General features: G+C 70.7%; 59 protein-coding genes (2 of these 59 only partly in view). 30 read left to right on the forward strand and 29 right to left on the reverse strand.

The genetic code is table 11. The annotated features are described in order from the left end of the window. From infB to rimP, 4 genes are all read right to left on the reverse strand, one after another. Positions 1–1,119: the beginning of a translation initiation factor IF-2 gene (infB, locus tag ACIBHX_RS33735; protein ID WP_397071435.1), read on the reverse strand. 1,971 nt of this gene lie to the left of the window's left edge; 1,119 of the gene's 3,090 nt are visible here — the first part of the coding sequence; its start codon is at positions 1,117–1,119; the stop codon falls past the left edge of the window. A gap of 113 nt (positions 1,120–1,232) precedes the next feature. After that, the gene (locus tag ACIBHX_RS33740; protein WP_397071436.1) at positions 1,233–1,547 is read right to left on the reverse strand and encodes a YlxR family protein; all 315 of its coding nucleotides are present in this window, start codon (positions 1,545–1,547) and stop codon (positions 1,233–1,235) included. Next, positions 1,531–2,523 (reverse strand): transcription termination factor NusA, encoded by a 993-nt coding sequence (nusA, locus tag ACIBHX_RS33745; RefSeq protein ID WP_397071599.1) that lies wholly within the window; start codon positions 2,521–2,523, stop codon positions 1,531–1,533. The genes ACIBHX_RS33740 and nusA overlap by 17 nt, the downstream gene beginning before the upstream one ends. Before the next feature lie 25 nt (positions 2,524–2,548). Further along, positions 2,549–3,022 (reverse strand): ribosome maturation factor RimP, encoded by a 474-nt coding sequence (gene rimP, locus ACIBHX_RS33750; protein ID WP_397071437.1) that lies wholly within the window; start codon positions 3,020–3,022, stop codon positions 2,549–2,551. A 329-nt stretch (positions 3,023–3,351) separates the two neighbouring features. Between rimP and ACIBHX_RS33755 the strand changes: the two genes are divergently transcribed. Both ACIBHX_RS33755 and ACIBHX_RS33760 read left to right on the forward strand, forming a co-directional pair. Then, complete coding sequence (locus tag ACIBHX_RS33755; RefSeq protein WP_397071438.1) at positions 3,352–3,720, forward strand: hypothetical protein; 369 nt, start codon at positions 3,352–3,354, stop codon at positions 3,718–3,720. Further along, a complete protein-coding gene (locus tag ACIBHX_RS33760; protein ID WP_397071439.1) occupies positions 3,717–4,163 on the forward strand; it encodes a ferritin-like domain-containing protein in 447 nt (148 codons plus the stop codon). The genes ACIBHX_RS33755 and ACIBHX_RS33760 overlap by 4 nt, the downstream gene beginning before the upstream one ends. An 832-nt stretch (positions 4,164–4,995) precedes the next feature. Here ACIBHX_RS33760 and ACIBHX_RS33765 read toward each other — a convergent pair. Together ACIBHX_RS33765 and ACIBHX_RS33770 are read right to left on the reverse strand one after the other, a co-directional pair. After that, on the reverse strand, positions 4,996–6,732 hold the full coding sequence (locus ACIBHX_RS33765) for a proline--tRNA ligase (protein WP_397071440.1): 1,737 nt from the start codon (positions 6,730–6,732) through the stop codon (positions 4,996–4,998). Between the two features lie 73 nt (positions 6,733–6,805). Beyond that, on the reverse strand, positions 6,806–7,450 hold the full coding sequence (locus tag ACIBHX_RS33770; RefSeq protein ID WP_397071441.1) for a hypothetical protein: 645 nt from the start codon (positions 7,448–7,450) through the stop codon (positions 6,806–6,808). 90 nt (positions 7,451–7,540) lie between these two features. Here ACIBHX_RS33770 and ACIBHX_RS33775 point away from each other — a divergent pair, with 90 nt between their 5' ends. After that, entirely contained in the window at positions 7,541–8,494 is a 954-nt protein-coding gene (locus ACIBHX_RS33775) for an acyl-CoA dehydrogenase family protein (RefSeq protein ID WP_397071442.1), read from the forward strand. On the opposite strand, the gene ACIBHX_RS33780 is transcribed toward ACIBHX_RS33775, so the two are convergent. Then, a complete protein-coding gene (locus tag ACIBHX_RS33780; RefSeq protein ID WP_397071443.1) occupies positions 8,444–8,872 on the reverse strand; it encodes a hypothetical protein in 429 nt (142 codons plus the stop codon). The two genes, ACIBHX_RS33775 and ACIBHX_RS33780, sit on opposite strands and share 51 nt — an antisense overlap. A 143-nt stretch (positions 8,873–9,015) precedes the next feature. On the opposite strand from ACIBHX_RS33780, the gene ACIBHX_RS33785 reads away from it, so the two are divergent. The 5 genes from ACIBHX_RS33785 (at position 9,016) to ACIBHX_RS33805 (ending at position 15,225) form a co-directional block, all read left to right on the forward strand. Next, positions 9,016–10,062: an LLM class flavin-dependent oxidoreductase gene (locus tag ACIBHX_RS33785; protein ID WP_397071444.1), complete on the forward strand. Its 1,047-nt coding sequence runs from the start codon at positions 9,016–9,018 to the stop codon at positions 10,060–10,062. Then, the gene (locus ACIBHX_RS33790) at positions 10,062–11,099 is read left to right on the forward strand and encodes a hypothetical protein (RefSeq protein ID WP_397071445.1); all 1,038 of its coding nucleotides are present in this window, start codon (positions 10,062–10,064) and stop codon (positions 11,097–11,099) included. The genes ACIBHX_RS33785 and ACIBHX_RS33790 overlap by 1 nt, the downstream gene beginning before the upstream one ends. A gap of 7 nt (positions 11,100–11,106) precedes the next feature. Then, positions 11,107–12,672, forward strand: a complete 1,566-nt coding sequence (locus tag ACIBHX_RS33795) for an AMP-binding protein (RefSeq protein WP_397071446.1) — start codon at positions 11,107–11,109, stop codon at positions 12,670–12,672. 1 nt (position 12,673) lies between these two features. After that, positions 12,674–13,846, forward strand: coding sequence for a class I adenylate-forming enzyme family protein (locus ACIBHX_RS33800; RefSeq protein WP_397071447.1), 1,173 nt, complete (start codon positions 12,674–12,676; stop codon positions 13,844–13,846). Positions 13,847–13,932: 86 nt separating this feature from the next. Continuing rightward, positions 13,933–15,225, forward strand: a complete 1,293-nt coding sequence (locus tag ACIBHX_RS33805; protein ID WP_397071448.1) for an FAD-dependent oxidoreductase — start codon at positions 13,933–13,935, stop codon at positions 15,223–15,225. Here the strand turns inward: ACIBHX_RS33805 and ACIBHX_RS33810 are convergent. Next, positions 15,179–16,018, reverse strand: coding sequence for a helix-turn-helix transcriptional regulator (locus tag ACIBHX_RS33810; RefSeq protein ID WP_397071449.1), 840 nt, complete (start codon positions 16,016–16,018; stop codon positions 15,179–15,181). The two genes, ACIBHX_RS33805 and ACIBHX_RS33810, sit on opposite strands and share 47 nt — an antisense overlap. 126 nt (positions 16,019–16,144) lie before the next feature. On the opposite strand from ACIBHX_RS33810, the gene ACIBHX_RS33815 reads away from it, so the two are divergent. Both ACIBHX_RS33815 and ACIBHX_RS33820 read left to right on the forward strand, forming a co-directional pair. Next, entirely contained in the window at positions 16,145–16,849 is a 705-nt protein-coding gene (locus ACIBHX_RS33815; RefSeq protein WP_397071450.1) for a dienelactone hydrolase family protein, read from the forward strand. A gap of 11 nt (positions 16,850–16,860) precedes the next feature. Beyond that, positions 16,861–18,006 (forward strand): DUF6986 family protein, encoded by a 1,146-nt coding sequence (locus ACIBHX_RS33820; protein ID WP_397071451.1) that lies wholly within the window; start codon positions 16,861–16,863, stop codon positions 18,004–18,006. On the opposite strand, the gene ACIBHX_RS33825 is transcribed toward ACIBHX_RS33820, so the two are convergent. From ACIBHX_RS33825 to ACIBHX_RS33845, 5 genes are all read right to left on the reverse strand, one after another. Beyond that, on the reverse strand, positions 18,003–18,683 hold the full coding sequence (locus tag ACIBHX_RS33825) for a copper homeostasis protein CutC (protein ID WP_397071452.1): 681 nt from the start codon (positions 18,681–18,683) through the stop codon (positions 18,003–18,005). The genes ACIBHX_RS33820 and ACIBHX_RS33825 overlap by 4 nt on opposite strands. A 63-nt stretch (positions 18,684–18,746) precedes the next feature. Further along, positions 18,747–19,349 carry a GNAT family N-acetyltransferase gene (locus tag ACIBHX_RS33830; protein ID WP_397071453.1) on the reverse strand — a complete coding sequence of 201 codons (603 nt, stop codon included), beginning with the start codon at positions 19,347–19,349 and terminating at the stop codon, positions 18,747–18,749. 188 nt (positions 19,350–19,537) lie between these two features. Further along, positions 19,538–20,293: a GntR family transcriptional regulator gene (locus ACIBHX_RS33835; RefSeq protein ID WP_397071455.1), complete on the reverse strand. Its 756-nt coding sequence runs from the start codon at positions 20,291–20,293 to the stop codon at positions 19,538–19,540. A gap of 611 nt (positions 20,294–20,904) precedes the next feature. After that, positions 20,905–21,249, reverse strand: a complete 345-nt coding sequence (locus tag ACIBHX_RS33840; protein ID WP_397071456.1) for a Zn-ribbon domain-containing OB-fold protein — start codon at positions 21,247–21,249, stop codon at positions 20,905–20,907. 3 nt (positions 21,250–21,252) lie between these two features. Beyond that, entirely contained in the window at positions 21,253–22,413 is a 1,161-nt protein-coding gene (locus ACIBHX_RS33845; protein WP_397071457.1) for a thiolase C-terminal domain-containing protein, read from the reverse strand. A gap of 166 nt (positions 22,414–22,579) precedes the next feature. On the opposite strand from ACIBHX_RS33845, the gene ACIBHX_RS33850 reads away from it, so the two are divergent. From ACIBHX_RS33850 to ACIBHX_RS33885, 8 genes are read left to right on the forward strand one after another with little or no spacing between them, the layout of a single operon-like run. Next, complete coding sequence (locus ACIBHX_RS33850; protein WP_397071458.1) at positions 22,580–23,086, forward strand: flavin reductase family protein; 507 nt, start codon at positions 22,580–22,582, stop codon at positions 23,084–23,086. After that, positions 23,067–24,209, forward strand: coding sequence for an acyl-CoA dehydrogenase family protein (locus tag ACIBHX_RS33855; RefSeq protein ID WP_397071460.1), 1,143 nt, complete (start codon positions 23,067–23,069; stop codon positions 24,207–24,209). The genes ACIBHX_RS33850 and ACIBHX_RS33855 overlap by 20 nt, the downstream gene beginning before the upstream one ends. After that, positions 24,206–24,982, forward strand: coding sequence for an SDR family oxidoreductase (locus tag ACIBHX_RS33860; protein ID WP_397071461.1), 777 nt, complete (start codon positions 24,206–24,208; stop codon positions 24,980–24,982). The genes ACIBHX_RS33855 and ACIBHX_RS33860 overlap by 4 nt, the downstream gene beginning before the upstream one ends. 30 nt (positions 24,983–25,012) lie before the next feature. Beyond that, on the forward strand, positions 25,013–25,342 hold the full coding sequence (locus ACIBHX_RS33865) for a PadR family transcriptional regulator (protein ID WP_397071462.1): 330 nt from the start codon (positions 25,013–25,015) through the stop codon (positions 25,340–25,342). Beyond that, a complete protein-coding gene (locus tag ACIBHX_RS33870; RefSeq protein WP_397071463.1) occupies positions 25,339–26,301 on the forward strand; it encodes a hypothetical protein in 963 nt (320 codons plus the stop codon). The genes ACIBHX_RS33865 and ACIBHX_RS33870 overlap by 4 nt, the downstream gene beginning before the upstream one ends. A 52-nt stretch (positions 26,302–26,353) precedes the next feature. Next, on the forward strand, positions 26,354–27,649 hold the full coding sequence (locus ACIBHX_RS33875; protein WP_397071464.1) for a DUF2252 domain-containing protein: 1,296 nt from the start codon (positions 26,354–26,356) through the stop codon (positions 27,647–27,649). Then, positions 27,650–28,852, forward strand: coding sequence for a hypothetical protein (locus tag ACIBHX_RS33880; protein ID WP_397071466.1), 1,203 nt, complete (start codon positions 27,650–27,652; stop codon positions 28,850–28,852). A 34-nt stretch (positions 28,853–28,886) separates the two neighbouring features. Next, on the forward strand, positions 28,887–29,642 hold the full coding sequence (locus tag ACIBHX_RS33885) for an SDR family oxidoreductase (RefSeq protein WP_397071467.1): 756 nt from the start codon (positions 28,887–28,889) through the stop codon (positions 29,640–29,642). A gap of 112 nt (positions 29,643–29,754) precedes the next feature. Here ACIBHX_RS33885 and ACIBHX_RS33890 read toward each other — a convergent pair whose 3' ends face one another. The 3 genes from ACIBHX_RS33890 to ACIBHX_RS33900 form a co-directional block, all read right to left on the reverse strand. Continuing rightward, a complete protein-coding gene (locus ACIBHX_RS33890) occupies positions 29,755–30,552 on the reverse strand; it encodes a RimK family alpha-L-glutamate ligase (protein WP_397071468.1) in 798 nt (265 codons plus the stop codon). A gap of 1,027 nt (positions 30,553–31,579) precedes the next feature. Continuing rightward, on the reverse strand, positions 31,580–31,837 hold the full coding sequence (locus tag ACIBHX_RS33895) for a hypothetical protein (RefSeq protein ID WP_397071469.1): 258 nt from the start codon (positions 31,835–31,837) through the stop codon (positions 31,580–31,582). A gap of 72 nt (positions 31,838–31,909) precedes the next feature. Further along, on the reverse strand, positions 31,910–32,167 hold the full coding sequence (locus ACIBHX_RS33900) for a hypothetical protein (protein WP_397071470.1): 258 nt from the start codon (positions 32,165–32,167) through the stop codon (positions 31,910–31,912). Between the two features lie 219 nt (positions 32,168–32,386). Here ACIBHX_RS33900 and ACIBHX_RS33905 point away from each other — a divergent pair, with 219 nt between their 5' ends. Together ACIBHX_RS33905 and ACIBHX_RS33910 are read left to right on the forward strand one after the other, a co-directional pair. Further along, the gene (locus ACIBHX_RS33905; protein WP_397071471.1) at positions 32,387–33,040 is read left to right on the forward strand and encodes an NIPSNAP family protein; all 654 of its coding nucleotides are present in this window, start codon (positions 32,387–32,389) and stop codon (positions 33,038–33,040) included. Beyond that, on the forward strand, positions 33,037–33,387 hold the full coding sequence (locus tag ACIBHX_RS33910) for an antibiotic biosynthesis monooxygenase family protein (RefSeq protein ID WP_397071472.1): 351 nt from the start codon (positions 33,037–33,039) through the stop codon (positions 33,385–33,387). The genes ACIBHX_RS33905 and ACIBHX_RS33910 overlap by 4 nt, the downstream gene beginning before the upstream one ends. A gap of 161 nt (positions 33,388–33,548) precedes the next feature. Here ACIBHX_RS33910 and ACIBHX_RS33915 read toward each other — a convergent pair whose 3' ends face one another. Both ACIBHX_RS33915 and ACIBHX_RS33920 read right to left on the reverse strand, forming a co-directional pair. Further along, on the reverse strand, positions 33,549–34,451 hold the full coding sequence (locus tag ACIBHX_RS33915; RefSeq protein ID WP_397071474.1) for an SDR family oxidoreductase: 903 nt from the start codon (positions 34,449–34,451) through the stop codon (positions 33,549–33,551). A 50-nt stretch (positions 34,452–34,501) separates the two neighbouring features. Further along, positions 34,502–35,218, reverse strand: coding sequence for an SDR family oxidoreductase (locus ACIBHX_RS33920; RefSeq protein ID WP_397071475.1), 717 nt, complete (start codon positions 35,216–35,218; stop codon positions 34,502–34,504). Positions 35,219–35,264: 46 nt separating this feature from the next. On the opposite strand from ACIBHX_RS33920, the gene ACIBHX_RS33925 reads away from it, so the two are divergent. The 4 genes from ACIBHX_RS33925 to ACIBHX_RS33940 are packed head-to-tail and all read left to right on the forward strand — an operon-like array spanning position 35,265 to position 38,512. Beyond that, positions 35,265–35,984 (forward strand): enoyl-CoA hydratase family protein, encoded by a 720-nt coding sequence (locus ACIBHX_RS33925; RefSeq protein WP_397071476.1) that lies wholly within the window; start codon positions 35,265–35,267, stop codon positions 35,982–35,984. A gap of 5 nt (positions 35,985–35,989) precedes the next feature. Continuing rightward, entirely contained in the window at positions 35,990–36,778 is a 789-nt protein-coding gene (locus ACIBHX_RS33930; RefSeq protein ID WP_397071600.1) for a CoA transferase subunit A, read from the forward strand. Then, positions 36,768–37,487 (forward strand): CoA-transferase subunit beta, encoded by a 720-nt coding sequence (locus ACIBHX_RS33935; protein ID WP_397071477.1) that lies wholly within the window; start codon positions 36,768–36,770, stop codon positions 37,485–37,487. The genes ACIBHX_RS33930 and ACIBHX_RS33935 overlap by 11 nt, the downstream gene beginning before the upstream one ends. Next, complete coding sequence (locus ACIBHX_RS33940; protein ID WP_397071478.1) at positions 37,484–38,512, forward strand: NAD(P)H-dependent flavin oxidoreductase; 1,029 nt, start codon at positions 37,484–37,486, stop codon at positions 38,510–38,512. Before ACIBHX_RS33935 ends, ACIBHX_RS33940 begins: the two co-directional genes overlap by 4 nt. A gap of 69 nt (positions 38,513–38,581) precedes the next feature. Here ACIBHX_RS33940 and ACIBHX_RS33945 read toward each other — a convergent pair whose 3' ends face one another. After that, entirely contained in the window at positions 38,582–39,253 is a 672-nt protein-coding gene (locus ACIBHX_RS33945; protein ID WP_397071479.1) for a pentapeptide repeat-containing protein, read from the reverse strand. A 26-nt stretch (positions 39,254–39,279) separates the two neighbouring features. Further along, complete coding sequence (locus tag ACIBHX_RS33950; protein WP_397071480.1) at positions 39,280–40,773, reverse strand: glycoside hydrolase family 3 protein; 1,494 nt, start codon at positions 40,771–40,773, stop codon at positions 39,280–39,282. Positions 40,774–41,025: 252 nt separating this feature from the next. On the opposite strand from ACIBHX_RS33950, the gene ACIBHX_RS33955 reads away from it, so the two are divergent. Next, entirely contained in the window at positions 41,026–41,448 is a 423-nt protein-coding gene (locus ACIBHX_RS33955) for an SRPBCC family protein (RefSeq protein ID WP_397071481.1), read from the forward strand. Beyond that, positions 41,441–41,884 (forward strand): MarR family winged helix-turn-helix transcriptional regulator, encoded by a 444-nt coding sequence (locus ACIBHX_RS33960; protein WP_397071482.1) that lies wholly within the window; start codon positions 41,441–41,443, stop codon positions 41,882–41,884. The genes ACIBHX_RS33955 and ACIBHX_RS33960 overlap by 8 nt, the downstream gene beginning before the upstream one ends. Here ACIBHX_RS33960 and ACIBHX_RS33965 read toward each other — a convergent pair. After that, positions 41,881–43,032, reverse strand: a complete 1,152-nt coding sequence (locus tag ACIBHX_RS33965) for an acetyl-CoA C-acetyltransferase (RefSeq protein ID WP_397071484.1) — start codon at positions 43,030–43,032, stop codon at positions 41,881–41,883. The two genes, ACIBHX_RS33960 and ACIBHX_RS33965, sit on opposite strands and share 4 nt — an antisense overlap. An 87-nt stretch (positions 43,033–43,119) precedes the next feature. On the opposite strand from ACIBHX_RS33965, the gene ACIBHX_RS33970 reads away from it, so the two are divergent. Both ACIBHX_RS33970 and ACIBHX_RS33975 read left to right on the forward strand, forming a co-directional pair. Then, positions 43,120–43,785, forward strand: coding sequence for a TetR/AcrR family transcriptional regulator (locus ACIBHX_RS33970; protein WP_397071485.1), 666 nt, complete (start codon positions 43,120–43,122; stop codon positions 43,783–43,785). Further along, entirely contained in the window at positions 43,782–44,462 is a 681-nt protein-coding gene (locus ACIBHX_RS33975; protein ID WP_397071487.1) for a DNA alkylation repair protein, read from the forward strand. The genes ACIBHX_RS33970 and ACIBHX_RS33975 overlap by 4 nt, the downstream gene beginning before the upstream one ends. Here ACIBHX_RS33975 and ACIBHX_RS33980 read toward each other — a convergent pair. Continuing rightward, on the reverse strand, positions 44,455–45,327 hold the full coding sequence (locus ACIBHX_RS33980; protein WP_397071488.1) for a LysR family transcriptional regulator: 873 nt from the start codon (positions 45,325–45,327) through the stop codon (positions 44,455–44,457). The two genes, ACIBHX_RS33975 and ACIBHX_RS33980, sit on opposite strands and share 8 nt — an antisense overlap. 54 nt (positions 45,328–45,381) lie before the next feature. Here ACIBHX_RS33980 and metE point away from each other — a divergent pair, with 54 nt between their 5' ends. Further along, positions 45,382–47,523: a 5-methyltetrahydropteroyltriglutamate--homocysteine S-methyltransferase gene (gene metE / locus ACIBHX_RS33985; protein ID WP_397071489.1), complete on the forward strand. Its 2,142-nt coding sequence runs from the start codon at positions 45,382–45,384 to the stop codon at positions 47,521–47,523. A gap of 164 nt (positions 47,524–47,687) precedes the next feature. Then, positions 47,688–49,091 carry an ATP-binding protein gene (locus ACIBHX_RS33990; protein WP_397071491.1) on the forward strand — a complete coding sequence of 468 codons (1,404 nt, stop codon included), beginning with the start codon at positions 47,688–47,690 and terminating at the stop codon, positions 49,089–49,091. A 39-nt stretch (positions 49,092–49,130) separates the two neighbouring features. Here the strand turns inward: ACIBHX_RS33990 and ACIBHX_RS33995 are convergent, their stop codons facing one another. From ACIBHX_RS33995 to ngcE, 7 genes are all read right to left on the reverse strand, one after another. Then, positions 49,131–49,685: a GNAT family N-acetyltransferase gene (locus tag ACIBHX_RS33995; protein ID WP_397071492.1), complete on the reverse strand. Its 555-nt coding sequence runs from the start codon at positions 49,683–49,685 to the stop codon at positions 49,131–49,133. A 52-nt stretch (positions 49,686–49,737) separates the two neighbouring features. Then, entirely contained in the window at positions 49,738–50,589 is an 852-nt protein-coding gene (locus ACIBHX_RS34000; RefSeq protein WP_397071494.1) for a phosphotransferase family protein, read from the reverse strand. A 9-nt stretch (positions 50,590–50,598) separates the two neighbouring features. Then, positions 50,599–51,990 carry a DUF2207 family protein gene (locus ACIBHX_RS34005; protein ID WP_397071495.1) on the reverse strand — a complete coding sequence of 464 codons (1,392 nt, stop codon included), beginning with the start codon at positions 51,988–51,990 and terminating at the stop codon, positions 50,599–50,601. Then, positions 51,990–52,541 (reverse strand): LemA family protein, encoded by a 552-nt coding sequence (locus tag ACIBHX_RS34010; RefSeq protein ID WP_397071496.1) that lies wholly within the window; start codon positions 52,539–52,541, stop codon positions 51,990–51,992. The genes ACIBHX_RS34005 and ACIBHX_RS34010 overlap by 1 nt, the downstream gene beginning before the upstream one ends. 75 nt (positions 52,542–52,616) lie before the next feature. Beyond that, positions 52,617–53,537, reverse strand: a complete 921-nt coding sequence (locus ACIBHX_RS34015) for a carbohydrate ABC transporter permease (RefSeq protein ID WP_397071497.1) — start codon at positions 53,535–53,537, stop codon at positions 52,617–52,619. After that, positions 53,537–54,448, reverse strand: a complete 912-nt coding sequence (locus tag ACIBHX_RS34020; protein WP_397071498.1) for a carbohydrate ABC transporter permease — start codon at positions 54,446–54,448, stop codon at positions 53,537–53,539. The genes ACIBHX_RS34015 and ACIBHX_RS34020 overlap by 1 nt, the downstream gene beginning before the upstream one ends. Further along, positions 54,448–55,015: the end of an N-acetylglucosamine/diacetylchitobiose ABC transporter substrate-binding protein gene (gene ngcE, locus ACIBHX_RS34025; protein WP_397071499.1), read on the reverse strand. It continues 839 nt past the right edge of the window; 568 of the gene's 1,407 nt are visible here — the last part of the coding sequence; its start codon lies off the right edge, out of view; it ends in the stop codon at positions 54,448–54,450. Before ngcE ends, ACIBHX_RS34020 begins: the two co-directional genes overlap by 1 nt.

Genomic DNA, 55,015 nt, shown 5'->3' on the forward strand with positions numbered 1-55,015 from the left:
GCCGCCGCCACCGCCACCGGGACCACCGGTGCCCGTGCGCTGACCGGCGCCGCCACCGCCACCACCGGGACGACCGGCGAAACCGCCGCCGCCGCCACCGGGACGACCGCCGCCGCCACCACCGGGACGGCCACCGCCGCCACCGCCGGGACGACCGCCGCCGCCACCGCCACCCGGACGGCCTGCGCCGCCCGGACCCGCGGGACGACCCTGCGGCATCATCATCGGGTTCGGACGCGGACCACCGGGGCGAGGACCGCCCTGGCCGGGACCGGGACGCGGACCTGCGGCGCCGGGCGGACCCGGGCGCGGACCCGCGGGCCGGCCTTCGCCACCACGACCCTGCGGCGGGCGCGGCATGCCGCCCGGCGTCGGCGGGCCGTCGCGACGGTCACGCGGACCGGGAGCGCCGCCGTCACGACCGCCGTCACGGCCACCGGAACGCGGCGGACGCGACTGGCCCATGCCACTCGCGGTCGACGAGAACGGGTTGTTACCGGGACGCGGGCCGCGGGGACCCGGCTTGGGACCGGGACCGGGACGCGGACCGCCACCGGAGGGCGCGCCGGAACGCGGCGCACCGCCGCCGCCCTGGGCTCCCTGTCCACCCTGTCCACCCTGGCCGGCGGGACGCGGCGCGGGACCCGGCTTCGGGCCGGGACGCGCGGCGGGACCGGGACGCGGGCTCGGCGCGGCGGGACGCGTGCCGCTGTCGAAACGCGCCTGAGGGGCACCGGACTCCGGGCGGGCAGCCTCAGGCTGCTGCTGCGGGGTAGGAACCGGAGGCCGCGGGGTGCCCGCCGCGGGAACCGGACGCGGACCGGGCCGGGGACCCGGACCGGGACGCGGAACGGAAGATGTCGGCGCCTCTACGGCACCGCTGCCGGCCTGGCTTTCCGCCGGCCGGGGCGCAGCCCTTGGCGGCTGCGGCTTGGACGACGAACCGCCGCCCTTACTGGGCTTGACGCCCAGAGCTTCGGTGAGCCTGCGGACCACCGGCGCCTCGATGGTCGAGGACGCCGAACGGACGAACTCCCCCATCTCCTGGAGCTTGGCCATGACGACCTTGCTCTCGACGCCGAACTCCTTAGCGAGCTCGTATACCCGGACCTTCGCCACTGCACTCCCTTACTCGGCCCGGGAGGCTGGCAAATGCCGTCCGGACCGTCGCTACCTTGACGTCTTCATCGCCGCGTGCTCATCAGGCGCTCATAGCAATCTGACTCCGCCCATCAACTCGGCGTCCTACATGACATTTCGTGGTTCTCCTCTTCCAGGTGCGCTCGCACGCGCGACACGTCAAGCGGCCCCGGCACGCGGAACGCGCGCAGAAACGCTCGGCGACGCTCGGCAAGCTCGAGACAGCTCACGGCTGGATGCAGTGATGCACCCCGGCCGGGAAGCCGTCCGCGCAGGTCAGGGACCACATGGTCCTCGACCAGCACCAGGCGGAGCAGCTCGGACTTTGCCGCACGGACCCTACAGCCCACACAGGTGCGCTGTGGGGCCCCGCGAACACCATATTCCAGCTTACCGTGTTGACGCATCTACGGAACCGGCGGCATCTTCGGCCTGAATGTCAGGGCGGATGTCAATCCGCCACCCCGTGAGCCTCGCCGCGAGCCGGGCATTCTGCCCCTCTTTGCCGATGGCCAGCGAAAGCTGGTAGTCAGGCACGGTCACCCGGGCTACGCGCCCCTCCAGATCGAGAACATCCACCTTGGAAACGCGCGCGGGCGACAGGGCATTCCCCACGAACTCGCCGGGATCCTCGGACCAGTCGATGATGTCGATCTTCTCGCCGTGCAGCTCCGTCATCACGTTGCGCACCCGCGAGCCCATCGGGCCGATGCAGGCCCCCTTGGCGTTCACGCCGGATTTGCGGGACCTTACGGCAATCTTCGTCCGATGGCCGGCCTCGCGGGCGACCGCGGCGATCTCCACGGTGCCGTCGGCGATCTCCGGGACCTCCAGCGCGAAGAGCTTCTTCACCAGACCCGGATGCGTGCGCGACAGCGTGACCGACGGGCCCTTGTGGCCCTTCTTCACCTGCACCACGTAGGCGCGGATGCGCTCGCCGTGCACGTACTCCTCGCCGGGCACCTGCTCGTTGTGCGGCAGCACGGCCTCGATCTTGCCCAGGTCGACCAGCACCACCCGCGGGTCCTTGCCCTGCTGGATGACACCGGAGACCAGCTCACCCTCGCGGCTGGCGAACTCGCCGAAGTTGATCTCGTCCTCGGCGTCGCGCAACTGCTGCAGGATGACCTGCTTGGCGGTGGTGGCGGCGATCCGGCTGAAGTTGCCCGGAGTGTCGTCGTACTCCCTGACGACGTCGCCCTCGTCGTCCAGCTCGGCCGCCCAGATCGTGACGTGGCCGCTGCTGCGGTCGAGCTCGGCGCGCGCCTTCTGGGCCGCGCCCTCGGTACGGAAATAAGCGATCAGCAATGCGTCCTCGATCGCCTTGACGACCAGGTCGAAGGAGATGTCCTTCTCCCGCTCCAGGCTGCGCAGGACGCTCATGTCGATGTCCACGAGGCTCCCCCCCTCAGTCCTCGGCGTCCAACTGCCGGAACTCCACCTGCACCCGTCCACGGGCCAGGTCCTGATAGTCGATACGGCGCTCGTTGCCGTCGATCTCGAGCTCGACGCCGCTGTCGTCGGCGGAGCGTACGCGGCCGAGCACCTCGGAACCGTCTCGCATGTCGACCTTCACCAGCCGCTTGGCGGCACGCCTCCAGTGGCGCGGCTCCGTCAGCGGGCGGTCCACTCCTGGCGAGGAGACCTCGAGCGTGTAGGCGTGCTGGCCCATCACGTCGTCCTCGTCGAGGACCTGGGACACGGCCTGGCTCAACTCGGCCACGTCGTCCAGGCTCACGCCGCCGTCGCGATCGACGATCACGCGCAGCAGCCGTCTCTTGCCCGCCTGGGTGACCTTCACGTCCTCCAGGTCGAGGCCCTGCGCCTCGGCGACCGGCTCGAGGAGCTTCATCAGGTGGTCGCGGGATGATGCGCTGCCCATATCGACCTCCCCTATTGTCATGTCTCAGCCGGGCGGACCTCGCCCCTGGCTCCTCGTCGCCGAGCCGTACAGCCAGCGACGACAGTTGACACCCTATCTATACGCGGGCACGGAAAGAGCGCCACTCGGCACGGTCGAGTGGCGAGCCCTGCACCACGGCGGGGCCTGACACTGATGGGGGGCGCGAGCCCGTACCATGCTATCTGCGTCCACCAACCCGGAGGTCATTGCTCGTGCGCCCGCGTTCACCATCCCGGCGCGCCGTGCTCGCGGGCGGGGCGGCCGCCGCGGCTTTGACCGCATGCGGTACGGCGGGCCGGCCTGGGCCCGTGACGACGCCCACCCTCGACCCCGACGGGGTTCTGCTGCGGGAGCTGATCGCCGACAAGGAGCGCACGGTCGCGCTCTACACCACGCTCATCGACGCGGGGGCCGCCAAGCTCGTCCCCTTCCGCGACCGCCACCGGGCGCACCTGGCGGAGCTGCACAGGCGCTCCACCGATGCGGGCAAGCTGCCCACGGCCACGCCTTCACATTCCCCGAAGGTGTCACTGACCCGCCTGCGCGACGTCGAGCGCCGCGCGGCCGCCCTGCGCCCGCGCCAGATCGCCGGCGTCTCACCCGCACTGGCGCAGCTGGTGGCCAGCATCGGCGCCTGCGAAGCCGCGCACGCCATCGCCCTGCCGAGGTCTCTGTGAGCGACGTCGATCTGCTCCGCAAGGCCCTGTCGGCCGAGCACGCCGCCGTCTGGGCGTACGGTCTCGTCGGCGCCCGTACGACCGGCACCCTGCGCGCCCGCGCCGCCGCGGCCTTCGACGCCCACCGGGCCCGGCGCGACCAGCTGCGCACGCTCATCACCCAGCGCGGCGGCAAGCCCACCGAGGCCGAGCCCTCCTACGACGTCGACGTCCCCACCACGGCCACCCAGTCGGCCCGTCTGGCGGCCCACGTCGAGGACGGCATCACCGCCGCCTACCTCGAACTCACCTCGGCCACGGACCCCACTCTCCGCCGCTACGCCGCCACCGCCATGCAGGAATCCACCACTAGGTCCTACGCCTTCCGCCCCACCATCCCCCCTTTCCCCGGCATGCCCCCCACCCCAACCCCAACCCCCTCCCCCACCCACCCCAACGGCTAACCCGTCCTCCCGACGGCTCGGCGTGGAGTTCGGACGGCCGTAACGGCTGGAGGAAGTCTCCAGGCACCACGTCGAGACGATCTTCGGGAAGCACACTTCCCCGGAAAGAACTCTCCAGCCGCCGCGTCAGCGAGAAGACGCACGCCGAAAGTCGGCCCCCCATACGGCGGCCAACCCACAGGCGCCGGGGCGTCCCGACGGATCCCTCGCAGGGACCCGGAGACGTCCCCAGGCACCCCGCACCCACATGCCACCCCAGGGGAGCCCCTCCAGGCGCCGCGTCGGCGAGAAGGTGTACGGCGAAAGTCGGCGCCCCATACGGCGGCCAGCCACGGGCGCCGGGGCGAACGGGTCTCCCAGGGCACCGAGTCGTCCTCAGGCAGCTCCCGCAAGCTCAGGTCTTCCCCAGGGAAAGGCTCTCCAGGCGCCGCGTCGGCGGGACGATGTACGGCGAAGGTCGGCGCCCCATACGGCGGCCAACCCACAGGCGCGGGGCGTCCCACGGATCCCCGAAGGACCCGAGACGGGGGCCGGGGCAGGCGTGTCACGAAGCGCTGGGGCGGCGCTTCGGGGGGCGGGACAGGGGCCGGGGTAGGCGGGTCACGTAGCGCCGTGACGGCGGGTAAGCGGCTCCCTGTGAGGGCGAGGCCGGAGCCGCGCCGCCCGCCTATGACGGCGGGCGGCGGTTGGGGCGGCTTGCCGTACAGACCCCGAAGCAGGGCTGGCCGAACAGGTCGGCAGGCGCCGCAGACCCGAACAGGCCAGCGGGCGCCGCAGACAACGACGGCAGGCGAGACCGGCCCGAGTAGCTACCGAGAAGGGCCGGGTTGGCTCAGGAGGCGGTGGCGGACACGCGGTCGGCGAGTTCCGTCAGGGGGACCTCGGTCTTCTCGCCGGTGGCGCGGTCGCGGAGCTCGGCGACCCCCTGCGACAGGCCGCGCCCGATGACCACGATCGTCGGGATCCCGAGCAGCTCGGCGTCCTTGAACTTGACGCCGGGCGACACCGAGGGCCGGTCGTCGACGAGGACGCGCAGCCCTCGCGACGACAGCTCCTCGGCGAGCTGGACCGCCACCTCGACCTGGTTCTCCTTGCCCGTGCCCACGATGTGCACGTCGGCGGGCGAGACCTCGCGCGGCCACACGAGCCCCAGCGAGTCGTGGGCCTGCTCGGCGATGACCGCGACGGCGCGCGAGACGCCGATGCCGTAGGAGCCCATCGTGATGCGGATCGGCTTGCCGTCGGGGCCGAGCGCGTCGAGCTGGGCGGCGTCGGCGTACTTGCGGCCGAGCTGGAAGATGTGGCCGATCTCGATGCCGCGGTCGATCGACAGCGGCGAGCCGCAGCGGGGGCAGGGGTCACCCGCGCGCACCTCGGCGGCCTCGATCGTGCCGTCGGGCTCGAAGTCGCGCCCGGCCACGACGTGGGCGGCGTGCTTGCCGGGCACGTTGGCGCCCGTCACCCAGGCGCTGCCGGTGACCACGCGCGGGTCGACCAGGTAGCGGATGCCGAGCTCCTTCAGCACCTGCGGGCCGATGTAGCCCTTGACCAGGCCGGGGTGCTTGTCGAAGTCCTCGAAGATGGCGGGCTCGCCGGGGGCGAGGGCGGCCTCGAGGCGCTTGAAGTCGATCTCGCGGTCGCCGGGCACGCCGATGACGAGGGTCTCGGCCTTCTCGGAGCCGGGCGTGTGGATCGACACGACGACGTTCTTGAGCGTGTCGGCGGCCGTGATCGACATGCCGTGGTGCTCGTTGACGTAGTTGACCAGCGTCTCGATGGTTGGGGTGTCGGGCGTGTCCAGGACCTGCTGGGGCTCCAGTCCGTCGAGGGACCTGGCCGCGGGCGCGGGCGTGGTGACGGCCTCGGCGTTGGCCGCGTAACCGCAGGAGCGGCAGGCCACGAACGTGTCCTCGCCGGTGGGCGCGGGCGCCAGGAACTCCTCGGAGGCCGAGCCGCCCATCGCGCCCGACTGGGCGAAGACGATCTTGTACTGGATGCCGAGGCGGTCGAAGGTCCTGATGTAGGCCTCGCGGTGCTGCTCGTAGGAGCGCTTGAGGCCGTCGTCGTCGAGGTCGAAGGAGTAGGAGTCCTTCATCAGGAACTCCCGCCCGCGCAGGATGCCCGCCCGGGGCCTGGCCTCGTCGCGGTACTTGGTCTGGATCTGGTAGAGCGTGACCGGGTAGTCCTTGTAGGAGGAGTATTCCCCCTTGACCATGTCGGTGAAGAGCTCCTCGTGGGTGGGGCCGAGCATGTAGTCGACGCCCTTGCGGTCCTTGAGCCGGAAGAGCGTGTCACCGTACTCGGTCCAGCGGCCGGTGGCCTCGTAGAACTCCCTGGGCAGCAGGGCGGGGAAGAGCACTTCCTGGCCGCCCATCCGGTTCATCTCCTCGCGGACGATCCGGGTGACGTTCTCCAGGACGATCTTGCCGAGGGGCAGCCAGGAGTAGATGCCCGGCGCCACGCGGCGGACGTATCCGGCGCGGACCAGGAGCTTGTGGCTCGGGACTTCCGCGTCTGCCGGGTCGTCCCGCAGGGTGCGAAGAAACAACGACGACATGCGCAGCAACACGGCTACTCCTTGCTCGAACCCGGATGTGGAGGATTACAGGCTATCGAGTTCCCCGCCCGGTCTGGCGAAATATTCACGCGGCGAGCAGCCACCAGGCCGGTCCGATGATCAACAGCGCGTATCCCAGGGCCCGCAGGCGGCCGGTGAGGCCGGTCCGCAGCATCGGAGCGACCGCCAGGCTGAGCGCGCCGATCAGGATCGCGGGCACGGGCCAGAAGTTCGCGTCGTAGTCGAGGAACCCCGGTGTGGCCCGGTCGATGACGTCCACGATCAGCAGCCCGGCGGTCACGCCCGCGGCCGCGTCGCCCCAGCGGTCGGCGCGCCGCGCCAGGTGGCCGAGCAGCCCCATGGACACCACCAGGGCGATCAGCAGGTTCATCGCCTTGGGTCCGCCCTCGACCAGGTCGATGTCGAGCCGGCCGAAGCAGGCCAGCACCCCCATGCCGGCCACGAGCGAGGAAGCCGTGGACAGGAACGTGGTCAGCAGCGCCCAGTAGAAGCCCGCCGCCGTGGCGCCGATGTAGATGGACAGCCCGAGGTAGGCGTAGGGGTCGAAGTACTGGGCGAGGCCGCGCAGGCCCCACTCGTCGATGAGCGTGCCGGTGATGCCCACGGCCAGCCCGGCGAAGAAGGCGATCAGGATGTGCCGCTGTATGCCGAGCAGCCGACGGTCGTATTCGGCGTAGTCGGCATACTCGAGCGCGGTCTCCTGGTTCATCGCGCCATAACAGTATGTTGCGTTACAGATAAGGCAAATTTCGGTTGACCAATATCTGACCAAAGCAATCGCTTGGTTAAGGTGGTCCCCATGGACGAGCTCCGCGACGCCGTGCGCTCCTACCTGACCGACCGCAAGGGCGCCTCCTGGCGGGCCTTCGCGCACGAACTGGGCGTCGCGGGCCTGGCCGTCCCCGAGGAGTACGGCGGCGCCGGCGCGGGACCCGCCGAGGTGGCGGTCGTGGCCGAGGAACTCGGCAGGACGCTGTCGCCTCACCCCTTCCTCCAGACGGCCGTGCTGGCCGTGGAGTCGCTCAAGGCGGGCGGCGACGAGGCGGCGATGGCGCGCCTGCTGCCGGGGATCGCTGAGGGATATGTCACAGCCACCGTGGTGGAATCATCCGGCATCTCACTACGCAACGGACGGCTCACCGGCACCGCGGCATACGCGCTCGACGGCGAGGTCGTGCTCGTCCGGGTGGGCGACCGCCTGGTGGAGGCCACGCCGACGCGACGCACGCCGTACCGGATGATGGACGAGAGCAGGCCGCTGGCCGAGTTCGCCTTCGACGACGTCGAGGTACGGCCGGCCGGAGCGGCGAGCGGGCGGGCGCGGGGTCTGGGGATCGCGGCGCTGGCGGCCGAGCAGGTGGGCGGGGCGGCGCGGTGCCTGGAGATGGCCGTCGAGCACGCCAGGCGGCGCCACCAGTTCGGGCGGCCGATCGGGTCGTTCCAGGCGATCAAGCACCGGCTGGCGGACCTGCTGCTGCTGGTCGAGTCGGCCAGGTCGGCGGCGCTGGCGGCGTGGCACTCGCCGGCGAACGCGGCGATCGCGGGCTCGTACTGCACCGAGGCGTACCTGACCGCGGCGGGCGAGAACATCCAGATCCACGGCGGCATCGGGATCACCTGGGAGCATCCCGCGCACCGCTACTTCAAGCGGGCCACCTCCGACGCCCAGCTCTTCTGCCCGCCGCGGGCGCACAGGGCACGGCTAGCCGCCGAGCAGCTCTTCCCAGGGATGGCGGGCGTTGGTCGGCCGTGAGGTGTCCAGCGCCTCTGCCAGGCGCCACAGGCCGGGCGTGGAGCGCACCCTGTCGCGCCCCAGCGGGTCGATGGCGCGCAGCTCGAAGCGCACGCCCATGACGTCGAGCACGGCCGCGGTGGAGCCGCCGGGGCCCGCGGGCGTGACCAGGCTGCCCTCGAAGCCGGGGTCGCGCACCTGCTCGGCCAGTAAGGCGGCCACCTCGGAGGCGTAGGGGCCGTCGCGCCACTCGATGTGCCAGCTGTGGTCGGCGCCGCGCCACCAGGTCAGGTCGCGGCACGACTCGATGAACTCGGCCTCGGTCGACAGCGCGGCCATCACCCGGCCGAACGCCTCGTAACGGCGCGCGCTCGTGAGCGACAGCTCGTCGTCCCCCATGCCTCGGAGCGTGCCATCTTTCGGCCGCCGCGGCGCGTGCTTTCGCCTCACGAGCATCCACTCTGATCGTCAACGCGCCCTTCACGCAAGTGCTTGGCGCTGGTAGCCTTACCAAGCGAGCGCTTGGTTTATTAGGAGGATGGATGCGGGTCAGCCTGGGATATGAGCTGGAGGTCCGCGGGCGCACCCGCGAGGTCGAACAGCGGGCTTTCCAGAACGTGATCGACCAGGTCGTGCTCGGCGACGAGTTGGGCTTCGACACCGCCTGGTTCGTGGAACACCACTTCACCAGGGGTTTCTCGCACTCCTCCGCGCCCGATCTGGTGCTGGCGGCGATATCCCAGCGGACGACCCGGATCCACCTCGGGCTCGGCGTGGTGCTGCTGCCGTTCCAGTCGCCGATCAGGACCGCCGAGCGGGTGGCCACGCTGGACGTGCTGAGCGGCGGCAGGGTGGAGTTCGGCACGGGGCGCGGGGCGTCCCCGCTGGAGTACCAGGCGTTCCAGCGGCCCTTCGAGAAGTCGCGGCAGATCTGGGAGGACTCGCTCGAGGCCACGCTGGCCATCTGGCAGGCCGACGGCGAGCCGATCCAGCGTTCCAACGAGTTCTTCGAGATCCCCGACGTGGCGGTGTACCCGCGTCCCGCCCAGGTGCCGCACCCGCCCGTCTGGGTGGCCTCCACCTCGCTCGAGGGGTACCTGGCCGCCGCCAGGCATGGCTACAACCTGCTCGGGATGACGATGCTCAAGGGCATCGACGACGTCGCCGCCGACATCGCGAAATATCGGCAATGTCTGGCGGACAGCGGCTTCGACCCCGCGACGAGGCGGGTCGCCCTGATGATCCCCTGGTACGTCGGCCAAGCCCGCGACGAGGCCACCGACGCCGTGCTGTGGTACATCCGCCGCCAGGTCAACCTGGTCACCCCGCCCGACTACTACGACGCCAGGCACGCCACCCACCGCGTGCTCGGCCAGCTGGCCGCCGGGATGCCGCCCGAGGAGGCGATGGCCACGCTGCGCGAGCACCTGATGGTCGTGGTGGACGACGTGGAGGGCTCGCGCAAGGCGGTGGCCCGCATCGCCGAGGCAGGCGCCACGGACCTGATCCTGCAGTGCCAGGTGGGCGGCCTGGCGCACGATCACGTCCGCGATTCGATGACCACGTTCATGACCGAGGTGATGCGCTGATGCGCTGGCTGACCCGCGACGACCTGGCCGCCGCCGGACGCACCGCCACCGGCCTGCTGCTGGTCCCCTCAGATGTCTCCAGCGTCTTCCCGGTGGGCTCCGACGACCGGACGGCCGCCGCCGGGCTGACCGGGGCCGCGCTGCAGGCCGCCGGGGTGGGCGAGCGCGACAGGGTCGTGGTGGCGCTGTCGGAGCCGGCGGGACCGCTGTGGGCCACGGCGGCCGCGGACGTGGCCGGCGCCGCGGCGTCGGTGGGCCCGCGCGGCCGGATGCGGCTGCACCACGCGCTCACCGCGCTGAAGGCGACCACGCTGGTGGCCACCCCGACGGGCGCGATGGACTTCCTCGCCAGGCTGCATCTGGAGTTCCTGCTGGATCCGCTGGATCTGGGGCTGCGGCACATCGTGCTGACCGGGGAGATCGCCTCGAAGCGGACGCTGACCCATCTGGCGGGCGAGTTCGACGCCTCGGTGAGCGAGGTGTACGCCAGCCCCTTCAGCGGCGGCGCGCTGGCCTGGCGCACCGCCGAGGACGAGCCGCTGACGCCGCTGGTGGACGGCGTGCTCCAGGTCGCCGCCCTGGCCAAGGACGAGCTCGTGGAGGGCGACGGCGAGCTGGTCATCACCCCCTACGTGCACTCCTCGCTGGGCGACGCCGTACTGCGGACCGGGCAGGTCACGCGCGGCTTCCACGCGCCGGCGCACACCGTCGGCGAGCACGTGCTGGTGCGCGGCGTGTGGCTGTCACTGCCGCGCCTGGAGAAGGCGCTGGCCAAGATCGACGGCGTGTCCACGTGGGAGCTGACGATCAGCCGCCAGGGCACGCTGGACGCGGCGGTACTCACGGTCACCTTCACCAGGGAGAGCCTGGTCGGCAACCCGATGTGGCGCTCCAGGATCCAACAGGCGCTCCAGACGCTGACCCCGATCTCGATCGGCGTGGAGATCGCGCAGGAGGTCTCGGAGACGAGCTCCCCCGGCGTGCTGAACGACCTGCGCGGCCACCACCTGGGCCGCGACCGTGCCCTCATCACCTAGGAGCGCCATGCAGCCGGTGCCCGACTGGGGAACCCTCCCCCGCATGCTGCGTGACCAGGCCCGACGCCACCCTGACAGCGCGGTGGTGGAGGACAGGCCGATGGCCTGGCTGCGCGAGCGCGCCGCCGCGGTGGCGCGCGGGCTGATCGCGCTGGGCGTCGAGCCGGGAGACCGGGTGGCGCTGTGGGGGGTGAACGACCCGTACTGGGTGATCCACGCCCTGGGTATCTGGGACGCGGGAGCGGTGATCGTGCCGCTCTCGTCCCGCTTCAAGGGCATCGAGGCGTCCGGGCTCATCGCCAAGACCGGCACCCGCGTCCTGATCACCGGCGCGGGACCGCACGGCTCGGTGCTGGCCGACCTGCTGCCGTGGGACGTGGAGCTGCGCCACGTGGTGGTGCCGGACGATCACGCGGTACGGCAGGCCGAGCCCCTGGCCCCGGCACGGCTCACCGCGGCCAGGCTGCTCGCGCTCGGCGAGAGCGTCCCCGTGGCTGCGGCCGAGGAGCGGGCCCTGGCTGTACGGCCGGACGACCTGTGCGAGATCATGTCGACCTCCGGCACGACCGGCACGCCCAAGGGCGTCATGCTCGACCACGCCCAGGTGCTGCGCGGCTACTGGGACTGGGCGGAGATCGTGACCCTGGGCGCGAACGACCGCTACCCGGTCATCGCGCCCTTCAGCCACGGTTTCGGGCTCAACGCCGGGCTCATCGCGTGCGTGCTGCGGCGGGCCACGATGCTGCCGATCCCGGTGTTCTCGCCCGACGGGCTGATGTCGCTGATCTCCTCGCAGCGGGTCAGCATCCTGGCGGGCCCGCCCACGCTGTTCTACCGGGTGCTCGACGAGCTCGACCGGGGCTCGTGGGACGTCTCGTCGCTGCGGGTGGCGATCTGCGGCGCCGCCTCGGTGCCGCCCCGGCTGATCGAGCGGCTGGCCGTCGGCGTCGGACTGGAACGCATGATCAACGCCTACGGCCTGATGGAGGGCACCGTGGTGTCCATGACCCGTCAGGGCGACCCGATCGAGGTGATCGCCGGCACCACGGGCCGCCCGGTGCCCGGCATCGAGGTGAGGATCGTCGACGACGCCGGCAAGCAGGTCCCCGCCGGGGAACGCGGCGAGGTGCTCCAGCGCGGCTACGGCGTGATGCGCGGCTACTGGGGCGAGCCGGACAAGACCGCCGAGACCGTCGACGCCGACGGCTGGCTCCACACCGGCGACATCGGCGTCCTGGACGCGGCGGGCAATCTGGCCATCGTGGACAGGAAGAAGGAGCTGTTCATCGTCAACGGCTTCAACGTCTCCCCCGCCGAGGTCGAGTCGCTGCTGCTGCGCGAGGGCTCGCTCGAGCAGGCCGCCGTGGTCGGCAGGCCCGACGAGGTCGCCGGCGAGGCCGGCTGGGCCTACGTCGTGCCCAGGGCAGGCGTCACCCTCGACGTCGAGGGTCTGCTCGCGTGGGCCAAGGCCAACATGGCCGGCTACAAGGTGCCCCGCCGGGTGATCGTGGTCGACGCGCTGCCCGTCAACGCCAACGGAAAAGTCGACAAGCAGGCGCTGCGCGAGAGGTAGCGTGGAGGTGCGCCTTCTCTGCACCTGGAGCCCGCCCATGCTGCGCCTGCTGGCCGGAGAGGCCGCACGCCGGTTCGGGGCTCGCGCGGCGGTCGTCACCGGCACCACGTGTCTGTCGTTCGCCGCGCTCGATCGCCTGTCCGACGAGGTGGCCGCGGGGATGGCCCACCGCGGCGTCCGGATCGGCGACGTGGTCGTCCTGGCGCTGCCCGACGGCCCCGAGTTCGTCATCTGCTATGTGGCCGCCGCCAAGCTGGGCGCCATCACCGCGGGCATCGGCACGAAACGCCCTGGCCTGCTGGCCGCGCTCGACCCGGCGATCGTCGTCGCCGGCCCCCGTGTCCTGCCGCCGTTACCCGGTCTCGACGTGGTGACCCTCCCGCTCGATGCCCGCGATCCCCTGCGGCGGTTGACGGGGCTGCGCAGGCAGGAGCGCCCGCCGCCGCCGTTCCCGCCCGATCCCGGCAGGCCCGTGGTGATCACGTTCACCGCCGGGCGCACCGGGCCGCCCAAGGCGGCCGTGTTCGCCAACCGGCAACTGGCGGCGATCAGGGCGCGGGGCGCCGGGCCGCGGTGGGGCCAGGGCGAGGCGCGCCTGGTGGCGGTCCCGCTCGGGCACCTGGCCTTCGCCACCCGCCTGCCGGTCTATTTGCAGGCGGGCAGGACCTGCCATGTGCTTCCCGAGTGGAATCCCGAGGCGGCGCTGCGGGTGATGCGCGACTTCGGCCTCGGCGTGCTGCAGGGGAGCCCGCGGCAGCTGGCCGCGATCCTGTCCTGCGACGGCGCGCTGCCCGACCTGGAGCTCGTCCTGTCCAGCGGCGCTCCCGCCACGCCCGGGCTGATCAGGACGCTGCGCGACAGGTACGGCGTGCCCGTCTGCAACCGCTACGTCTGCACCGAGGCCGGCCTCGGGCTCGGCACCCGGCCGGAGGACCCGCCCGAGGACGCCGAGGTGAGCGTGGGCCGGCCGCGTCCCGGCGTGGACGTGTCGGTCAGGGCGCCGGACGGGCTCGCGCTCCCGCCGGGCCAGACCGGCGAGATCCATCTCCGCTCCCCGGCCGTCATGTCCGGATATTTAGGGAGATCAAGCAGTCGGACGCTCACCCGCGACGGCTACGTCCGCACCGGCGATACGGGCTACGTGGATTCCCTCGGCCGCCTGCGACTGGCGTGATCGTGGTCACGGCGGCTGGCGGTGGGGCCGCTCGCCGTACAAGATGAAAGAACCATGATCTGGGCAGTATCGCCTGGGAGGTACGGATGGCGTTGCGCGTGGCGGTCGTCGGGTCGGGACCCGCGGGGCTCTACACGGCCGAGGCTCTCATCAAGCAGGCGCAGGATCCCGTGGAGATCGACGTGCTCGAGCGGCTGCCGACGCCGTACGGGCTGGTCAGATACGGGGTCGCGCCCGACCACACCTCGATCAAGTCGATCGCCAACTACCTGCGCAAGGTGCTCGAGCTGCCCCAGGTGCGCTTCCTCGGCGGGGTGACGCTCGGCGAGCACCTGTCCGTGGAGGACCTGCTGGCCTGCTACGACGCCGTCGTCTACTGCACGGGCGCGATGGTCGACCGGCACCTGAACATCCCCGGCGAGAACCTGCCGGGCAGCGTGGCCGCCACCGACTTCGTCAACTGGTACTGCGGCCACCCCGACGTGCCCACCGACCGGTTCACGCTCGACAGCCCCGAGGTCGCGGTGATCGGCGTGGGCAACGTGGCCGTGGACGTGGTGCGCGTCCTGGCCAAGACGGCCGACGAGCTGAGCTCCACCGACGTGCCGCACGACGTGCTGGAGCGGCTGGCGGGAAGCCAGGTCAAGGCCATCCACATGATCGGGCGGCGCGGGCCCGAGCACGCCAAGTTCACCCTGAAGGAGCTGCGGGAGCTGGGCGAGCTGGCCAACGCCGACGTGTGCGTGCGCCCCGACGAGGCGGTCGTGCTCGGCGCCGACTTCCCCCGGCAGATCCGCGGCAACATCGACGTGCTGCAGTCGTGGGCGGCGCGCGAGCCGGTCGGGCGCCCGCGACGGCTGGACGTCCGCTTCTGGCTGCGGCCGGTGGAGATCCTGGGCAGCGAGCGGGTGGAGGGGCTCAGGCTCGAGCGCACCCGGCTGTCGGAGGAGGGCCGGGTGGTGGGCACGGGCGAGTTCGAGACGCTGCCGGTGGGCATGGTGCTGCGCTCGGTCGGCTACCAGAGCGTGCCGCTGCCCGGCGTGCCGTTCTCCACCGACACCATGACCGTGCCGAACCAGGCGGGCAAGGTCAAAGACCGCGAGTACGTGGCGGGCTGGCTCAAGCGCGGCCCGACCGGCGTCATCGGCACGAACAAGTCCGACGCCGCCGAGACCGTCCGCACGCTGCTGGCCGACCGTCCGGCTGGGCGCACCGCCGAGATCGACGATCTGCTGGCAGCGCGCGGCGTCACCCCGGTCAGCTACGCCGACTGGATGCGCATCGAGGAGGCCGAGGCGGAGCTGGCCCGCACGCTGGGCCGCGGTGAGCGCGTCAAGCTGGTCGGCCTGGAGGCGATGCGCGCGGCGTATCGGGGATGACCGCGTTCCACGAGCCGAGCAGCGCGAGCGCGGCCTCGGTCGCGCTGCCGGGCTCGGGCAGCAGCGTGATCAGCCGCTGACCGGGCGCCTCGGCCACCTCGAAGTGCTGGTAGCCCAGCTCCAGCTCGCCGATCAGCGGGTGGCGGAACCGCTTGACGCCGTGGGTGCGCATCTTGACGTCCCTGGCGGCCCACAGCCTGCGGAAGTCCTCGCTGCCCATCGACAGCTCGCCGATCAGCGTGGCCAGTCCCCTGTCGCCCGGGTACTGCCCGGCCGCCAGGCGCAGCTGGCCGACGGCGTCCCTGGCGATGGTCTCCCAGTCCTCGTACAGCTCGCGGCCGCTGGTGCTGAAGACGAACCTGGTGAGGTTCCGCACGTCGCCGGGGAACAGCGCCGAGGCCAGCGCGTTGGCCGCCAGCAGGTCCCCGCGATGGTTGACGATCATGGCGGGTGCCCGCTCGACCAGCGCGAGCAGCCGCAGCAGCTGCGGCCGTACCAGGTCCCCGCGCGGCCGCGCCGTACGGCGGGCGGGCCTTGCCAGGCGGCCCAGGTGGGCGCGCTCGACCTCGTCGAGGCGCAGCGCGCGGGCGATGGCGTCCAGCACCTCCTCCGAGGGCGCCGTCGAGCGGCCCTGCTCGAGCCGCACGTAGTACTCGACGCTGATCCCCGCGAGCAGCGCGACCTCCTCCCTGCGCAGCCCTGCCACGCGCCTGCGCGCCCCCGGCTCGAGGCCGGCGCTCTGCGGTGTCACGCGTGCCCTGCGCGACTTGAGGAAGCCCCCCAGATCATCCATGTCAGAAGTATGTCCGGCTTTGTCCATGTGAGGGTGGTCCTGCGAGTACCCCTATCCGCAGGGATCTGGGTACGGCACGGCCGCCCCGGCAAGCTGTTCCCACCAACCCCGTGAAAGGCGGAGACCATGTGCCACACCCACGACAGCCGTCCCCCGGCCGCACCGAACGCCGGCGAGATCGCCGAGCAGGGCCCGATCGAGCTCGTCTCGGCCGACGGCACCCGCGTGCGCGCCTACCGGGCGCGCCCCGCGGCGCCCAACGGCCGCAGCGTGGTGATCCTGCCGGACGTCCGCGGCCTGCATCCCTTCTACGAGGCGCTGGCCGGCCGCTTCGCCGAGGCGGGCTTCACCGCGATCGCGATCGACTACTTCGGCCGCCACACCGAGGTGCCCGAGGACATGTGGGCCCGCTTCGGTTTCATCCAGCACGATCACGTCAGGACCGACGTGGCCGCCGCCTTCGCCGAGCTCGACGGCCCCGTCTACACCGTGGGCTTCTGCGCGGGCGGCACCCAGTCCTGGCGCCAGGCCGCGGCCGGGCACCCGGGGCACGCCGGCGCGATCGGCTTCTACGGCATGCCGCACCTGGTCGAGGACGTGCTCGACGACATGCGGGTGCCGATGCTGCTGCTGATCGCCGGGAACGACGCGGCCACCGAGCAGGCGGAGTTCACCGCGTTCGCCGAGCGGCTGGCGGGGGCGGGCAAGCCGTACGAGATGAAGGTCTACGAGGGCGCGCCGCACTCCTTCTTCGACGTGGCGCACGAGCGGTGGCGCGAGGCCTGCGACGACGCCTGGGAGCGGGTGCTGCGCTTCACGGGCGCGATGTGACAATAGGGGCCATGCGCGTCACCATCGGGGATCCGGTCGTCGCGGGCTTCGCGGAAGCCCACCACCGCCAGCAGGCCCGCTATCCCGGTGGGACGCCGCCCTGGCAGCCGGTCCACACGATCTATGTGCCCGCCGACCGCTTCACCTCCTCGACCGTGGCCGAGTGGGGTGCCCAGGCGCTCGGGCTGCTGGAGGAGCACCTGCCGGCGGAGGCGCTGGCCGAGGTCTTCGGCGTTCCCGCCACGCTGGCGGGAGAGGTGCGCGCGCGGGTGGCCGCCAAGCTGGCCACCGAGCCGGTGGAGGACCTGCGGATCGATTTCGAGGACGGGTACGGCGTGCGGCCAGGCGCCGAGGAGGACACGCACGCCGAAGCGGCGGCCGAGGCCGTGGCGCGCATGCACGCCGCGGGCACGCTGCCGCGGCGGTGGGGGCTGCGGGTGAAGTCGTTCGCCGACGGCGACCCCGCGCGCTCGATCCGCACGCTCGACGGGTTCCTCACGGCGCTGGGCGAGCTGCCTCCCGGGTTCACCGTGACCTTCCCCAAGGTGCTGATGGAGGAATACCTGGGGCAGTTCAGCCAGGTGCTCGGACGGCTCTCGCAGGACTTGGGACTGCCGGAGCTGCGCTTCGAGATGCAGGTCGAGGCGCCGCAGACGCTGCATTTCCTGCGCCCTGAGCTGGATCCCCGGCTGTCGGCGGCGCACTTCGGCGTCTTCGACTACACCGCCGCGATCGGGCTGCCGCCGCACGAACAGCGCCTGGACCATCCGGCCTGCGACCACGCGCGCCACGTCATGCAGACCGCCTTCGCCGGCACCGGGATCGAGCTGTCCGACGGGTCGCTGGCCGCCTCGCCCGCCTCCTCCTCGCGCCACAACGTGCACGCGTTGTGGCGGCGTCATGCCGAGCTCGTCAGGCATTCCCTGCACCATGGGTTCTACCAGGGGTGGGACATGCACCCTTCGCACCTGGTGAGCCGCTTCGCCACGGTGTACACCTTCCACCTGGCCACCTACGACAAGTACCAGGCCAGGGTGAAGGCGTGGGAGGAACGGCGAGCGGCGGGCGACGGCGTCATGGACGAACCGGCCACGATCAAGACGCTGGCCGCCGCGCTCCACCGCGCCGACGCGGCCCTCGCCCTGCCTTCGCGCTAGTCGCGCTCGACGAGGGATCGCCAGTTGCGGACCAGGCGCCACTCGACGGGGTCCGACCAGCTCGCACGTACGGCGGAGCCGACGTGGAAGGCGCGGATGCCGTAGTCGAGCAGCGGGCCCACGTGCGAGGGCTTGAGCCCGCCGCCGGCCAGGACGATCGAGCCGTCGCCCGCCTCCGCACGGCCCTTGAGCACGGGCAGCCCGTTACCGACGCCCTGCGGCGAGCCGGAGGTCAGCACGGTGGCGAGGTTGGGCAGCAGCCGCACCGCCCGCCACGAGGCCTGCACGTCGGCGGCGTGGTCGACGGCGCGGTGGAACGTCCACGGCAGCGGCGACACGGCGTGGATGAGGGCCTCGGTGGCGGCCAGGTCCACCACGCCCGTGGTGTCGAGGAAGCCGAAGACGAACCCGGCGGCGCCCGCCTCGGCCAGTTCCTTGGCGTTGCGCCTGAGCCGGTCGAGCACGTCCGGGTCCGCGGTGAACGAGGCGTCACAGCGGAGCATCACCATCTGGGGGAGCGGGCATTCCGCCGCGATCGCGGCAACCGTCTCCGGGGCGGGGGTGAGGCCGTCGGCCGCCATGTCGGCGACGACCTCGAGCCGGTCGGCGCCGCCTTGCTCGGCGGCCACGGCGTCGCGCACGTTCAGCGCGATCACCTCGAGGAGGGATCCGGTCATGCAGGAGAGGTTATATGGTGCTCTGCCCCCTTCCGCACCAGAAGGGGACAGAGCTCCTGAGCGCTAGACGATGACCAGCTCAGGAACGGTCAGGTCACGGAACGCCGTGATCGCCGCGTCCGCGGTGGGCCGCTGGAACAGCGCCCCCGAGGCGCGGTGCGGCAGATCCACGGTACGCAGGTGGCGGAAGCCACGCGACCGGTAGTACTCCTGGAGCCGCAGGTTCGCCTTCGCGCAGTCGAGCCGCAGCCAGCGCAGCCCGAGTGCGTGCACGTGCGCCCCGGCCCAGTCGAGCAGGGCGTCACCCAGGCCGCTGCCCGACCAGGGCCGGGCGATGGCCAGCTTGTGCACGTACATCCCCGCCGACGGGTCGTCGGCCCTGGACCAGAACTCGGGATCCGCGTGGCCGTCGAGCGCGATCGTGGCCACCGGCGGCGCCGCCTCCTCCGGGTCCAGCAGCCTCAGCTCGTCGTCCAGCAGGAACAGCACACGCTCCTCGATCAGCGGCTCGATCCTCTCGGGCCCGAAGCCGGCCCGCGGCCACTGGCGGACCCCCTGGGAATGCAGCCACTCCGCGGTGTCCGCGAGCAAGGTGAGGACGCCGGGAAGGTCGGCGGGCTCGGCTCGGCGGAGGGTCAGCGGGTGAAGGAGGGTGTTCGAGTGCATGGTTCATCCCTTCGTTGCGTTGGGTGAACGAGTGAACACATTGCGTATCCACTCGATGGCGCACGGCGTTGAACCGGATAAATATGGATAAATCGAGATTCGGGGGAGTATGCACGACTCCCCCGCCCAGCGAGGAAGAAAGGCTCGCTGGACATGGGCCGGTCGGGATCACCCCCAACCGAGCTCGATCAGCGGCGGTCGAGCTCGTATCTGATCAAGTGCTTGTCGGCGGGGAGCACCGACACCGCGACACGAACCGGCGTATCACCGCTGTCGTATCCGACCCGGACGTACACCACGACAGGCGTGCCGAGCTCCAGCTGGAGCCGCTCGGCCTCCTCCTGGTTGGGCATCCTGGCCCAGATGTCGTCCACGACGCGTACCTGCCCGTGCCCGAGCTCCTCCAGGACCCGGTTCGCTCCTCGTGCGATGTCGCCCGGCCGTGCGATCTCCGAGTTGGCGACGAGGTCATACGGAAAGTAGGAGTCGTTGGTGTTGTACGGCTGGCCGTCCACGAACCTCAGGCGCCTCCGTACCAGCGCCAGGTCGCCGTCCTCGAGTTCGAGCCTGCTGGCGATCTCCTCGACGGGCGAGACGGTCTCGATGGTGATCGCCTGGCTGGGTTGCCGGCCTTCCTTCTCTACGGCGTAGGCGAAGGCCTCTCGCAGCTCCCCTGCGGGATGCGGTTCCAGCTCTCGTTGCGGGTGAATCAACAGTGGTCTGCGGTCCCTGACCACGCTGCCGCGGCGCGGCGCTCGCGTGATGAGCCCCTCGTTGACCAGCTCTCCCAGCGCCAATCTGACGGTGTTACGACTCACGCCGTGGCGGGCACGCAGCTCGTCCTCGGTCGGCAGCTGCGCCCCGGGGCCGAGGACGCCGGAGTAGATGGCCTTCCGCAATTCCGAAGCCACCTGCTGATACAGCGCCGACCTTGCCACTTTCACCCCTTTTGTTCCAACAATTTAGACGATCTGGTTCTAGCAAGCCACAACCCCTTGACCGGACGGCCTTGACAGCCGCATCATCCATTCGTTGGTACAAATCCATCGAAAGGCCGGTGAGGGGGTGAGCGGCCGGTGTTGCCGGTCCGCGCGGGTACGCCGTACCTGCCCTGGCAAGACCCCCGCGAAGCAACACGTCTACTGCGTTACGCGTTGCATCGCCAGGGGTTCACCCACACCTACCAGAGCAATGGGAATGGCATGTCCGTGCTATCCGTGTTGACCGAGTTGACCGTGTGGTGCAAGGACGGATCCTTTGTCTGGGACGAGGAGGGCACCCCCGTCACGCACCCGATCGATGACCCGGTCGGCGCCGCACAACGCATCGCCGCACGCTACCGACACCCGGAGGCCTCGCAAGAGGGTCACTCCCCCACCGACTCCGTGCGCGAACATACGGCCTAGGACTCCATCCCTCGCCGGAGTCCTGGGAACCGGCGCGCACGGGGCAGGAAGCGCGTCCTGGCGGGTCCCCCACGCCCGCCAGGGCGCGTTTTCCCATTTCAACGCCCTTTTGTACGGAATTTCGCTTTTATCCCCATTTAGTCCGATATTCAGGGACGCCAGTGGATCAGGCCGTCGGGCGTGAAAACAGGAATGACGCTCTCTCCTGGGCGGGGCTCATCGGCGCCTTCCCAGGTGCCGTACATGACGCAGTGCGGGGCGTCTGACAGGCGGACCCTGACGACCGTGCCCTCCGGGAAGGGCCGATGGCTGGTGATCCAGCTCTCGACCGTGGCCAGCGGCTCCGGATGGTGCCACTCCCACTGTTCGGTACGGCAGGCCGGGCAGAACGCCCGGGGCGGGAAGCGCAACGTTCCGCACCCGTCACAGCGCTGGACGGCGAGCTCGTGCCGGGCCACCAGGTCCCACCATTCCGACGAGTCCCTGTCACGCATGAGTCAGCCCTTCCGGAGGATCAGCGCCGACGTCGCCGGCAGGACGTACCCGGGCTGGGCAGTCGACAGCGCCACCTCGGCACCGGGCACCTGCCGATCCCCCGCGTCGCCGCGCAACTGGGAGACCGCCTCGGCGATGTGGTTGATCCCGTGCACATACCCCTCCGACAGGAACCCGCCGTGCGTGTTGACCGGCAGAGCCCCGTCCGGCGCGGTGGCGCCCGAGGCCACGTACGGCCCGCCCTCTCCCTTGGCGCAGAACCCGTAGTCCTCCAGCTGCACGATCACCGAGTAGGTGAAGCAGTCGTAGAGCTCCGCCACGTCGATCTCCGCCGGCCCGAGCCCCGCCTGCGCGTAGAGCCGGGGCGCCAGCGCGGCGGCGGCCGTGGTCGTCGGATCCCCCGACCCGCCCGACAGGAAGGAGTCGCCCCCGCCCCACGCCGCCGCCCTGATCAGGACGGGAGCACGGCGCAGCGTCGCGGCCCGGTCGGCGGAGGTCACGACCAGGGCGCACGCGCCGTCGGTTTCCAGGCAGCAGTCCAGGAGGCGGAAGGGGTCGGCGATGGGACGGCTGGCCAGGTAGTCGTCGAGCGTGATCGGGGTGCGCATGAGGGCGCGGGGGTTCTTGGCGGCGTTCGCGCGCTGCGTCACCGCTTGCTGCCCGAAGTGCTCGGACTTCGTGCCATATTTCAACATATGGGCGCGGGCGTACATCGCGTACTGCTGCGGCGGGGCGAAGTAGCCGTACGGGGCTTGGTACTGCACCTCGATGCTGGTCCCCGCGGCCTGGCCCATCCGGAACTCCGAGCGGGCGTTGATCGCCCGGTAGCAGACCACGGTCTCGGCCACCCCCGCCGCCACGGCCAGCGCCGCCTGCGCCACCACGGCGTGCGACACGCTCCCGCCGCCGAACTGGTCCAGGTGCCACGCCGGATCGTGGATGCCCAGCGCGGGCGCGACCACCGAGGGCGCCGCGGAGTCACCCACCCGGTGGGTCGCGATGCCGTCCACGTCGTCGGCCGTCAGCCCGGCGTCCTCGAGCGCGGCCAGGATCGCCCGGCAGGCCAGGGTGAGCGTGCTGACCCCGGAATCCTTGGAGAAGGGCGTGTACCCCACGCCCGCGATCGCCACCCGATCCCTGAACTCAAGCAAGCGCTTGCCCACCCGGCCACGCTAGGCCGCCCCCTCTACCCCTGTCAACGCACGCCATCCCCGCCCTCCCAGGCGGCGGGTTGACGACTTCACCAGCCGACAGCACTACGCAAACAAGCAAGCGCTTGGTAAGATACCGGGCATGCCACTCCTGTGCAGGACAGATAACGGAGCCGCGATGGCAACCCATTCGGGCAACGGCCACCTGGACAGCCGGCGTTTCAGGTCGGTGCTCGGGAGGTTCGCCACGGGCGTGGTGGCGATCACCGCGCTCGACACCGACAGCGGCGATCCGTGCGGCCTGGCGGCGAACTCCTTCACGTCCGTGTCCCTCGAGCCCCCGCTGGTGGCGTTCTGCGTGGCCCACACCAGCACCACCTGGCCCCGGGTGCGCGGCGCCAAGGTGCTGACCGTGAACGTGCTGGCCGACAACCAGCAGCCGGTCTGCCGCCAGATGGCGACCAGCGGCGGCGACAAGTTCGCGGGCCTGGACTGGACGGTCTCCCCCGGCGGCAACCCGGTACTCGACGGCGCGTTAGCGTGGATCGACTGCGCGGTCGAGGCCGAGCACCTGGCCGGCGACCACATGATCGTCGTGGCCCGCGTGCTGCAGCTCGACACCCACGCCGACGGCGGTCCCCTGGTCTTCTTCCGCGGCGGGTACGGTGGCTTCGCCGACTGCTGACGAGGGCCTCAGGCAGGAGGCGCGCGCGTGGCTGGCGGCCAACCTCACGCACGACCTGCGCGGCCTGGGCGGCCCCGGGCGTGAGGACGAGGGCTTCGAGCTGCGCCGCGACTGGGAGCGCCGGCTGGGCGCCGCCGGCTGGACGTGCCTGGGCTGGCCGAAGGAGTACGGCGGGCGGGACGCACCGCTAGCTGACCAGGTGGCCTTCCACGAGGAGTACGCCAGGGCCGACGCCCCGGCCAGGGTCGGGCACATCGGCGAGGGGCTGATCGGCCCGACGATCCTGGAGTTCGGCACCGACGAGCAGAAGGAGCGCTTCCTGCCGCCGATCCAGCGCGGCGAGGAGCTGTGGTGCCAGGGCTACTCCGAGCCGGAGGCGGGCTCCGACCTGGCCGGCGTCCGGACGAGGGCCGAGCTCTCGGGGGACGAGTGGGTGATCACCGGGCAGAAGGTGTGGACGTCGCTGGCGCACGTCGCCGACTGGTGCTTCGCGCTCTGCCGCACCGAGCCCGGCTCACAGCGCCATCGCGGCCTGTCGTACCTGCTGGTCCCGATGCGGCAGCCGGGCGTCGAGGTGCGGCCGATCGTCCAGCTGACCGGCTCGTCGGAGTTCAACGAGGTCTTCTTCGACGGGGCCCGCACGGCGGCGGGCAACATCCTGGGCGAGCCGGGCGACGGCTGGCGGGTCGCGATGGCGACGCTGGGCTACGAGCGTGGCGCCTCCACGCTCGGCCAGCAGATCGGTTTCCGCCGCGAACTTGACCGGGTGATCGCCGTGGCCCGCCGTACCGGGGCCGCCGACGACCCGATCCTGCGCGACCGCCTGGTCCAGTCGTGGATCGAGCTGGAGATCATGCGGCTGAACGCGCTGCGCACCATGCGCTCGCTCGGCGCGGGCGAGCCGGGGCCCGAGGTGTCGATCGCCAAGCTCTACTGGTCGCAGTGGCACCAGCGGCTGGGCGAGCTGGCGCAGGCCGTGCTCGGCCGCGCCGGGCTGGTCTACGAGGGCGACGAGGACCTGCAGCGGCTGTACCTGTTCAGCAGGGCCGACACGATCTATGCCGGTTCGAGCGAGATCCAGCGCACCATCATCGCCGAGCGCACCCTGGGACTGCCACGATGAACCCTCCCGCCTACCCTCCCGCGCACGGCCTGCTGGACGGCAAGGTCACCCTGGTGACCGCCGCCGCCGGGGCCGGGATCGGCTATGCCACCGCCCGCCGCTGCGCCGAGGAGGGCGCCACGATCGTGGTCTCCGACCGGCACGAGCGCCGCCTGGGCGAGACGGCCGAGGCGCTGACCGAGCTCACGGGCGTCAAGCCGCTGGCCGTACCGTGTGACGTGACCTCGGAGCCGCAGGTGCTCGCGCTGTTCGACGCCGTGGTCGAGGCGCACGGGCGGCTGGACGTGGTGGTCAACAACGCCGGGCTCGGCGGCACGGCGGAACTGGTCGAGATGACCGACGAGCAGTGGTTCCAGGTGCTGGACGTCACGCTCAACGGCACCATGCGCTGCACCAGGGCCGCCCTGCGGCACATGATCCCGCAGCGCTCCGGCGTGATCGTGAACAACGCCTCCGTGATCGGCTGGCGCGCGCAGCGCGGTCAGGCGCACTACGCCGCGGCCAAGGCCGGCGTCATGGCGCTGACCAGGTGCGTCGCGCTGGAGGCCGCCCCGCACGGGGTCCGGGTCAATGCGGTCGCGCCGTCGCTGGCGATGCACCCGTTCCTGGCCAAGGTCACCAGCGACGAGCTGCTGGCCGAGCTGACCGCGCGGGAGGCCTTCGGCAGGTCCGCCGAGCCGTGGGAGGTCGCCAACGTGATCGTCTTCCTGGCCAGCGACTACTCCTCCTACATGACCGGCGAGGTCGTCTCGGTTTCCAGTCAGCACCCCTAATATCCTGGCGATCATTATATAGTGATTGCCATGAACATCACGGAACCCATGTTCCTGACGCTGACCGCCCTGGTCGGCGAGCCGTTGCACGGCTACGGGATCGTCCAGGAGGTCGATCGGCTGTCCGGCGGCCGCGTCAGCCTCAAGATCGGCTCCCTGTACGGCGTGCTGGACCGGCTCGCCGCGGAGGGCCTGGTCGAACTCGACCGCGAGGAGGCCGTCCAGGGCCGGCTGCGCCGCTACTACCGGCTGACCGACGCGGGCGCCGGCGTGCTGGAGGCCGAGGCGGCCCGCCTGGCCGAGCACGCCAGGACGGCGACCGCCCGGCTGCGCGCCCGCACGGCGGGAGGTCTCGCGTGAGCCTGCTCGAGCGCCGCTACCGTTCCGTCCTGCGCCTGCTGCCCGCTTCCTACCGCGCCGTGCGCGAGGAGGAGATGGTCTCGGCGTTCATGGAGTTCTACGGCGAGGTGCCGGACGAGGAGAACCCGCGTCCCCGCTGGAGCGAGGTCGCCAGCGTGCTGGCGCTCTCGACGCGGTTACGGCTGGGCGCCCCGGGGGCCGGGCCCCGCTTCGCCGCGTGGGGCGCGGCGGTCCGCCTGGTGGCACAGGCCGGTCTGCTCTTCGAGGCCGTGATGGGGCTGTTGCGACTGGCCCGGGAGGCGATCTTCCTCTCCAGGCCGCATCATGGCTTCGACTCTCCCTTCATAGAGATGCGAGCGTCCTGGGCCATGTACATGATCGGGTGGTCACTGGCGGTGGTCGCGTTCCTGGCGCTGGCGTCGGGCGGGGTCCGAACGGCCAAGGTCGCGGCGGGGGTCGAGTGCGTGCTCGTGGTGGCCGCGGAAGTCGTGACCGGCGACCCGGACCACCTGGCCTGGCGCGTGTACATCGGGCTGCTGAACGTGCCGCCTGTCCTGGCGTTGTTCGCCGCCTACCACCGGGACGCGCCCGCATTCCGGCTCGGCCGATGGCGGGCCGTGGGGTTGCTTGTCGCCCCTACGGTTCTGTACGTGCTGCTCCAGTTCTCGCTGGACCTGCTGCCCTACTCGCTATGGCTGTCGACCTGGACGGACCCGGCGGCGCTCGCCGTCTGCGTCGGATTCTGCCTCGCCCTGCGCAGGTCGGCGTCCGCCCGGCTCGGGGTTGCGATCTTGGCGGGGCTGCTGTTGCTGGTTCAGCTGCCGTCCCTCATGAACCCCTCGGGGGACCCTGAGAACCTGGCGTGGATCCCGGGCGCCGCACAGTGCGGGCTGCTCGGGGCGATCGTGCTGGTGTCCGCGGTATCCGGGGTGCGGGCACTGCCCGCCGTAAGTCCCTGACAGGGAAAGACCAGGGTAGGCGGGGTGACGGCGGCGATCTAGGGTCCGGGACATGGGTTCACGTTCCTCCTACCTTCTCGACGTCCTGGTGACCGAATTCGGCGAAGCGATCAAGCGGGATCCGGCCGCCTTCAGGCGGAAGTTCCGGAAGATGGCCGCTTCGCCGTTCGCCTTCTACCGGGGCAGCGCCTCGGTGTTCTACGCCGACCTGTCCGGGCCTTACGCCGATGGAGCGTTCCTGGACGAGCGGACCAGGCGCGTGTGGATCCACGGCGACCTCCATGCGGAGAACTTCGGCACGTACATGAACGCCTCCGGCGTGCTGGTGTTCAACGTCAACGACTTCGACGAGGCCTACGTGGGGCCCTACACCTGGGACCTCAAGAGGTTCGCGGCCAGCGTGGCGCTGCTCGGATACGCCAAGGCGCTGTCGGACGACGCGATCGCGCAGCTGGTGGGCGAGTTCGGCCGGGCCTACCTGTCCGAGCTGGGCGGCATCGCGCGCGGCGGCGACGACGCGATCGGGGCGCTGACCCTGGACACGACCACCGGCGTGCTGCACCGGGTGCTGCAGACGGCTCGGCTGCGTACCCGGGTCTCCATGCTCGACGTGGAGACCACGATCGACTCCTACGACCGGCGCTTCGCCTTCATGGAGGGGCGCTCGCCGGTGGATCCCGAGACCCGCGAGGCCGTGATCGGGGCCTTCCACGACTACCTGGCCACGCTGCCCGCGCCGGGGAACCCGGTCGAGCACGTGGTCAAGGACGTGGCGCTGCGCAAGGGCGTGGGGATCGGCTCGGCCGGGCTGCCCTCGTACAACCTGCTGCTCGAGGGGCGGTCGCAGGCGCTGGAGAACGACGTGATCCTGTACATGAAGCAGGCCCAGGTCCCTGCCGTCTCGCGCCACGTCACCGACTCCCGGGTCGCCAGATATTTCCGGCATCAGGGGCATCGCACGGCCGAGTCGCAGCGGGCCCTGCAGGCCTACGCCGATCCGTGGCTCGGCTACACGACGCTGCGCGGGGCCGGGCAGCTGGTCGCGGAGGTCTCGCCGTACTCCGCCGACCTGGACTGGGACGACGTCAACGAGCCCGCAGAGCTGATGGCGATCATGCGGGACCTGGGGCGGGCGGTAGCGCGGATGCACTCCGTGGCCGACGACGAGTCCAGCCACGATCTGGTGAACTTCTCCACCGAGGAGGCGATCGTGGCGGCGGTCGGCGACAACGAATCCGAATTTATCGCGATGCTGGAGGATTTCGCGTACGACTACGGGGCACAGGCCCGGCAGGACCATCAGCAGTTCGTCGACCTGTTCCGCAACGGGAAGCTCCCGGGGGTCTAGATGAAACACCTGATCGGGCTCTTACTGGGCACCGAGGAGGACTGGCCGGCCGCGTTCGAGACCATCCTGCGGCGGCTGGGCCCGATCAGGGGAGTCGGCGAGTTCGACGTGGAGCGCATCACGATCGAGCCCTTCGACCTGCGCGCCCGCCCGCGCTACGACCTGGTGATCGACCGGCTCGCGTACTGGTACTACCACCCGCGCGAGTGGCTGAAGAAGATCGCCATGATGGACGACGTCTACCTGCTCAACAGCCCGTTCACGTTCCAGTCGATGGAGAAGCACGCGGCCTACTGCGCGATGATCCGCCTCGGGCTGAAGGTGCCCGGCACCGTGCTCGTGCCGTACAAGAACCCGCCCGACAACGCCCGCTACGCCTACACGGCCGCCCGCTACAACCGGCCCTTCGACCTGGACCGGGTGGCCGAGAGCATCGGCTACCCGCTGTTCATGAAGCCCTACGACGGCGGCGCCTGGCGTGGGGTGTCGCTGGTGCGCGACCCGGAGGAACTGCACGCCGCCTATGACGCGAGCGGCGAGATGCTCATGCACCTGCAGCAGGCGATCGAGGGGTACGACGCCTTCGCCCGCTCGCTGTCGATCGGCGCCGAGACCATGGTCATGCGCTTCCGTCCGGACGAGCCGATGCACTCGCGCTACGCCGTCGACCACTCCTTCCTCTCCCCCGCCGTGGGCGAGGAGGTGGTGACGATCGGGCGGCTGGTCAACGCGTTCTTCCGCTGGGAGTTCAACTCGTGCGAGACGCTGGTCAAGGGCACGGACGTGCACCCCATCGACTACGCCAACGCCTGCCCCGACGTGGCGCTCACCAGCCTGCACTACTACTTCCCCTGGGCGATCAAGGCGCTGGTGCGCTGGTCGGTCTTCTGCCTCGCAACGGGACGCCGGCCGCGGCTCGACCTCGACACTCGCGAGTACTTCGCCGTCACGGGATCGTACGGCGAGCGGCTCGCGGCCTACCGGCGGCTGGCGGACGAGTACTTCGAGACCGCGCGGTACCAGGAGTTCTGCGCGACCCACCTGCGGCATCTGGATGACCTCGTGCTGGAGTGGGTGGCGGGGCCGGACTTCGACCGGCTGCTGGTGGACACGGTGACGGCCACGTACCCGGCGCACGAGCGGGACCGGTTCGTCTCGCACTTCCGCGGGCTGCTCGGGTTGTGGGTGAAGGACTCGGGCTAGCCTTTGCGACCGACCAGTCGGTATGGTCCAGAACATGAGTCTGTTCTCGCTGTTCTCGGTCGAAGGCAAGACCGTCGTCGTCACGGGCGGTTCGCGGGGCATCGGCCGGATGATCGCGGCCGGGTTCGTCTCGGCGGGAGCCACGGTCTACATCTCCTCGCGCAAGGCGGCCGAGGTGGAGAAGACCGCCGCTTCCCTGGGCTGCACCGCCGTACCCGCCGACCTGTCGACCGCGGCCGGGGTGGCCACGCTCGTCGAGGCCGTGGACGGGCCGCTCGACGTGCTCGTCAACAACGCTGGGGCGACGTGGGGAGCGCCGCTGGAGGAGTTTCCCGAGAGCGCCTTCGACAAGCTCTGGAACATCAACGTCAAGGGCGTCTTCTACCTGACCCAGCGCTTCCTGCCGCAGCTGCGCGCCGCGGCCAGTCCGGACAACCCCGCCAGGGTCATCAATGTGGGCTCGGTCGACGGGATCCGCGTGCCCGCCGTGGAGAACTACGCCTACTCGGCGTCCAAGGCCGGGGTCCACATGCTGACCAGGCACCTGGCCAGGCAGCTCGCGCCCGAGCACATCACGGTCAACGCGATCGCGCCCGGGCCCTTCGAGTCGAAGATGATGGCCTTCGCCCTCGACGACCCCGCGACCCGCGCGGCCGTCGCCGGCAACGTCCCGCTCGGCCGCATCGGCCACCCGGACGACATGGCCGGCGCCGCCATCTACCTCGCCTCCCGCGCCGGCTCCTACCTCACAGGCGCCATCATCCCCGTAGACGGCGGCGTCACCGCCTAACAGCCCTTGGGTCTTCAACGGGATTTGTCGTCTTCGGCCGGGAGGTGCTCACCCACCCGCTTGACATCAATAGGAGCATCCCCCTGAAGCCGGCAGCAGGAGGGCGAAAGGGTTAGAGGAGCTCGGTCAAGGCTGTGGCGAGGCGGGTGGCGGCGGCAGGTGAGCGGGAGAGGTAGAGGTACGGCTCCGTGAGCTCGAGCTCGATGACCGCGGGGCTGCCGTCGGAGAGCCGGACCAGGTCGATCCTGGCGTAGAGGAGGGCTTGGGGGATGGCGGCAAGCACCTTCTCGGCGAGTTCGACCTGGTCCGGGGCCGGGGTGCGGAGTTGCGCCTCGACGTTGTCCGCGCCCGTCCTGCCCGGCGTGAGCATCGCCGTGCGCCGGACGGCGTGGCTGAATCGGCGATTGAAGTACAGCAGCGACGTCTCGCCCTCCGACTCGACCATGTCGAGGTAGGGCTGCACCATCGGGGTACGCCCGTCAGCCTCGAGCGCGGCCGCGTGCGCCTGGGCGCGCGCCCGGTCGGTGGTCCTGATCGTGTCGCGGGCGCCCGCGGAGATCGCGGGCTTGACGACATATTCCTCCCAGTACGGCATGCCATCCGAAGCCCAGTGCGTGGGCACGATCGGCACGCCCAGATCCCGCAGGTACGTCTTGTCGGTGTTGGTCTCCAGCACGGTCGCCGGGTTCAGCAACTGCGTCGCGCTTTCCGCCCGCCGTGCCCATGCCAGGAACTCGTCGCGGCGGTCGACGTAGTCCCAGACGGAGCGGACGACGGCGGCGTCGTACCGGCTCCAGTCGACGTCCGGGTCATCCCATCGCTCGGCCCGCGCCTCGATCCCGGCTTCCCGCCACGCCTGCAGCACCGGCTCGCGCTCGTCATCGTGCCCATCCGGATCAGCAAACGTCACATAAGCACAAATAGTCACCCACGGATGCTAATACGCCCCTACCCCACCAGGTCAGCGCACCCCAACCAGCAAACCCCACCCCTCGCCCCACCCCAACCAACAGAGTGCGGCCCAGAATGCTGCGCCCTGAGCAGCCCAGAGCGACCCAGCTCCCCACAACCCCGAGGAGCAGAAACCCGGCCCAGGTTGCCGCGCCCCGTGGAACAGGGTTGCCCAGGTCGGCGCGCCCCGAGGAGCGGAGAGCGGTTCAGGTTGGCTTGCCCAATCAGCGGAGAGCGGCGCAGGTTGCCGCACCCCGTGGAGCAGGGAGCGGGCCGGGTTGCCGCGCTCCGTGGAGCGGAGAGCGGCCGAGGTTGGGGTGGCCGAGGTACGCGAGATGGAGCTTGGCTCGGTACCGCGGAGGGGCGGGTGGCGCGGGCCCGCCCGGCGCCGGGGGCGCGGCGTGATCGGGCGGGCGGCTAGGGGGCTCGGCGGGTTGCCGAGCCACTCGGAGGAGCCGAGGAGGCTCGCGGGGACACAGGCGGCGGGTCCGAAACCCGGCTCAGCAGGACTGGCCGACCGTGGCCGCGAGCCTCCTCGACGCCGATTGGACCGGAGCGCCCGAGGCGGATGCCTGACCGCGGCCGGAGAGGCGATCCCCCGGGGCTCCGGGAGGGCATGGGCGTGTGCCCTTGCCGTGTGACGAACCTGGCTCGTGGGGCGAGGCGCTGGGCAGGAGGGATGCCCGGCACGCCGTAGAGCGCAGGAGGGATGCTCGGCACGCCGTACGACAGGGAAGCACAGCGTGGAGGCGCGGTGCTGCCCACAGACGCGCCGAGCGGCGCGAGCCGGGTAAGGGACCCGGCTCGCACAGCTGCGGACCGGCTAGCGCGTGCACCTGCACACCGACAGACTCGGCTCGCACGGCTGCGGGCCGGCTAACGGACGTGCACGTGAACACCGACAGACTCGGCTCGCGCAGCTGCGGACCGACTAGCGGACTGCACGTACACACCGACAAACCCCGGCTCGCACGGCTGTGGATCGGCTAGCGGACGTGCACGTGGACATCCACCCAGCTGCCGCGGGTGCCTGTCACGGCGTTGCCGTTGATGTTGTTGATGTTGGTGGACCCACTTCTGCCGATGTTTCCGGCGAAGACGTTGCCGAAGTTGTTGCCCGACTGCGAGGAGTCGGCGTTGTGACTGCTGTTGTCGATGTCCGTGCTTGCGTAGGCCGGAGCGGAGAGGAGGGTGGCGCCGGTGGCGGCTACGACGATTCCGGTAACGCAGAGCTTCTTGAACATGCGATGTCCTTCCAGCGAGAGGTTTGCGTGCTGTCGGGCACGGATCCCGGGAGACCCGCGAGCCGTAGTCGTTTACTCGAAGATGTAGGTCACCGAGATGCTGCTGCCGGAAGCGGTGGTTGCGATGCCGTTGACGTTGTTGACGTTGGTCGAGCCGCCGTAGCCGCGATTGGAGGCGCCGACGTTACCGAAGTTGTTGCCGGACTGGGACGAGTCGCTGTTGCGGCTCCAGTTGTCGGTCCAGCTGTCTGCATGTGCCGGGCTCGCCAGCAAGGTGACGCCCGCGGCCGTAGCCAGGACGGCTCCGGCCGTGCACAGCTTCTTGATCACTCCAGCTCCTTCGCCTTTCGGGTTTGAACCCGCATAGGCGGCGCGAGACCCGGGCCCTGGGGCACGCGACCGACCCTTTGACTTCACTTGACCCGGTGGGGTCAAAGCCATAGCGATCATATAACTGTGCGTTGCCATTGCATAGCTATGAGTAATCAGAAGATTGTTCCGGTGAGTCGCTGACAGAAGATGTCAGCGATCCACGCCTAGCGTGCTCGCGTGATCTACGAGCTGCGGTACTACACCCTGCGCCCGGGGGCCAGAGAGACGCTCATCGAGCTGTTCGAGCGGGAGTTCGTCGAGACGCAGGAGGCCGTGGGGTCCGAGGTGCTGGGCACGTTCCGCGACCCTGACAACCCAGACACCTTCCCGTGGATCCGGAGATTTCCGGATATGGAGTCTCGGCGGATGGCGCTCGAGGCCTTCTACGGCGGGCCGGCCTGGAAGGCGCACCGCGACGCCGCCAACGCCACGATGCTCGACTCCGACAATGTGCTGCTCCTGCGTCCCGCCCTGGTCCCGGTCGACGGGTTATCGCGAAGCGAACGCCCGCCCGTCGGTGCCACCGAGCCGCCCGGGTCCCTGTACGTGGCGACGATCCACCACGTCGACGCCGGATTCGCCGGGCAGTTCGCCGAACATGCCCTGCCGGTGCTGCTGGACGCGGGCGTACCGGTGGTGGCCTGCTTCGAGACGGAGCACGCCGAGAACACCTTCCCTGCCCTGCCGGTCCGTACCGACGTGAACGTCTTCGCGTGGTTCGCCCGCTTCGACACGGTCGAGGACTACCGGATCCCCTCGCATCCCGTGCTCGACGAGGCGCCGCGCCAGGTCATCCGGCTCGCTCCCACCGTCCGGTCGGCGCTGCGATGAGCCTGGTCAGCGGGCCTTTCGAGGGCCCCTGCATCGCTGTGATCTTCACCTCGGTGCGGACGGGGGCCGACGCTCAGGGGTACGGCGAGACGGCCGAGCACATGGTACGGCTGGCCGCCCGGCAACCCGGTTTCCTGGGCGTCGACTCGGCCCGGGGGCCGGACGGGCTCGGGATCACCGTGGCGTACTGGCGGGACGAGGAGTCGATCGCCGCGTGGCGGGAACACGCCGAGCACGCGGCCGCCCGCCAGGCGGGCCGGGACCGTTGGTACGAGGAGTTCGTCGTCCACGTCACCCACGTCGACCGCTCCTACGCCTTCCACCGCCCACCCCCGACCACCACTTGAAGAGACAGCCGCGAAGAGGAAGCGACGGGCGACCGGCAATGCGCGCCTGTCCACGCCGCGCGGATGTGGAGACGCAGGGTTGGACGAGGAGAGACGGCCTGGGTCGGGCACCGTAGGGCGCGGTGGGAGAGGGCAGATGCCGTGCGGCGGGGTGGGGAGGGTTAGGTGCCGTAGGGCGGGGTGGGGGGTGGGGATTGGGTGAGGAGGGTGGTGATGGCGGGGGCGATCTCGGCGGCGGGCCAGCGGGATTCGCGGGTGACGCCGGCGCCGTGCTGCCAGCCGGTGGCCAGGGAGAGCGTGCCGCCTTCGACTTCGAAGACGCGGCCCGTGACGTGGGCCGATTCCGGCGAGCCCAGCCAGGCCACGAGCGGGGCGATGTTGGCCGGGTCCATGGTGTCGAAGCCCGAGTCCGGCTTGGCCATGGTGTCGGCGAAGACCTCCTCCGTCATGCGCGTCCTGGCGGCGGGGGCGATGGCGTTGACGGTGACCCCGTAGCGTCCGAGTTCGGCGGCGGCGACCACGGTGAGGGCCGCGATGCCGGCCTTGGCGGCGGAGTAGTTGGACTGGCCGACGCTGCCCATGAGCCCCGCCCCGGAGGAGGTGTTGATGATCCGGGCGTCCACCGGGGTCCCGGACTTGTGGCAGGCGCGCCAGTGGGCGGCGGCATGCCGTAAGGGCAGGAAATGGCCCTTGAGGTGGACGCGGACGACGTCGTCCCACTCCTGTTCCGACATGGACACCAGCATCCGGTCACGGACGAAGCCGGCGTTGTTCACCAGCACGTCCAGCCGCCCGAAGGCGCTGACCGCGGTCTTGACGAGGCGGGCGGCACCGTCCCAGGTGGCCACGTCGTCGGCGTTGGCGACGGCCTCTCCGCCCAGGTCGCGGATCTCGGAGACGACCGCGAGCGCGGGCCCCCCTGACCTGCCCTCTCCCGAACGGCCGGTGCCGAGGTCGTTGACGACCACCCGGGCGCCCTGCCGGGCGAACTCCAGCGCGTGCTCCCGCCCGATCCCCCTCCCCGCGCCGGTCACGATGACGACCCGCCCATCACAGATGCCCACGAGAGCCTCCAAACTCCGAAAAATTCAGTGATCGTAACAGGGGCGAGGGGTCATGGGGCGAGACTCTCCTGGCCGGTCAAGTAGCGCCAGGCAGGGACCTCGCCGCCACCATGGACCGCGACCTGCGCCCCGGTCACATACCCGGGGGAGGCCAGCCACAGGCACACCGAGGCCACGTCCGCCGGGGAGGCCAGCCGGCCAAAAGGGATCGTGGACTCCACGGTCGCGCCGCCGTAGTGCCCGGGAGCCTCCGCCAGGCCGACCACGACGGTGTTTACCCGGACGTCGGGCGCCCATTCGGCGGCCAGGCAGGCTGCCAGGTGGTGCAGGCCCGCCTTGGCCGCGCCGTACGCTGAGGTCCCCGGCGACGGTCGCGCGCCGCTCGAGCTGCCGATCATGATGATGGAGCCCCGTGCGGCGGCGAGCAGCGGATGCGCGCGCTGCGCGACCAGCAGCGGCGCGATGAGGTTGAGCTCGATGACCCGCGCGTGCAGGCGCGGCGAGGTCCCGGCGACAGGCGCGTACGGCGAGCCGCCCGCGTTGTTGACCACCACGTCCAGCCGTTCGAGCCCGCCGACCAGCCGGTCGACGTCGTCGGGATCCCGCACGTCGGCCTGGACGAACCCGGGTACGTCCGCGGGACGCCGCCCGCACACGATCACATCGGCCCCGGCATCGCGGAACGCGGTGGCGATGCCGGCCCCGATGCCGCGAGTCCCACCGGTCACCAGCACGACCTTGCCCGCGTAGTCGTAAGTCACGGTCACGGGTGCTACCGTACCAAGCAAGCGTTAGGTGCAACCAGGGAGCGGGATGGGAATCACGCTACGGGAGGGCCCGGTCGCCGAGGTGGTCGTGGACGTCCCGCCGGTCAACGCGCTGACCGCGCGGGGCTGGCACGAGGTGGCCGGAGCCCTGCTGCGGGCGGGCGAGAACCCGGAGACCAGGGTCGTGGTGCTGCGCGCCGAGGGCCGCGGCTTCAACGCCGGCGTCGACGTCAAGGAGCTGTCCGCCGAAGGCGAGCACGCGGCGATGGTGGCGGTGAACCGGGCGTGTTACGCCGCGTTCGCGGCCGTCTACGACTGCGCGGTGCCGGTGATCGCGGCGGTCCACGGCTACTGCCTGGGCGGCGGGATCGGGCTGGTGGGCAACGCCGACATCGTGGTGGCCTCCGATGACGCCTATTTCGGGCTGCCCGAGGTGGACAGGGGCGCGCTGGGCGCGGCCACCCATCTGGCGCGGCTGGTGCCGCAGCACCTGATGCGGGCCATGGTCTACACATGCCGCACCGTGACGGCCGAGGAGTTGCGGGCCTTCGGCTCGGTGCTCGAGGTGACCTCCCGCGACAAGCTGCGCGACCTGGCGATGAGCGTGGCCGAGCAGATCGCCGCCAAGGACCCGTACGTGATCCGCCGCGCCAAGGAGTCGCTGAACGGGATCGACCCGGTCGACGTCAAACGCAGCTACCGCTTCGAGCAGGGCTTCACGTTCGAACTCAACCTGATGGGCAAGCGGAAGGGGCTCGAGGCGTGAAGGTGATGTCGATCGAGCAGGTCGTCGCCGCGCTGGACAGCGGCATGACGATCGGCATCGGCGGCTGGGGCTCGCGCCGCAAGCCTATGGCCCTGGTCCGGGCGATCGTCCGCTCGCCGTTGCAGGACTTGACGATCATCTCGTACGGCGGGGCCGACGTGGGCATGCTGTGCGCCGCGGGGAAGGTGCGCAAGGTCGTCGCCCCGTTCGTCACGCTCGACACGATCCCGTTGGAGCCGCACTTCCGCGCTGCCAGGCAGGCGGGCACGGTCGAGTTCGCCGAGTACGACGAGGGCATGTTCATGTTCGGGCTGCTGGCGGCGGCGCACCGGCTGCCGTTCCTGCCCACCCCCGCGGGCCTGGGTTCCGACGTGCTGCGGATGAATCCGGATCTGAAGACGGTCCGCTCGCCGTACGGCGAGGAGGAGCTGGTGGCGGTCCCCCCGCTGACCATGGACGTGGCGCTGGTCCACCTGAACAGGGCCGACCGGCGGGGGAACGCGCAGTACCTGGGTCCCGACCCGTACTTCGACGACCTCTACGCCAAGGCGGCGAAGAAGTGCTTCGTCTCGTGTGAGCGGCTGGTGGAGACGGAGGAGCTGCTGAAGGAGGGCCCCGTCCAGTCGCTGCTGATCAACCGATCCTTGGTGACAGGGGTGGTCGAAACACCCCACGGGGCGCATTTCACAGCGTGCGAACCCGACTACCCGAGAGACGAAACCTTCCAGAAGCTCTACGCCACCACCCCATGGGACGAGTTCTACGAAAGGTTCATCAACAGCGATGAGGGCTGACGTGTGCGTGGTCGCCTGCGCCGAGGCGTTCCGCGGGGACGGCGAGGTGCTGGCGGCCGGGATCGGCGGCGCGATCACGGTGCTCGGAGCCCGCCTGGCCAGGCTGACGTTCGAACCCGACCTGCTCACCCACGACGGCGTGTGCCTGCTGACCGGCGACGTGCCGGCCCTCGGCGAGGCGCCGCAGGTCGTGGAGGGCTGGCTGCCGTTCCGCGACCACCTCTGGCTGGTGCTGCACGGCAGGCGGCACGTGATGCTGGGCGCCTCCCAGATCGACAGGTACGGCAACACCAACATCTCCGCCATCGGCGACTGGACCCGCCCGAAGGCGCAGCTCCTCGGCGTTCGCGGGGCACCCGGCAACACGCGGTGCAACCCGACGAGCTACTGGATCCCCCGCCACTCCCCCAGGGTCTTCGTGCCGAAGGTGGACGTGGTGAGCGGCCTCGGCACCGATCGCGGCGCCTGCGAACTGCGCCGGGTGGTGACGGACCTCGGCGTGCTGGACTTCACGGGCGAGGGCGGCCGGATGCGGCTGGCGTCGGTGCATCCCGGCGTGAGCGTGCGTGACGTGGTGGAAGCGACCGGCTTCGAACTGGAGGTCCCCGCGGAGGTTCCGGAAACCCGGGGCCCGACCGTCGAGGAGCTGCGGATCCTGGACGAAGTCCTGGACCCGGGCGGAATGCGGGCCCGGGAGGTACCCGGGTGAGGACCGCGCTGACCGACCTGGTGGGGTGCCGGTACCCGATCGTGCAGACCGGGATGGGCTACGTCGCGGGAGCCCGGCTGGCGGCGGCCACCTCCGAGGCCGGCGGGCTTGGCGTCATCGCGGCGGCGACCATGTCGATGCCCGAGATGACCGCCGCGATCAGGTCCATCAAGGAGCGCACCGGCGCGCCCTTCGGCGTGAACATCCGCTCCGACGCCGGCGACGCGCCCGAGCGGGTCGAGGTGATGATCCGCGAGGGCGTCAGGGTGGCCTCGTTCGCGCTGGCGCCCCGCAGGGAGCTGATCGCCAGGCTCAGGGACGCGGGCGTGGTCACGATCCCGTCGGTGGGCGCGCGCAGGCACGCCGAGAAGGTGGCCGCCTGGGGCGTGGACGCGGTGATCGTCCAGGGCGGCGAGGGTGGCGGGCACACCGGGCCGCTGGCGACCACGCTGCTGCTCCCCCAAGTGGTCGACGCCGTGGACATCCCGGTGATCGCCGCGGGCGGGTTCTTCGACGGGCGCGGGCTGGTGGCGGCGCTGGCCTACGGCGCGTGCGGCATCGCGATGGGCACGCGCTTCCTGCTCACCTCGGACTCGACCGTGCCCGACGAGGTGAAGAAGGTCTACCTGGCGGCCACGGAGACGCTCGTCACGACCAGGGCCGACGGAGTGCCGCACAGGATGCTGAAGACCCCGTTCGTGGAGTCGCTGGAGCGGTCGCGGCTGCTGCGAGCCGTGCTCAACGGCGCCCGCTTCAAGCGGCTGTCGGGCCTGTCGTGGGCGGAGATGCTGCGCGAGGGGCGCCGGATGCGGCACGGCAGGGAGCTCACCTGGGCCCAGGTCTTGCAGGCCGCCAACACACCGGTCCTGCTGCGGGCCGCCATGGTGGACGGCCGCGCCGACCTGGGCGTGATGGCGGCCGGCCAGGTGGTGAGCATGATCCACGACCTGCCCTCGTGCGAGGAGCTGATCACCCGCATCATGATGGAGGCCAAGGCGACGCTGTCCCACCTCAGCGGGTCCTGACACCCAGCAACCCGAGAACCGCCGTACGGCCCGCTACACCGCTGGGACGGCCGGGCCGTACGAGAGAAGTCAGACGACGGTGATGCCGCGGGCCGCCAGGATGGCGGTGGCCTGCGCCTGGTTGATGACGGCGCCCGCCAGCGTCCTGAGCTTGTTGTCGTCCGGCTCGCCGAGGTCTGCGCCGCGCAGGTCGGCCTTGGCGAAGACCGTCTTGATGAGCTTGGCCCCGCGCAGCCTGCAGTCGCTGAACGTGGCCCCGGTGAAGTCGCACCCCGACAAGTCGGCGTCGTCGAAGCGGACACCCTCGATGAGCTCCCCGCGCAGCGAGCAGCCGCCCAGGTTGGCCATCGTCAGGTTGCTGCGGGACACCTTGAACCCGGTGCCGCGCGAGCCGGTCAGCGAGGCGCCGATCATGCGGCAGCCGCTGAACGACACGTCCGTGAGCAGCGCGCCGCCGAAGACGGCCGACGACAGGTCGACGTCGGTGAAGACGGCGTCGACCAGGTCGGCGTCGGAGAAGCGGATGCGCATCCCGCCGCCGCCGGTGAAGACGGCGCCGTCCAGGTCGGCCTTGCGGAAGTCGGTCTGCTCCATGACGCAGGACTCGAATCTGGCGCCCGCCAGCGGCGCGCCCCAGAAGTCGGTCTCGGTGAGGTCGCAGTCACGGAAGACGTGCGTCTCGTCCGGCGGCAGCCGGTCGGCCAGCGACTTGTGTGCGAGGCCCTCCCCGTCGAAGTTCACAGTCGACCAATCTACTCTCGTCGGGGTCAGAGCCCGCCAGTGATCACCTCGGCGGCGGCCCGGCCGCACACCGTGGCCGAGCCGTACGTGGCGATGTGCACGGCGCCGAGGTCGCAACGCTCGGGCAGCCCCATCTCCACCACGATCGCGTCAGGGCGGACGCCGAGCAGGTGCGTGGCGGCCTCGCGCTGCCAGGAGAAGCGGTGCACGTCCCGCACCACGATCACCAGCGGCCGCCCGTGCGCCTCGGCCAGCAGATCCTCCAGCGCGGCCCCGGTCGACTCCCCGGCGGTCAGCCGGGTGACGGTCGTGCCGGGAAGCAGGTAGGCCAGGGGTTCACCGACGCCCCACGGGGTGCCCTTGTCGATGGCCAGGTTCATCTGCGGAGCCAGCTCCACCACGCTCGCCGCCGTCGTCACCGGCAGCACCGGCGCCGCCGACCGCCGCGTCACCCGTACGGCCCGCCGCGCCGCCACCAGCCCGATCTGCCCACCCGAACCGAGGAGAGCGGAAGCGCGGGAGCGGGCCGATCGCGTCCAGCCGGCCAGGGCGGCGACGCGGGCCGCGGCGTCGGCCAGGCGCTCCTCGGGCAGCACGCCCTCCATGACCGCGGCCGCGATGGCGTCCCGCACCCCGGCGGCCGTGGCCTCATCCGAGCGCTCCCCGCCGATGCAGATGGCGTCCGCCCCGGCCGCGATGGCCAGCGCGGAGGCGCGGCCGATGCCGTACGGCCCGGAGACGGCGGCCATCTCTATGCCGTCCGTGATGATCATGCCGTCGAAGCCCAGTTCCTCCCGCAGTAACCCGGTCAGCACCTTGGGGCTGAGCGTCGCCGGGAGGTCAGGATCGTAGGCGGGGACCAGCAGATGCCCGGTCATGACGGACCTGGCGCCGGCGGCGATCGCCTCGCGGAAAGGGCGCAGCGCGCACTCGATCCCGCCGTCGGCGACCACCGGCACCCCGTGATGCGAGTCGACCGAGGTGTCGCCGTGGCCGGGGAAGTGCTTGGCGCACGCGGCCACGCCCGCCGACTGCAGCCCGCGCACGAAGGCCCGCGTGTGCCGGGAGACCAGCTCAGGATCGGCCCCGAAGGAGCGCAGCCCGATCACCGGGTTGTCCGGGTTGGAGTTCACGTCGGCGGAGGGCGCGAAGTCGATCGTGACGCCCGCGGCGGCCAGGTCGGCCCCCAGCTCGCGGGCCAGCGCCTCGGTCAGCTCCACGTCGTCGACCACGCCGAGCGCGTACGCGCCCGGCCTGCTGCTGCCCGAGGCCACCTCCAGCCGCGTCACCTCGCCAGTCTCCTCGTCGGTGCCGACGATGACGGCCGGGTTCTCCGCCCGTAGTTCGGCGGTCAGCTCGGCCACCTGCGCGGGGCTCGCGATGTTGCGGGAGAACAGCACCACGCCGGCCAGGCCGTCGCCGAGGCGGCGCCGCAGCCAGTCAGGTGGGCTCGTGCCGGCGAATCCGGGCAACAGGACGGCGTCGGCAAGGCGAAGCAGGTCATCACCGCTCTTGGGCATGACCCGAAATCTAATAGGAAAGTTTCCTATTTGCTAGAGGCATTTTCGGACGTCAAACCGTGAACGACGCAACGGACCTCCTGTCCACGAAGTCCGCCGCGCGGTAGTCGACGCGCAGGTCGGTCCCGGCCTGCCGTACAGGAAAGGTGGTCGCGGTGACCGTCGAAGAACTTCAGGTCCCGAAACGGCCGGAACCCTAGACAGTTGTCGCGACTACAGTTAATGTTGTCGCAACGACAAAAGGAGCCTGGGATGTACACCTTCAGCGAAGAGATGGTCATCAGCGGCGACATCGCGGCGATCTGGCGGGTCGCCACCGACGTGCCGAGCTGGCCCGACTGGGACCCGCACGAGGAGAAGTCGCGCATCGACGGCCCGTTCGAGCCGGGTACGACGGGCTGGGTCAAGCCCAAGGGCGCCCCTGCGGGGCCCTTCACGATCACCGAGGTCGAGCGGGAGCGGATGTGGGCAAGCCAGGCCGGGATCCCCTTCGGTAAGTTCTGCGGCGTGAATCGCTACGAGCCGGTCGGCGACGGCAAGGTCAGGGTCAGCAAGAGCATCGAGGTGCACGGGCCGTTCGCGCCGATCTTCCGCCTGATCTGGGAGCGCGGCATCCGCGCCGACCTGCAGCGGACCTTCGCCGCTCTGGAAGTCGAGGCGGCCAGGCGTGGCTGAGCCCAGAGGGCCGCTGATGAGCCCCGGCTTCTGGCTCCACCACGCAGCGCTGGTCTGGCGGCAGGCCATGGAGCGGGGGCTGCGCCCGCTCGGCCTGACCCCCACCCAGTTCAACCTGCTGGCCTCGGCCGGGTGGCTGGCGCGCACCACCGGCCGCCTGCCCACCCAGCAGGAGGTCGCCGACCAGTCGGGCGCCGACCGGATGATGGCCTCCAAGGTGCTGCGCACCTTGGAGGAGCGCGGGCTGCTGGTCCGCGCGCCCGATCCGCACGACGCGCGCTCGCTGCGTCTGGAGGTCACCGAGGCGGGGCGCGAGGTGGCGAGCAGGGCCGTGCGGGTGGCCGTCCAGGTCGACGAGGAGCTGTTCGGCGAGGCCGGGGAACGCCTGCGCGAGGACCTGCGCGCCGTCGCGGCGCAGCGCCTGGGCGAGGGTTAGAGCCGCTCGAGGATCGTCACGTTGGCCTGGCCGCCGCCCTCGCACATGGTCTGCAGGCCATATCGGCCGCCGGTCCGCTCCAGCTCGTGCAGCAGTTTGACCGCCAGCACCGCGCCGGTCGCGCCCAGCGGGTGCCCCAGCGCGATCGCCCCGCCGTTGGGGTTGACGCGCGCCGGGTCGGCGCCGGTCGCCCGCAGCCAGGCGACCACCACGGACGCGAACGCCTCGTTGATCTCCACCGCGTCCATCTCGCCGATCGTCATCCCGGCCCGCTCCAGTGCCCGCGCCGTCGCGGGGATCGGCGCGTCCAGCATGGTGATCGGGTCCCCGCCGCGCGCCGACAGGTGGTGCACGCGCGCCCGCGGCACCAGCCCGTGCTCGCGTACGGCTGCCGCCGAGGCGACCAGCAGCGCGGCGGCCCCGTCGGAGATCTGGGAGGCCAGCGCGGCGGTGAGGCGCCCGCCGTCCATCAGCGTCTTCAGCCCCGCCATGCGTTCCAGCGAGGTGTCACGGCGGGGCCCCTCGTCCGTCGCGACGCCCTCGTAGGGCACGATCTCCCGGGCGAACCGCCCGGCGTCGATCGCGTGCAGCGCCCGCCGGTGCGACTCCAGGGCGTAGACCTCCATGTCCTCGCGCGAGACGTCCCACGTGGCGGCGATCCGCTCGGCCCCGCGGAACTGGGAGACCTCCTGCGTGCCGTACCGCTGCATCCAGCCCTTGGAGCCGCTGAACGGCGTGTCGTGCCCGAGCTCCCGCCCGGCGATCATGGCCTGGGAGATGGGCACCATGCTCATGTTCTGCACGCCGCCGGCCACCACCAGGTCGCTGGTGCCCGACATGACGGCCTGGGCGGCGAAGGTCAGGGCCTGCTGCGAGGAGCCGCACTGCCTGTCGACCGTGACGCCCGGCACCTCCTCCGGCAGCCCGGCCGCCAGCCAGCAGGTGCGGGCGATGTCGCCGGCCTGGGGGCCGACCGTGTCGACGCAGCCGAAGATCACGTCGTCGACGGCCGCCGGATCGGCGCCGGTTCGGTCCATCAGCTCCTTGAGCACGTGTGCGCCCAGGTCGGCGGGGTGGGCCGCCGACAGGCCCCCGTTCCTGCGCCCGACGGCGGTCCTGACCGCGCCGACGATGTAAGCCTCGCTCATGCCGATATCGTAGCAAGCGCTTGGTAGGCGGCTGAGCTGCGCGTGTTCTGTGAACAAGCGATTGTGCGACAGGTCATAATGGAGGACGTGACAACGCGAAAGACCTCCGCCACGGCCGCCACCGCCAAGCGACCCCGGGCCGCCTCCACCGGGTCGGCCTCCGAGCGCCGCGACCACCTCGTCAAGCTCGCCGCGGAGATCTTCGCGCGGAAGGGCTTCCAGGCGACGACGGTGCGCGAGATCGCCAACGAGGCCGGAATCCTCTCAGGAAGTCTCTACCACCACTTCGACTCCAAAGAGACGATCGTCGACGAGGTCCTGTCGACCTTCCTCGAGGACCTGATCGCCCGCTACCGCACCGCGCTCGAGTCCGGCTCCGACCCCCGCACCGTGCTGTCGGACATGGTGCGCATCGGCTTCAGCACGCTGGAGCCGCACCGCGCCGCGATCACGGTGATGCAGAACGACTGGAACTACCTGCGCCAGTACGAGCGCTTCAACTACCTCGTCAAGGCCGAGGACGAGGTCGAGCAGATGTGGGTCGCGCAGATCAAGGCGGGCCAGGCGGCCGGCCAGTTCCGCGCCGACGTCGACCCCAAGCTCACCTACCGGATGATCCGCGACACGATCTGGGTGGCGGTCCGCTGGTTCCGCCCGGGGGGCAGGCTCAACACGAACGGGCTGGCCGAGCATTACATCACGGTCCTGTTCGACGGCGTCGCCACCGGTGAGCGGACCACCCAGAAGGGATGAACCTCGGCAAAGCCATACGGCTGGCCCTGCAGGAGGTCGCCGAGCCCGCCAAGGCTCCGCAGATGCAGGCCTACATGAAGTCGGCGATGCCGTTCCTGGGTGTCCAGGCGGGCCCCCGGCGCGCGGCGTTGCGCAGGGTCTTCGCCGAGGAGCGCATCGACACCGCCCCCGAGTGGCGGCGCGCGGTGCTGGCACTGTGGCGCGATGCCGAGTACCGCGAGGAGCGCTACGCCGCGATCGAGCTGACCGGGTTCCGCTACTACCGGGAGTTCCAGACGCTCTACACGGTGCCGATGTACGAGGAGATGGTCGTCACAGGCGCCTGGTGGGACCTGGTCGACGAGCTGGCCACGCACAGGATCGGGGGGCTGCTCGCGGCGTTCCCCGACTCGATGCGGTCGCTCATGCTGGAGTGGGCGCGCGATGACGACCTGTGGAAGCGGCGCACGGCCATCCTCAGCCAGAACCGCTTCAAGGAGCGCACCGACACCGCGCTGCTGTACGCCTGCATCGAGCCGAGCCTGTCCGACAACGACTTCTTCGCCCGCAAGGCGATCGGCTGGGCGCTGCGCGAGTTCGCCAAGACCAACCCGCACGAGGTCGTGCGCTACGTGCGCACCAAGGGCATCACGGGCCTGTCGCGCAGGGAAGCGCTGAAGAACCTGCCCGTCACCTAGTCCACAGCGCGTCCTGTACGGCCTGCACCAGCGCGAGCAGCTCCGGCGTCGCCCGCTCCGGCGGCCAGGCCAGCCCGAAGGACAGGCGCAGCTCGCCCGCCTCCAGCGGCACGAACCGGACGTCGTCGCGGCGGATCGTGCGCGCCAGCAGCTGAGGCAGCGGCAGCAGCCCCGCGCCGGCCGCGACCAGGTCGAGCGCGGCGGCGAAGTCGTCCAGGTCGTCGGCCACGATCCGGTGCGGTCCAGGCACCAGCGCCGACAGCCTGGCCCACGCCCCGGCCGTCGGCCGGTTGCGCGGCAGCAGCAGCTCGCGCCCCTTCAGCTCCTCGGGCCCGACCCTGGCGCGCCCGGCCAGCCGGTCTCCAGGAGGTACGGCGAGCCGGTCGACGCCGACGTGGAAGCGGGCCGCCGTGGTGAACGCCGGCGGCGCGGGCATGCCCAGGATGGCCGCAGACACCTCGCCGTCGGCCAGGCCCGCCACGGCCACGGCCCGCCCCGCCGCCTTCAGCTCCACGGCGACGCCGCGGGCGGCCAGCCTCCTGGCGATGCGCGCGGCCAGCGGACCGACCAGCGATGGATAAGCAAGCCGAATAGCTGGGCGGGCGAGCCGCTCGCCCTCCTCACGGAACGCGGCAGCGGCGGCCAGCACCGCCTGCGCGTGCCCGACCAGCGCCTTGCCCTGCGCGGTCAGCCGCACCTCACGGCTGGTCCGATGGAAGAGCCGGAGCCCGAGGGCCCGCTCGAGCCGCCCCACGGCCTGGCTCACCGCGGGCTGGGACATGCCGAGCTCGACGGCGGCCCCGGAGAAGCTCAGCCGCCTGGCGACCACGGCGAACGCGTGGATCTCGCGCAGAGGCAGGTCCATAAGCGATAACAATAGATGGCCCGTGACCGGCGGGTATCCGGGCAGGATGCCGCCATGTCTGAATTCCCTGCATCCACCGTGCTCGGCTATCCCAGGATCGGTCCCGACCGCGAGCTGAAGCGAGCCCTGGAGGCCTATTGGGACGGCCGCTCCACCCGCGAGGAGCTGGAGCGGACCGGCGCCGAACTGCGCGCCGCGACCTGGAACCGGCTGGCCGAACTCGGCCTCGCCGGGCTGCCGTCCAACACGTTCTCCCTCTACGACCAGGTGCTCGACACCGCCGTGCTGCTCGGCGCGGTGCCCGAGCGCTACCTGGAGGCGGGCGACCCGTACTTCGCGATGGCGCGGGGCACGCAGGGGCTGCCGCCGCTGCGGATGACCAAGTGGTTCGACACGAACTACCACTACATCGTGCCGGAGATCGGCCCGGAGACCGTCTTCAAGCTGGACGCGGCCAAGCCGCTGTCCGAGGTGCGGGAGGCGCGGGCGCTGGGCCACGAGACCCGGCCCGTGGTGCTCGGCCCGGTGACGTTCCTGCTGCTGGCAGGCGCCCTTGACCGGCTGGCGGACGTGCTGCCCTGCTACGAGGAGCTGCTGGGGGCGCTGGCCGCCGAGGGCGTGGAATGGGTCCAGCTGGACGAGCCTGCGCTGGTGGCCGATCGCACGCCCGCCGAACTGGCCGCCGTGCGGACCGCCTATGACCGGCTCGGGGGGCTGGCCGTACGGCCGGGGCTGTTCGTCGCGTCCTACTTCGGCGACCTGGGCGAGTCGCTGCCGGTGCTGGCCGCGACGCCGGTCGAGGCGATCGGGCTCGACCTGGTGCGCGGGCAGGCGCACAGCGTGCTGGGAAAGATCGTGGTGGCCGGGGTGGTGTCCGGGCGCGACGTCTGGCGGACCTCGCCGGAGCTCGCACTGGCCCGCCTGCACGCCGTCAGCGACAAGGCCGGGCAGGTGGTGGTGAGCACGTCCTGCTCGCTGCAGCACGTGCCCTACGACCTGGACGCCGAGCAGCACCTCGACCCCGCGCTGCGCGAGCGGCTGGCCTTCGCCGAGCAGAAGGTCGCCGAGGTCGTCGCGCTGTCCGGGCGGGAGTTCACCGGTACGGCTCCCGCCGCGCCCTCCGTCGAACTGATCGAGCCCCTGGTGGTCGAGGGGCGCAGCCTGTACCAGGTGCGGGCGGCGGCGCAGGCCGGGCACCTGCGGCTGCCCGTGTTGCCGACCACCACGATCGGCTCCTTCCCGCAGACCGGCGAGCTGCGCGCGGCCCGCGCCGCCGTGACCGCGGGCACGCTGTCGCCGGCCGACTACGAGCGGCGCGTCGAGCAGGAGATCGAGCACGTCATCCGGCTGCAGGAGCGGCTCGGGCTGGACGTGCTGGTGCACGGCGAGCCCGAGCGCAACGACATGGTGCAGTACTTCGCCGAGCACCTGGACGGGTTCGCCGTCACACGCAACGGCTGGGTCCAGTCGTACGGCTCGCGCTGCACCAGGCCGCCGATCCTGCACGGCGACGTCTCCCGCCCCGAGCCGATCACCGTGCGGTGGGCGCGCCACGCCCAGTCGCTGACCGACCGGCACGTCAAGGGCATGCTGACCGGCCCCGTCACGATCGTCGCCTGGTCGTTCGTCCGTGACGACCTGCCGCTGCGCGACGTGGTCCGCCAGGTGGCCGACGCCGTCCGCGAGGAGGTGCGGGACCTGGAGGCGGCCGGGATCTCGATCATCCAGGTGGACGAGCCGGCGCTGCGCGAGTTGCTGCCGCTGCGGCGCTCGTCGCAGGAGGCCTACCTGGAGTGGGCGGTAGCCGCCTACCGCCACGCCACGGCGGCGGCCGGTGACCGTACACAGATCCACACGCACCTGTGCTACTCCGACGCCGACCAGATCCTGGCCGCGATCGACGGGCTGGACGCAGACGTCACCACGATCGAGTCGGCCCGGTCGGGCGCGCGCATCCTGGAGTCGGTGTCGTCCTTCGGGCGCGGGCTCGGGCCGGGGGTGTACGACATCCACTCGCCGCGGGTGCCGGGCGAGGACGAGGTCGAGCGGCTGCTGCGGGCCACGCTGGAGGTGCTGCCGCGCGAGCGGGTGTGGGTCAACCCGGACTGCGGGCTGAAGACGCGCACCTACGAGCAGGTGGAGGCGTCGCTGGCCAACGTGGTCACCGCTGCCCGCCGCCTGCGTCAGGCCTTGTAGCGGTCGTAGAACTCCTCGACGGTCATGCCGAGCAGGGCCTCGTCGTCGTAGCGGGACCCTACGGCGGCGGCCCTGCTCCAAGCAGTGGCCAACATTGGTGGGACCAAGTATGGTGGGTCCAAATTCGGTAGGGCCAAACTTGGACCCATGGAAGCGAGACGCGTGTGGATGGCTTCGTTGGCCGCGACCGTGAGCTCACGAAGCTCAAGCGCCTGCTCGACCGCGTTCAATCAAGTGACCGCCCAGGGCGTGCCCTGCTCATGCGCGGACGCCGCCGGGTGGGAAAGTCCCGCCTGGCGGAAGAGTTCATCCGACGGGCGAACGTGCCCCATCTCTACTTCTCAGCCGTGCGCGAGAGCTTGGGCGAGCAGCTCCAGCGGTTCCGCTTGGACGCCCTCGAATCAGACCTACCGGGCGCCCCTCTCTTTGCGGAAGTGACGCCTGAGTCCTGGGATTCCGCATTTCTCCTGCTCGCCAACGCCATTCCGCAGGATTCGCCGAGCATCGTCGTCCTCGACGAGCTGCCCTACATGATCTCGTCGGACGCAAGCCTTGAGAGCAGGCTCCAGAGGATGTTCGACAGGGAGTTCTCTCGGCGCCCGATGCTCCTCATCCTCATCGGATCAGACCTGTCGATGATGGAAGCGATCAACCAGTACGACAGGCCCTTCTATATGAGAGCCACCGAAATGGCGATCTCTCCGCTCACGCCAGCCGATGTCGCGAAGATGCTCGATCTTGACCCGGCAGAAGCCATCGATACCCACTTGATCAGCGGCGGGCTTCCGATGATCTGCGAGGAATGGCCCGCAGACACCTCGAAGTGGGACTACCTCGCAGAAGCGGTTTGCGACTCGACCTCTGCCCTGATCGTCAGCGGGGAACGCGCCCTGGCCGCCGAGTTCCCACCTGAAGCACAGGCCCGGAGGGTGCTCATGGCCATCGGATCCGGGCAGCGCACCTATTCCTCCATCTCCAGGGCTACCAACGACATACCGGGAACATCGCTCAAGCGGGGCATACAGCTCCTTCTCGAAAAGCGGTTGATCATCTCGGAGCTTCCACTGTCAACGCGCCCTTCGCGCGAGGCCCGGTACCACATCGCCGATACGCACCTGCGTTTCTGGCTCTCCTTCATCGCGCCTAATCTGGCAGAGATCGAACGAGGACGCGGCGACCTGGCGTTGAACCGCATCCGGCGATCGTGGACAGCGTGGCGCGGAATGGCCGTCGAGCCCCTCATCAGAGAAGCCCTGCGTCGTATGGATCTGCTTCCCGAGGGGACGGGCGCCATCGGGGGCTACTGGACGCGTACCAACGACCCCGAGATCGATGTTGTGGGGGCCGACCGCGAACCCATCGCCAAGCAGATCACCATGGTCGGTTCGATCAAATGGCTGGAGAACCGCCCGTTCGACGCACATGATCTCACCGAGCTCATCGTTCACCGATCAAAGCTGCCGGGAGCCAATACGTCCGTCCCGCTGTACGCCATCTCGAGAAGCGGATGTACGACCGCAGGAGTGAAGCAGATTGGACCGCAGGAGCTCATGGACGCTTGGCGATGAGCCCCGGCCGCGGCATCACCGTCGTCTGCCCGGCCGCCGTCAGGAGCCGTGGCGGTCGTTGAACTCCTCGACGGTCATGCCGAGCAGCAGCTCGTCCTCGTAGCGGCCGGCGGCGAAACGGGCCCTGCGGCGGCGGCCCTCCTCGACGAAGCCGAGCCTGCGATGCAGGGCCAGTGAGGGCTGATTGCCGGCGTAGACCACCACGTCGCACTTCTGGAAGCGGCGCTCGCCGAACATGTAGCGCAGCAGCAGCACGATGGCGTCCGAGGCGTACCCCTTGCGGTGGTGCGGCGTGCCGATGGCCACGCCGTACGCGAAGGTGCCGTAGTGCCGGTCGACGTCGTGGGTGTTGATCGAGCCGACGGCCGCGTCGTCCTCCCTGCGCGCGATCACGAGCTTGAACCGGTCCAGGTCGGGCTCCTCCGCCGCCAGTTCGGCCACCCACTTCCTAGCGCCCTCGGTGGACCGCGGCGGCGTCAGCAGCCACCCGTTGCGCACGTCGTCGGAGTACTCCTCGAAGGCGTGGAACGCCTCCCAGTCGGCGGGTTCGAAGCCGCGCAGCCGTACCCGCTCACCCACCCATGCCGAGGTCATGAGGGCAGCCAACCAGAGCGACGCGGCGATGTCGCGGCAATTTTCCGCGCGGCTAGGAGAAGGTCCGCGCCAGGTTGGCCAGCGCGATCGTGGCGTAGCGGCGCGGGCCTGTGGACAGGCCGTAGGCGATGTCCTCGATCAGCGCGCAGCGGGCGTAGAAGGCGGCCCGCTCGCGGAAGCCGTCGTCGACCGGCGGGCCGTAGGCGCCGAGGACCCGTTCGAAGACCTGGGGGCCGAGGTCGCGGTACAGCAGGGCCAGGTCGTGGGCCGGGTCGGTGATGGCCGCGTCGGTCCAGTCCAGGATGCCGGTGATCTCGCCCGTCTCCGGGTCGCCGAGGATGTGCTCGGCGCCCAGGTCGTTGTGGCAGAAGCGGAGCACGACCGGCTCCGCGGGCGGTGTGCGGGCCAGGAACTCCTCGACCAGCCGGCGGTCGTCCGCGGTGAGGTGCTCGCGCACGTCGTCGTAGTCGCTCGCGGTGTCCTCGAGCCAGGACGGCAGCGGGTAGGTGTCGACCTCGGCCACGTCGTGCAGGTCGGCGGGCGGTACGGCGTGCATCGCGCCGAGCAGCCGCCCCATCAGCTCGGCGAAGCGGCCGAGCCCGCCTGAGGCCAGGTGCAGCCCGTGCAGCGGCTCGCCGGGCAGCCGCCGGTAGCCGATCACCCCGGCCTGCTCGTCGGAGAACAGCACCTCGGGCACCGGCACCGGCGCGATGAGCCGCATCGAGGCCAGCAGCGTGACCTCGCGCCGGGTCGCATCCGGATCCGGCTTCTTGGCGCCGCGCACGACCAGGTCGTCGTTGACGAGGTAGACCTCGTTGTCCAGGCCGGAGCCCAGCTCGCGTACCGAGTGGACCGTGTAGCCGGGCAGATGGGCGTCGAGCAGCACGTGTATGTCGCTGATCACATCCGCACCCTAGCCCAACATGTCGCGCCGCAGCTCCCCCATATTCTCCGGCGCCTGGATGGTGTCGGCGGTGCCGTAGCCGCCGCCCGCCCTGGCCCGGCCCACGACCTCGATCTCGCTGATCCAGCCCAGGTGCCGCCCCACCCTGGCGCGGACCAGGTCGCCCTCCGACAGCCGCTCCCACTGCTCGCCCGCGATGCCGAACGCGGTCAGCTCGCGGGACCGCCCCTCGTCGACGGCGCACCAGTACACGTGGCGGGTCCGCCCCCTGCTGCCGCCGCTCTCCTGGCGGCGCAGCCGTACGACCTGCCCCTCCACCTGCGCGGGCGCGGCCAGATCCAGTACGGCGCGCACCAGCGGGACCCCGGCGACCGCCAGCCCCACCAGGAACGCCAGCGGCTGCGGCAGCCCGGAGGGCACCAGCTCGAAGGCGGCGAGCACGATCAGCACGATCCAGCTCCAGAACCCGGCGAAGAAGCCGGCTGCCAGGCCGCGGCCGACGGAATGCAGCGGCTTCCTGCCGCGGATGAGCCGCCCGGGATAGCGCACCTCGAGCCTGTGCCACATGCCGCCGTAGTCGGACCAGGCGCGCCGGTCGTCGGCGGGCACGCTGACCGGCAGGCTCGTCACCGCGCGCGGCGCCAGGCCGAGCGCGGCGGCGTAGGCCAGGGGGCGTCCCCAGATGGTGACGGCGGCGGCCGGCTTGTCGGCGAAGCGGGCGGTGGCCAGGTGCTCGCGCACGCCCAGCCAGTGGGCGGCGGCCTGGCCGCCCAGCTCGGTGCCGCGCTCGCCGTTGAGCTTGCCGGCCAGCGCGACGAGCGCGGCGAAGACCAGGATGGCGGTGCCCGGCCCACCGTCGTGCTTGTGGTCGGACACGGCGACCGCGATCCCGGCGAGCGCGGCGGGGACGGCGGCGGTGACGGTCAGCAGTACCACGTGCAGCCTGCTCCACCGCGGCCGTGACAGGCCGCGCTCGCGGGCGTCGGCGATGACCTTCTTGCGGAAGCTCTTCCACCAGCGCCCGAGGTTGCGTGAACCCTCGGCCAGCGCGCCGGTGGCGACCACGCCGTCGCGGGCCAGCGAGGCGACGTGGTCGTGGACGAGCTGCTCGTACGGGTTCAGCCCGGTGGGGCGGCGCAGCCGTACCAGGGACAGCTCGGGGCCGACCTCCTCGATCTGGACGGCGCCCTTGGCGGCCAGGTCCAGCAGCGTGGCCGAGGTGGCCTCCTCACACAGCTTCCAGCCGCCGGTGATGAGGTCGACCACGGCCGGCGACTCGCCTGCCAGGACGCCGGTGGCGGGGCCGGGGCGGACGGACGGGTTGCGCGTGGCCAGCGCCAGGGCCAGCAGGAGCAACCCCCACAGCGCGAGTGCCGCGGCGGCGGCCGGCCACAGCGCCATCAGAACCGCACCTGGACCGGGCCGCGCTCCTCATCGGGCGCCTGGAAGTAGTCGCGCGAGGCGAAGCCGGTCATGCCGGCCACGACGTTGGCGGGGAAGGTCTGGATCGCGTTGTTGTAGGTGAGCACGGCGTCGTTGTAGTACTGCCGGGAGTAGGCGATCCGGTTCTCGGTGGTGGCCAGCTCCTCCTGCAGGTCGGCGAAGTTGCGGCTGGCCTTCAGGTCGGGGTATGCCTCGGCGACGGCGAACAGGCTCTTCAGCGCGCCGCTCAGCGCGTTCTCGGCGGCGGCCTGCTCGGCCGGGGTGCCGGCGTTCAGCGCCTGCGCGCGGGCCTCGATGACGGCGGCCAGCGTCTGCCGCTCGTGGGAGGCGTAGCCGCGGACGGTCTCGACCAGGTTCGGGATCAGGTCGTGGCGGCGCTTGAGCTGCACCTCGACCTGGGCCCAGGCGTTGTCGACGGCGTTGCGGGCGCGGACCAGCGCGTTGTAGCGGGAGACCGCGGCGATGAGCGCTAACAGCACGAGCATTCCGATGACGGCGGCGGTGATCACGATGTCCTCCTTGAGGGTGCTGCGGACATCGGACCAGGAACTGCTTACCGCTGCTTTGCAACCCGCTGTACTCCGCTACTTGAGCGCTCCCGTGGTCAGGCCCGACTGGATCTGCCGCTGGAAGATCACGTAGACGACCAGCATCGGCAGGATCGCCATCGTCAGCGCGGCGAAGAGCGCGGAGAAGTCGTGCTCGTACCCCGCGGCCGTGGAGATGTCGGCGATCCCCTGAGTGAGCACCCACTTGTCGCGGTCCTGCAGCAGCACCAGCGGGAGCTGGTACTGGTTCCACTGGCCGAGCACGTTGAAGATCGTGATGCTGACCAGACCGGGCCGGGCCATCGGCAGCATGATCTGGAAGAAGACGCGGGTGTGCGAGGCGCCGTCCACCATGGCCGCCTCGGCCACCGCCGTGGGCAGGGTGCGGAAGAACGCCGCCAGGAAGAAGATCGTGAACGGCATCGAGTACGCGATGTAGACGAGGATCAGCCCCGCGTGCGTGTTGATCCCGATGTACGGCCCGATCAACGGCACCTGCCGCCCGATGTTCTGCACGACGAAGAACAGCGGCGACAGCGCCAGGAACACCGGGAACGCGAGCCCCGACACGAACACCAGGTAGATGGCCCGATTGAGGCGGAAGGAGTAGCGGGCCAGCACGTAGGCGGCCATCGAGCCGATCAGCATGGTCCCGAAGACGCCGAAGCCGACCACGATGACGCTGTTGAGCATGTACTGGCCGACGTGCGCCTTGTCCCAGGCCCTGACGAAGTTGTCCCAGTGCAGCGTGGCCGGCATCGTCCAGGCGTTGCCGAAGATCTCGTCCTCGCTCTTGACCGAGCTCAGGAACGTCCACAGGATCGGCACCGCCACCAGCACGGTCCACACCAGCAGCGCCACGTGAGTGAGCGCCGACAGCGGGCCGAGCTGCCGCCTGCGCTCCTTGCGGGCGAGCTTCCTGGAGTTCGCGACCGTCCACGAGGTCATCGTCGTCATCAGTACTCGATTCGTTCGCGGCGGGACAGCCGCAGCGACAGGATCGCGAAGCCAACAGTGAAGAAGAACATCACGACGCCCATGGCGGAGGCGTAGCCGAAGCGGAAGTTCTGGAACGCGGTGCGGTAGATCTCGGCCGCCATGACCGTGGTCGACCAGTCGGGCCCGCCGTGCTGGTCGGTCATCACCCAGACGACCGCGAAGACGTCCAGGGCCAGGATGCCGAGGTAGACCCAGGCCACCTGAACGGTGTCCCACAGCAGCGGCAGCGTGATCCGGAAGAACAGCGCGATCCGGCCCGCGCCGTCGATCCTGGCGGCCTCGAACATGTCGTTGGGGATCGAGGCGAGCCCGGCGGAGAACAGCACCACGTAGAAGCCGACCGCCTGCCATACGAGCACGCCGAGCACCGACCAGAAGGCGATCTTCGTGTCGGACAGGAACCCGAACGGCCCCAGGCCGATCCCCATCAGCGGGGCGTTCAGCATGCCGCTGCCGTCCGGCCTGAACACCTGCTGGAACAGCACCCCGACCACGGCCACGGCCAGCACCTGCGGGAAGAAGAACACCACCCGGTAGAAGCCGGACCCCCTGATGCCGACCACCCCCTGTCCCCCGCCGCCCACGCTGAGCAGGAAGGCGAAGAACAGGGCGATGACGATCGTGATCAGCGGCAACAGCACCAGCAGTGCCAGGTTGTGCCGCACGGCCCGCCAGAAGATGTCGTCGTTGAACAGGCGGACGAAGTTCTCCAACCCGATGCTCTGCGGGCTGGCGTTCACACCCCGCCAGTTCGTCGTGGAGATCTGGAAGGCCTGGGCGTACGGCGCGAGCACGTACGTCACGTAGAGCACCACCGGGGCTGTCAGGAACGCGGTGATGAACAGCCCACGGCGGTATCTGTTGAACATCAGCGCGAGAACTTCTTGATCGAGGAGTCGTTCTTGATGTCGTCGGCCTTCTTCTGGATGCGCTCGAGGTACTTGTCAGGAGTGAGGTCGCCGGACATCAGCGCGCCGGTGGCGGCGATCGCCTCGTCCTTGAGCGGCCCGTACCACTGCTGCCACTGGTAGTAGACGGTGTTCTCGCCCGCGCCGTTGAGCGCGTCGGTGGCGCTCTGCACTCCCGGTGAGAGCTTGCGGCCCTCGGTGGCGCCCTTGACTGTGGTGACCGTGCGCACCAGCTCGGAGAAGTCTCCCGCGCCCTTCTTCGACAGCATCGCGCGCAGGTACTCCATGCCGCCCTGCGGGTTCTGCGCCTTGGACGGGACGATGAAGTTCTCGCCAGGCTGGGTGTGCAGCGTGCCGTACGGCATCTTGTCGCTCTTGCCGAAGTCCGGCAGCGGGAACATCTGGTACTCGAAGTCCGCGGGCGTGGTCTTGGCCTGCTCGTTCTCCAGCCAGGAACCGGCGGGGAGCATGGCGACCTCGTACTTGTTCTGCGCTGTCTGGGTCTGGACGTGGTCCAGGCCCGCGGTG

Origin of the sequence: Nonomuraea sp. NPDC050536, assembly GCF_044457685.1 — a bacterium.
GTDB lineage: Bacteria > Actinomycetota > Actinomycetes > Streptosporangiales > Streptosporangiaceae > Nonomuraea.

Coding starts and splice junctions, on each gene's coding strand:
- ACIBHX_RS33830 (WP_397071453.1), bottom strand. CDS start 19,349: ATGCACTCGAACACCCTCCTTCACCCGCTGACCCTCCGCCGAGCCGAG.
- ACIBHX_RS33885 (WP_397071467.1), top strand. CDS start 28,887: ATGAGTCTGTTCTCGCTGTTCTCGGTCGAAGGCAAGACCGTCGTCGTC.
- ACIBHX_RS33975 (WP_397071487.1), top strand. CDS start 43,782: ATGAACCTCGGCAAAGCCATACGGCTGGCCCTGCAGGAGGTCGCCGAG.
- ACIBHX_RS33925 (WP_397071476.1), top strand. CDS start 35,265: ATGGGAATCACGCTACGGGAGGGCCCGGTCGCCGAGGTGGTCGTGGAC.
- ACIBHX_RS33810 (WP_397071449.1), bottom strand. CDS start 16,018: ATGGATGATCTGGGGGGCTTCCTCAAGTCGCGCAGGGCACGCGTGACA.
- ACIBHX_RS34020 (WP_397071498.1), bottom strand. CDS start 54,448: ATGTTCAACAGATACCGCCGTGGGCTGTTCATCACCGCGTTCCTGACA.
- rimP (WP_397071437.1), bottom strand. CDS start 3,022: ATGGGCAGCGCATCATCCCGCGACCACCTGATGAAGCTCCTCGAGCCG.
- ACIBHX_RS33740 (WP_397071436.1), bottom strand. CDS start 1,547: ATGCGTCAACACGGTAAGCTGGAATATGGTGTTCGCGGGGCCCCACAG.
- ACIBHX_RS33965 (WP_397071484.1), bottom strand. CDS start 43,032: ATGAGCGAGGCTTACATCGTCGGCGCGGTCAGGACCGCCGTCGGGCGC.
- ACIBHX_RS33805 (WP_397071448.1), top strand. CDS start 13,933: ATGGCGTTGCGCGTGGCGGTCGTCGGGTCGGGACCCGCGGGGCTCTAC.
- ACIBHX_RS33950 (WP_397071480.1), bottom strand. CDS start 40,773: ATGCCCAAGAGCGGTGATGACCTGCTTCGCCTTGCCGACGCCGTCCTG.
- ACIBHX_RS33795 (WP_397071446.1), top strand. CDS start 11,107: ATGCAGCCGGTGCCCGACTGGGGAACCCTCCCCCGCATGCTGCGTGAC.
- ACIBHX_RS34015 (WP_397071497.1), bottom strand. CDS start 53,537: ATGACGACGATGACCTCGTGGACGGTCGCGAACTCCAGGAAGCTCGCC.
- ACIBHX_RS33910 (WP_397071472.1), top strand. CDS start 33,037: ATGAGCCTGGTCAGCGGGCCTTTCGAGGGCCCCTGCATCGCTGTGATC.
- ACIBHX_RS33785 (WP_397071444.1), top strand. CDS start 9,016: ATGCGGGTCAGCCTGGGATATGAGCTGGAGGTCCGCGGGCGCACCCGC.
- ACIBHX_RS33935 (WP_397071477.1), top strand. CDS start 36,768: ATGAGGGCTGACGTGTGCGTGGTCGCCTGCGCCGAGGCGTTCCGCGGG.
- nusA (WP_397071599.1), bottom strand. CDS start 2,523: ATGAGCGTCCTGCGCAGCCTGGAGCGGGAGAAGGACATCTCCTTCGAC.
- ACIBHX_RS33780 (WP_397071443.1), bottom strand. CDS start 8,872: ATGGGGGACGACGAGCTGTCGCTCACGAGCGCGCGCCGTTACGAGGCG.
- ACIBHX_RS33930 (WP_397071600.1), top strand. CDS start 35,990: ATGTCGATCGAGCAGGTCGTCGCCGCGCTGGACAGCGGCATGACGATC.
- ACIBHX_RS33895 (WP_397071469.1), bottom strand. CDS start 31,837: ATGTTCAAGAAGCTCTGCGTTACCGGAATCGTCGTAGCCGCCACCGGC.
- ACIBHX_RS33850 (WP_397071458.1), top strand. CDS start 22,580: ATGGCAACCCATTCGGGCAACGGCCACCTGGACAGCCGGCGTTTCAGG.
- ACIBHX_RS33980 (WP_397071488.1), bottom strand. CDS start 45,327: ATGGACCTGCCTCTGCGCGAGATCCACGCGTTCGCCGTGGTCGCCAGG.
- ACIBHX_RS33875 (WP_397071464.1), top strand. CDS start 26,354: ATGGGTTCACGTTCCTCCTACCTTCTCGACGTCCTGGTGACCGAATTC.
- ACIBHX_RS33775 (WP_397071442.1), top strand. CDS start 7,541: ATGGACGAGCTCCGCGACGCCGTGCGCTCCTACCTGACCGACCGCAAG.
- ACIBHX_RS34005 (WP_397071495.1), bottom strand. CDS start 51,990: ATGGCGCTGTGGCCGGCCGCCGCCGCGGCACTCGCGCTGTGGGGGTTG.
- ACIBHX_RS33840 (WP_397071456.1), bottom strand. CDS start 21,249: ATGCGTGACAGGGACTCGTCGGAATGGTGGGACCTGGTGGCCCGGCAC.
- ACIBHX_RS33770 (WP_397071441.1), bottom strand. CDS start 7,450: ATGAACCAGGAGACCGCGCTCGAGTATGCCGACTACGCCGAATACGAC.
- ACIBHX_RS33955 (WP_397071481.1), top strand. CDS start 41,026: ATGTACACCTTCAGCGAAGAGATGGTCATCAGCGGCGACATCGCGGCG.
- ACIBHX_RS33820 (WP_397071451.1), top strand. CDS start 16,861: ATGCGCGTCACCATCGGGGATCCGGTCGTCGCGGGCTTCGCGGAAGCC.
- metE (WP_397071489.1), top strand. CDS start 45,382: ATGTCTGAATTCCCTGCATCCACCGTGCTCGGCTATCCCAGGATCGGT.
- ACIBHX_RS33825 (WP_397071452.1), bottom strand. CDS start 18,683: ATGACCGGATCCCTCCTCGAGGTGATCGCGCTGAACGTGCGCGACGCC.
- ACIBHX_RS33880 (WP_397071466.1), top strand. CDS start 27,650: ATGAAACACCTGATCGGGCTCTTACTGGGCACCGAGGAGGACTGGCCG.
- ACIBHX_RS33815 (WP_397071450.1), top strand. CDS start 16,145: ATGTGCCACACCCACGACAGCCGTCCCCCGGCCGCACCGAACGCCGGC.
- ACIBHX_RS33865 (WP_397071462.1), top strand. CDS start 25,013: ATGAACATCACGGAACCCATGTTCCTGACGCTGACCGCCCTGGTCGGC.
- ACIBHX_RS33860 (WP_397071461.1), top strand. CDS start 24,206: ATGAACCCTCCCGCCTACCCTCCCGCGCACGGCCTGCTGGACGGCAAG.
- ACIBHX_RS33995 (WP_397071492.1), bottom strand. CDS start 49,685: ATGACCTCGGCATGGGTGGGTGAGCGGGTACGGCTGCGCGGCTTCGAA.
- ACIBHX_RS33790 (WP_397071445.1), top strand. CDS start 10,062: ATGCGCTGGCTGACCCGCGACGACCTGGCCGCCGCCGGACGCACCGCC.